A 54,593-nucleotide genomic window follows, 5' to 3' on the forward strand; every position below is an offset into this window, starting at 1 on the left:
CGTCGTCGCCTTGGTGAGCCATTACCTCACCAACAAGCTGATAGGCCGCGGGCTCATCCTGCACCGCCGGAGCTTTTAACCCCCACACATGAGTGCGGGAGTGTTATCCGGTATTAGACCCCGTTTCCAGGGCTTGTCCCAGAGTGCAGGGCAGATTGCCCACGTGTTACTCACCCGTTCGCCACTAATCCCCACCGAGGTGGTTCATCGTTCGACTTGCATGTGTTAAGCACGCCGCCAGCGTTCGTCCTGAGCCAGGATCAAACTCTCCGTGAATGTTTACCGGTAATCCGGTGCACATACACGAGAGCGGAACAGTCAGGCGGAATAAGCCCGACCGTTCACAGCGTCCTCGCTGTATGTATTTCTTCAAAGGAACCTCGCCCCAACCATCGAAATGATGACCGGAGACGGGGTATCAACATATCTGGCGTTGATTTTTGGCACGCTGTTGAGTTCTCAAGGAACGGACGCTTCCTTTGTACTCACCCTCTCGGGCTTTCCTCCGGGCTTTTCCCTTCGGTCTTGCGTTTCCGACTCTATCAGACCGTTTCCGGTCCCGATTCCCTGTCGGAGGGGATTGTCAAGGGCTTTGGGCTTTCGCCTGTCGGCCTTTCGACATTCACTACGTTAGCCGATCCCCTCGGCAACTCATAATCGAGTTCCGCGAGTTCGAATTCAGGCATGCAGGCACGCCGAATGCGCCCTCAGCGAGGGAGAGTCGTTGGTAGTGGGTTGGCCGCTTCCGGCTGCTGGCGATTGCCGTACCCGGGTCAAGCGGCTCGGGCTACATTACGCACCCTGCCAAGACGCGTCAACTTGGCCGACGTCGCGGCGTATGAGCCCGATATGGGCTAACCGTAGGGTCGTTGGTGATCCAGAACCGCCACGGGTGGACCGCGCCCTCGCCCGACACACCGGTACGGGGACCGTTGCTTACCTGGTGGGAGGGCACGGGTGTACCGGCCAGCATTCGCAAGGGTGTCTCGCCCGTAGTGCACGCGTCCGTGCCGTCCAGGGCTCGGTCCACGTCCAGGGCGGTGGCCAGGCGGGCAGGGCCTTTGGCCAGTTCTTTGTCATTTCGGGCCGAGAGTCGACGTTTGCGGGCCAGCTCGGCGCCCTCGACGATCTCGCCGGCGCGGAGCAGGACCGCCCTCGCCGTGCCCTCCGGGCCGCACACCAGGTTCATGCAGTGCCACATGCCGTAGGTGAAGTAGACGTACACGTACCCGGGCGGACCGAACATCACGCCATTGCGGGCCGTCGGACCGCGATACGCGTGTGAGGCGGGGTCGTTGCCGCCGTCGTAGGCCTCGGTCTCTGTGATGCGCAGGACGATCGGGCCGTCGGGGGTCGTGCGGACGAGGAGGCGGCCCAGGAGGTCGGGGGCGACCTCCAGTACAGGGCGGTCGAAGAACTCTCTGGGGAGTGGCATACGGTCCGGGGGCGCGATCATGGCGCCCGAGCGTAGTCCAGGCCCGCTTGTGCCAAGGGGTGGTCAAGGTTCCGTCCGCTTGCCAGGGTGTGGCGCGGAACCGGGCGCGGTCGGTTCGCGTTTGTAGGGATCAAGGGTCCATACGTAAAGGGAGAGTCAATGGCGTTCAAGAAGCTGCTCGCGAGCCTGGGGGCCGGCGGGGCTTCGGTGGAGACGGTGCTGACCGAGGTCAACGTCGTTCCGGGCGGGGTCGTCCAGGGCGAGGTGCGGATCCAGGGCGGTTCCGTCGCCCAGGAGATCCAGGGGCTCTCGGTCGGGCTGCAGGCCAAGGTCGAGGTCGAGAGCGGTGACCAGGAGTACAAGCAGGACATCGAGTTCACGAAGGTGCGGCTGGGCGGTGCCTTCGAGCTCCAGGCGGGGACCGCGCACAACGTGCCGTTCGGTCTTGAGATCCCCTGGGAGACGCCGATCACGATGATCGACGGTCAGTCGCTGCGCGGGATGCACATCGGGGTGAGCACCGAGCTGGCGATCGCTCGTGCGGTGGACTCCAGTGACCTCGACCCCGTCAACGTGCACCCGCTGCCGGCGCAGAAGGCTCTCCTGGACGCCTTCATCCGGCTCGGCTTCCGGTTCAAGAGCGCGGACATGGAGCGCGGTCACATCCGGGGGACGCGGCAGAAGCTGCCGTTCTACCAGGAGATCGAGTTCCAGCCGCCGTCGCAGTACCGCGGGCTGAACCAGGTCGAGCTGAGCTTCGTGGCCGACGAGAACGCGATGGACGTCATCCTGGAGATGGACAAGAAGCCGGGCCTGTTCAGCGAGGGCAGTGACACCTTCCGGTCCTTCCAGGTGGGTCTGCACGACTTCCAGGGGACGGACTGGGCGGCGTATCTCAACCAGTGGCTGTCCGAGGTCGGCAGCAAGCGGAACTGGTTCTAGGCTCGGTATCCACTGAAGAAACCGATCAGGAGGTACCGAGGTGACCGAGCTCAAGCGGCGGCCGCTCCCCCATGACTTCCACCCGCCCGTCCCGTCGTTCACGGTGACGAGTGCGGACGTCGAGCCGGGGGCGACGCTCAAGGACGCTCAGGTCTACGCGGCCGGCAACACCTCGCCGCAGCTGCGGTGGGAGGGCTTCCCGCCCGAGACCAAGAGCTTCGCCGTGACCTGCTACGACCCGGACGCCCCTACGGGGAGCGGGTTCTGGCACTGGACGGTGTTCGACATCCCGGCCTCGGTGACCGAGCTGCCGGAGGGTGCGGGCAGCGGCAAGTTCGAGGGGCTGCCGGAGGGCGCCGTACAGGTGCGGAACGACTACGGGTCGAAGGACTTCGGGGGCGCCGCGCCGCCGCCCGGGGACGGGTCGCACCGTTATGTGTTCACGGTGTACGCCGTTGACACGGAGAAACTCGGTCCGGACTCGGACGTTTCTCCGGCGGTCGTCGGTTTCAACCTGCGGTTCCACACGCTGGCGCGTGCCCAGCTGATCGGTGAGTACGAGGTTCCCGCCGAAGACTGACGTTCATTGAACGTTTGCCCGCCTCTGGTCTTGGAATTGATCAGGGGCGGGCAGTTTTTATTGCGTTGTCCATCTCGGCGTGCCCGGCCAGAGTTGATCCAAGCCCGCCATGTGGTGGGCCGATTGCACATGGGAGGTGGGCTGGATGCGGGACACGCTGGTGCTGAACGCGAGCTTCGAGCCGCTGTCGACGGTGTCGTTGAATCGAGCCGTCGTTCTGGTGCTGCAGGACAAGGCTGTCGTCGAGCAGGCCCACCCCGAACTGCGCATGCGCGGAGCCGAGGTCGACATACCGGTCCCCCGGGTGATCCGGTTGTGCAGGTATGTGAGGGTGCCGTTCCGAAGACAAGCTCCGTGGTCGAGGCGCGGTGTGCTGGTCCGGGACCGGCACAGGTGCGCGTACTGCGGCAGGCGGGCGACGACGGTGGACCACGTGGTGCCGAGGGCGCAGGGCGGTCAGGACTCCTGGCTGAACACGGTGGCGTCCTGCGCGGAGGACAACCACCGCAAGGCGGCGCGGACTCCGGAGCAGGCGGGGATGCCGTTGCTGCGGCAGCCGTTCGAGCCGACGCCGGCCGACGCGATGCTGTTGGCGCTGGGGACCGAGGACTTCGATGCGCTGCCGGAGTGGCTGGTGCAACCGGCCGCGTAGGGCATGTGAACCGAACTGGGGCCCACCTCCTGCGAGGTGGGCCCCAGTGTCGTGGAACAGGTCTGTCAGTCGTGTCAGTCGATGGACGGCTTTTCGCGGCGTTGGCGGTCCGAATTGCCGCCGGAGTTGCCGGAGTTGCCTCCGTCGTTGCCCGAACCCCCGCCGAACGGGCCCATGTTGCCCATCGCGCCGGAGAGGCCCTTGAGGGCGTCGCCGATCTCGCTGGGGACGATCCAGAGCTTGTTGGCGTCGCCCTCGGCGATCTTCGGGAGCATCTGGAGGTACTGGTAGCTGAGGAGCTTCTGGTCGGCGTCTCCGGCGTGGATCGCCTCGAACACCGTGCGCACGGCCTGGGCTTCACCTTCGGCGCGCAGGGCCGCGGCCTTGGCCTCACCTTCGGCGCGCAGGATCTGGGACTGCTTCTCGCCCTCCGCGGTGAGGATGGCGGCCTGGCGCGTGCCTTCCGCGGTGAGGATCGCGGCGCGCTTGTCACGGTCGGCGCGCATCTGCTTCTCCATCGAGTCCTGGATGGAGGTGGGGGGCTCAATTGCCTTGAGTTCCACGCGGTTTACGCGGATGCCCCACTTGCCCGTCGCCTCGTCGAGGACTCCGCGCAGGGCCGCGTTGATCTCCTCGCGGGAGGTCAGCGTCCGCTCCAGGTCCATGCCACCGATGATGTTGCGGAGCGTGGTGACCGTGAGCTGCTCGATCGCCTGGATGTAGCTGGCCACTTCGTACGTCGCGGCCCGCGCGTCCGTCACCTGGTAGTAGATGACCGTGTCGATGTTGACGACCAGGTTGTCCTGGGTGATCACCGGCTGCGGCGGGAACGGTACGACCTGTTCGCGCAGGTCGATGCGGTTGCGGATCGTGTCGATGAACGGGACGACGATGTTGAGTCCCGCGTTGAGTGTCCGCGTGTAGCGACCGAATCGCTCCACGATCGCGGCACTTGCCTGCGGGATGACCTGGATCGTCTTGATCAAAGCGATGAAGACCAACACCACCAGGATGATCAAGACGATGATGACCGGTTCCATCGTGCTCCCCGTACCCTTCTCCGCCTCGGCGCTTTCGGAAGATCTTATGGTTGTTGAAGATCTTGCTGGTCGAGTCTGACAGACCGTCGAGCAACTCGTGTGCCGTTCGGTTCAGTTGAGTCCTGCGAGGTCAGATGACGATCGCGGTGGCTCCCTCGATCTCCACGACGTCCACCTCCTGGCCCGGTTCATAGGCGCGGTCGGTGTCGAGTGCGCGGGCCGACCAGATCTCTCCGGCCAGCTTGATCCGGCCGCCGCCGGAGCCGTCGACGCGCTCCAGGACGACGGCCTGTTTGCCCTTCAACGCGTCCACTCCTGTGGCGAGTTGGGGGCGCTGGGAGCGGTGCCGGTTCGCGATGGGCCGTACGACCGCGATGAGTGCGACCGAGACGACGGCGAAGACGAGGACCTGGAGGACGAGGTCCCCGCCGATCCCCGCGGTCCCCGCGGCGGCCACCGCGCCGACAGCGAGCATGCCGAACTCCGGCATCGCGGTCACCACGAGAGGGATCCCGAGTGCCACCGCGCCGACGAGCCACCACACCCAACCGCCGATGTCGTTCACATGGTCAATGGTAGGGCTGCGGGTCCCGTCACGGACAGGGCGCATATGTCCCTGCACCCGCTTCTTACAAGGGAGTTCAGGCCATGGGGAGACCGTGTGCGGTCCAGCGGTCGCCGACCTGCTCGACGAGGAGCGGGAGGCCGAAGCACAACGACAGGTTGCGGGCGGTGAGTTCGAGCTCCAGCGGGCCCGCGGCGAGAACCTTGCCCTGACGGATCATCAGGACGTGGGTGAAGCCGGGGGCGATCTCCTCGACGTGGTGCGTGACCATGATCATGGAGGGGGCGATCGGGTCGCGGGCGAGCCGGCCGAGCCGGCGTACGAGGTCCTCGCGGCCGCCGAGGTCGAGGCCGGCGGCGGGCTCGTCGAGGAGGAGCAGCTCGGGGTCGGTCATCAGGGCGCGGGCGATGAGGGTGCGCTTGCGCTCGCCCTCGGAGAGGGTGCCGAAGCGGCGGTCAAGGTAGTCGCTCATGCCGAGGCGGTCGAGGAAGGCGCGGGCGCGCTGCTCGTCGACGTCCTCGTAGTCCTCGTTCCAGCCCGCTGTCATGCCGTAAGCCGCGGTCAGGACGGTCTGGAGGACGGTCTGGCGCTTGGGGAGCTTCTCGGCCATCGCGATGCCGGCGACGCCGATGCGGGGGCGCAGTTCGAAGACGTCGACCTTGCCGAGGGTCTCGCCGAGGATGGTGGCGGTGCCGCTGCTGGGGAACAGGTAGCTGGACGCGACGTTCAGGAGCGTGGTCTTGCCGGCGCCGTTCGGGCCGAGGATGACCCAGCGCTCGCCCTCCTTGACCGACCAGGAGACCTGGTCCACCAGAGCCCGGCCCTCCCGGACCACGGTTACGTCCTCCAGCTCCAGAACATCGCTCATGAGCGCGCTGTCTCCCATTGCATCGTCGGCCTGTCTCGGCTGTCGCGTGCGCCGGTAGGCGCAGCCCTCGAAGAAATCTACGCCACCGGCCGGGCGGTCCATTCCATCGGTCCGGTCCTTAGGCTGGACGCCATGCTTTCGGAACCACGCTCAGGGCGCCTCGCCGCCTGGGGAAATGCCCTGTTGGCCGGACTTGTCTCACCGGACGACGCCGTGCTCGCCATCGTGGGCGAGGACGCCGTGCACCGGGTGGAGGGGTTGCCTGGCGAGTCGGCACCCGTCGGACTCACGCTCGCACTGGGGCGGCTGCGCGCCCTCGGGGTGACCGGACTGCGCGTCGCGCTGCCCACCTCGGGACACCCACTGGGCCTCAGCGGCCCGCCCGCCTTCAACGCCCGCGCCCTCGACGCCGAGGAGGCGGTGATCTGCTACGGCGTCCCGCTCGGCCTCGTTCCCGAGGTCTACGAGGCCGGTCCCGCCGGTGATGTCCATGTCGAGGTCGTGTGGCACTGCCTGCCGGTGCGGGAGGCGCCGCCCGCCGATGTGCCCTCGCTCGGGGAGGCCGAGCGGGAGCTGGCGGAGGCGCTGCGCGATGCGACGGCGGTGTTGTCGCGGCTCGATGTCGCCGGGTCGGGGCCGATCGCCGAGGCGGCCGTCGACGCGTATCGCGCGCGGGCGGAGCGGGGGCGGGAGGTGTTGGCGCCGGGGTATCCGCCTCGGGCGGTGCGGGTGCTGGAGCTGGCGCAGCGGGTGGGGTTGTTGGTGTCCGTGGCGTACGAGAACGGGCCCGGGGGTGCGGTGAGTGCGTCCGAGATGGGGGCGCGGGTGGAGGCGTTGCGGCCGGTGGAGCGGACGGCTCGGCGGGCGCAGGTCGCGGCGTACAACTCCGTTGTGGAGGAGCGGGAGAAGGGGGTGCGGTGAAAGTTCCGTTGCGATGGTTGCCGTGTGTTGGGGTGGGCGTCTTCTGGGGGCTCCGCCCCCAGACCCCCGATCGGCCCTGAAGGGGCCTCGTCCTCAAACGCCGGACGGGCTGAATATTGCGGGCCTGTATGCCAAAAGACCTGTACTCCAAAAAGAGGGGCCCCACGAGTCGTCGTTGACTCGTGGGGCCCCTCTTCAGTGGTGCGGGCGTCAGCCGTTGATGCCCTTGTTGCCGAACGCGGGGTTCAGCAGGCCGATGACGTTGACGCTGTCGCCGACGACGTTGACCGGGACGTGGACCGGGACCTGGACGGCGTTGCCCGAACCGACACCCGGGGACTTCACGGCCGCGCCGTCGGCACCGGCGTCGGCGAAAGCGGCACCGGCGGAGGCGCCGGCTGCGATACCGGCGACGGTGAGGGCCACAGCGGCCTTCTTGGCGATGTTCATGAGAAGCGTTCCTCCTGCGATTGCGTGACCGACCCGGCCGCGGGTCGTGCGCTGATCAACGCGAGGAAACGCGGAAACGGCACGGACATGCGCGTTTGACTGCCCGTTCGGATCATTGGCGCGACAAGCCGACCAAATGACCGGGCGACCTGGTGACGAGCAGACCGGCCGCCCAGGGAGTGCCCTGGACGGCCGGAGGTCACTGTCGCGGAGCGACGTGCGTCAGCTGTTGACGCCGAGGTTGCCGAAGGCGGGGTTCAGGACGCCGATGACGTTCACGCTGTTGCCGACCGCGTTGACCGGGACGTGCACCGGGACCTGGACGACGTTGCCCGAGCCGACGCCGGGCGAACCGGCGGCCTGGCCGTTCGCCAGACCGTCGGCGGAGGCCAGCCCGGCACCGGCGGCCACCAGCCCGCCGGCCACCATCGTCACGGCCGCTGCCTTCTTCAGGTTCTTCACTTCTGAGCCCTCCTAGCGATCACCGCGGCAGGCGCCGCGGCACGCACTGGAGAACGGTGGAGATCCACGAAGGATGCGCCATTCGAGGGACATTCCCACGACGGTATGAATCTCAGCCCGGAACGAGACGCTCCGTGTTGCCGTCACCCCACCCCCGCGACACCGCTCACCTGGTCAGACCGTGGCGTACGGCGAACAGGGCGGCCTGGGTGCGGTCCGCCAGGTCGAGCTTCATCAGGATGTTCGAGACGTGGGTCTTGACCGTCTTCTCGGAGAGCACCAGGGCGCGGGCTATCTCGCGGTTGGAGCGGCCGTCGGCGATCAGGCCGAGCACCTCGCGCTCCCGCTCCGTGAGCGAACCGCCCCTCCCCTGACCCGAGTTGGACTCCTCCTGGGACAACAGGACGCCGGCGACCTCGGGTTGGAGCAGGATGTGGCCCGCGTGCACGGAACGGATGGCGCCGGCCAGGGCGTCCGGGTCCACGTCCTTGTAGACGTAACCGGCGGCGCCCGCGCGCAGGGCCGGGATCACCGTGCGCTGTTCGGTGAAGCTGGTGACGATCAACACGCGCGCGGAGAGGTCGAGTTCGCGGAGTCTGCGCAGCGCGTCGATGCCGTCCATGCCCGGCATCTTGACGTCCATGAGGACGACGTCGGGCTTCAGCTCCTCGGTGCGGGCGACTCCTTCGGCGCCGTCGGCCGCCTCGCCGACGACCTCGATGTCGTCCTGTACTTCCAGGAAGGTGCGCAGGCCCCGGCGGACGACCTGGTGGTCGTCGACGATGAGGACCTTGATCGGGTCAGCCACCGGGGACCTCCATCTCGATCGTGGTGCCCTTTCCGGGCGCCGATTCCACGGTCAGTGTGCCGCCGACGCCGTTGGTCCGGTCCCGCATGGAGACCAGGCCGAGGTGGCGTCCGGCGCGGCGGATCGACTGGGGTTCGAATCCGGTGCCGTCGTCGGTGACCCGGAGGACCGCTCCGCAGCCGTGTCGCTCCAGGGTCACGGCGACGTGGTCCGCGCCGGAGTGCCGCAGCGCGTTGTGCAGGGCCTCCTGGGCGACGCGGAGCATGGCCTCCTCCTGGGCCGCGGGCAGGGCGCGGAAGCCTCGGCCGGTGAAGGTCACGCGTGCGGTGTGGGCGCGGTCGAGGACCTGGATCTGGGTGCGCAGGGTGGCGCTCAGTCCGTCCTCGTCGAGGGCGGCGGGGCGCAACTCGACGACTGCGGCGCGCAGTTCGTCGGCGGCCTCGGCGGCGAGCGCGGCCACCTGCTGGAGTTCGCCCTTGGCGCGGGACGGGTCGCGGTCCACGAGGGTGGCGGCGGCCTGTGCGGTGAGGCGGAGCGAGAACAGCTTCTGGGACACCGCGTCGTGCAGCTCGTGGGCCAGGCGGGAGCGTTCCTCCGCGATGGTCAGCTCGCGGCTGCGTTCGTACAGGCGGGCGTTGGTGAGGGCGATCGCGGCGTGCTGGGCGAGGATCGAGAGCAGCTCCTCGTCCTCCTCGGTGAAGCCGCAACTGCCGTCCCGCTTGGGGCAGTTCTTGTTGGCGAGGAACAGGGCGCCGATGACCTCTTCGTCGTCGCGGATGGGCAGGCCCAGGAAGTCGGACATCTCGGGGTGGGCCGACGGCCAGCCCTCGAAGCGCGGGTCCTTGCGGACGTCGGCCAGGCGCTCGGCCTTCGCCTCGTGCAGCATCGCGGCGAGGATGCCGTGCTGGCGCGGGAGCGGGCCGATGGCCTTCCACTGGGCGTCGCTGACGCCGTCGACCACGAACTGGGCGAAGCCGCCGTGGTCGTCGGGCACGCCGAGGGCGGCGTACTGCGCGTCGAGCAGTTCGCGGGCCGAGGCGACGATCGTCTTGAGGACGTCGCGCACCTCCAGGTGCCTGCTCATGGCCAGCAGCGCGGAACTCACCACCGCGAGGCCGGACCGTGGACCTTGACTCATGTCCTCACGGTACCGGCGGGGTGTGACAGTGCGGATCGGGCTGGTGACGGCCGTCTCCTGGTCCGGTGGACCTAGGGCGAAGGGCCCCGGTGGATGCGGCCCGGGGCCGACGCGGCGGGGACGGTCCCGTTCCTACGTTGGGGGCACGCCGATGGAGGCGTAGTGGACGAGGGGACGTGTGTGTCATGTCGGTAGCGATCATCACGGGGGCGTCCAAGGGGCTGGGACGGGCACTCGCCGAGGCCCTGGCCGCGCGGGGCTGGGACCTGGTGCTCGACGCCAGGACCGAGGGGGTGCTCACAGAAGCCGCGGTGGCCGTCGCCGCGTACGGCACGCGCGTGGAGGCCGTTCCCGGGGATGTCACGGACGCCGCGCACCGGGCCGAGCTGGTGGCCGCGGCCGGGAAACTGGGCGGCGTCGACCTGCTCGTCAGCAACGCGAGCGCGCTGGGCGCCGAACCGCTCGTACGGCTCGACGAGCTGACCCTGGACGGGCTGCGGCGGGCGCTGGAGGTGAACGTGGTGGCCGCCCTGGGTCTGGCCCAGGAGGCGCTGCCCCTGCTGCGGACCTCGCGGGCGGGCACGGTGATCGCGGTCAGCTCGGACGCGGCGGCCGAGGCGTACGAGACGTGGGGCGGCTACGGGGCGTCCAAGGCGGCCCTCGACCATCTCGCGGCCGTACTCGCCGCCGAGGAGCCCGGGCTGCGGGTGTGGGCGGTCGACCCCGGCGACATGGGCACGGACCTGTACGCGGCGGCCGTACCGGACGACGACGATCCGAGGCCGTCGCCGACTTCCGTGGTGCCGGCCTTCCTACGACTGCTGGACGAGCGCCCCGCGAGCGGTCGCTACGGTGCCCCGGCCCTCCTGGAGAAGCGATGACCGTGGCCCTGCGGGTCCCGGAGGAGCTGTCCGCGCGCGTGCCGGTCGAACAGCGCGGGCCCGGGCTCGACCGGGACGGCGTACGACTGCTCGTGTCGCGGGGTACCGAGGTGTCGCATCACGCGTTCGTAGAGCTGCCTCGGCTGCTGCGGGCCGGGGATCTGCTGGTCGTGAACACGTCGCCGACGCTCGCCGCGGCGGTGGACGGATGGATCGGGCACGCACGCGTGGTGGTGCACTTCTCCACCCGGGGCGATGACGGACGGTGGGCGGTCGAACTGCGCGAGCCGGACGGAAACGGCACCACGCGCGCGCGTACGGGCGGCCCGGCCAATGCGGAGGTGCGGCTGCCCGGAAACATGCGGCTGGTCCTGGAGGAGCCGCTGAGCGGGCGGGGTGAGCGGTTGTGGTGGGGGCGGGTGTCGGACCCGGGAGCACCGGAGCCTGGGGCGGCGAGGCCTGAAGCCTCAGAGGCGACCGTGCCCGGGACGAGTGCCGCGGAGCCGGAAGTGCTGGGCCCGGACGAAGTGCTGGCGGCGCGGGTGCCTGGGGTGGAGACGTCAGGCATCGGAACGCCTGGGCCTGGAGGGCAGGCGTCGAGCGCGCCCTCGGGGCGAGGAGCGACTGAGCCTGCCGTACCCGAGACGAACGGCGCCGAGCCAGAAATGGCGGGCCCGGACGATGTACCGAAGGCGCGGGTGCCCAGGGCGAAGTCGCCGGACATTGCGACGCCCAAGGCCGGAGGGCCGGCGTCGAGCGCGCCCGCAGGGCGAGGAGCAACTGGGCCTGCCGTACCCGAGACGAACGGCGCCGAGCCAGAAATGGCGGGCCCAGGCGACACCCCGGGCGCACGCCTGCCCAAGGCCGAGTCGCCCGGCGTCGGGACGCCCAGGCCCGGAGGTTCGGCGGCGAGTGTGGCCGCGCTGCTTCGGGAGTACGGGCGGCCCATTCGTTACTCCTATACGGAGCGGGATCAGCCGTTGGACGTCTATCAGACGGTGTTCTCGTTGCCGTCGGAGGACGGGAGCGGTAGTGCGGAGATGCCCAGTGCTGCTCGGCCCTTCACCGCGCGGCTGGTGGCGGAGCTGGTGAGTCGGGGGGTGCAGTTCGCGCCGATCACCCTGCATACCGGGGTGGCGTCGGCCGAGGCGCACGAGCCGCCGTATCCGGAGCGGTTCGCGGTGTCGGAGGCGTCGGCCCGGTTGATCAATGCCGTCCGAGCCGGGGACGGGCGGGTGATCGCGGTCGGGACCACCGCCGTGCGGGCCGTCGAGTCCGCCGCCGGGGACGACGGGGTCGTACGCGCGCGTGCGGGGTGGACGGATCTCGTCGTGACGCCGGAGCGGGGTGTGCGGGTGGTGGACGGGCTGCTGACGGGGCTGCACGAGCCGGAGGCCTCGCATCTGCTGATGCTGGAGGCGGTCGCGGGGCGGGCCGCCGTAGGCCGCAGTTATGAGGAGGCGTTGCGCGGGCTCTACCTGTGGCACGAGTTCGGGGACGTGCACCTCATCCTCCCGGAGGAGGACCCTCACGCGGCGCGTTGCTCTCGCAACTGCGGGTGAGGTCGAAGGGTCGCCGGTGTGAGCCCGCACATAGGGCGCAGATCACGTACTAGCGGACATAGGAGATATAGACGCCCCGCTTGAGCGGGACAGACGGCCCCGTCTGTCCCGTTTTGCCCTGGACCGATCAACTACCCGGGATCGTACGTCACACCTTTGCCACAGGTTTTTGCGGCCGCTAAGAATTGCAGCCGTCGCTCAGCGCCGCGGATCTCCTCCGCGGCGTTTGTGCCGGAAGCACCCGCGTCCCCGCCGGACGGTGAGCGACCTCCGCGCAATTCGAAGAGGTCCATCCGCCATGCCCAAGAACTCGAACACTCCTGGTCATAGTCGCCTGACCAAGCTGAACAAGCTGACGAAGCAGCACAGGATCGCGCTCGCCGGTGTCGCCACGCTCGGCGCCGCCGCCCTCGCCTTCTCCGTGGCGCCGGGCGATGCGGGGACGACCACGAGCGACGCCGCGACCTCGACGAAGATCGCGTACAGCTCGGAGCCCATCAAGGGCGTCAAGGCCAGCGTCACCGACCAGCTCGCCGGCGCCAGCGTGAAGACCGAGGCGATCCAGGCGAAGGCCGACGCCAAGGCGAAGGCCGCGAAGGCCAAGGCGGACGCCGCCGCGAAGAAGAAGGCCGCCGCCGAAGCCGCCGCCAAGAAGAAGGCGGAGGCCGCGCGCAAGGCCAAGAAGGCCGCGAGCCGCTCCACCGAGCGCGTCAAGATCCAGCCCGTCGCCGCGACGACCTACGCCAACAACCTCAACGGCTGGATCAACCACGCCCTGGCGATCATGAAGGCGAAGGGCATCCCGGGCTCGTACAACGGCCTGTACAAGAACATCATGCGGGAGTCTTCGGGCAACCCCAGCGCCGTCAACGGCTGGGACGTCAACGCGGTCAACGGCACCCCGTCGATCGGTCTGCTCCAGGTGATCCAGCCGACGTTCAACGCGTACCACGTGTCCGGTACCTCGACGAACATCTACGACCCGGTCGCCAACATCACCGCCGCCGCCAACTACGCGGCCGACCGCTACGGCTCGATCGACAACGTCAACAGCGCGTACTGAGACGCGTACCGAGGCCTCTCCGGCGGACCTCTTGGTCTCGGTATCGACGCCGAAGGGCGGCACCCCCTATCCCATCACGGGCAGGGGCGCCGCCCTTCGGCGTCTGCTTTTCAAACTCGCGCGAGTTTGATTTCCGGACTCACTTCCTCATGACCTCGGGCTCGTGGCGGCGCAGGAAGCGGGCCACGAAGAAGCCGCAGATCACGCCGAGGGCGATCAGGGCGGCCATGTCCATGCCCCAGGCGCCCACGGTGTGTTCCCAGAGCGGGTCGACGGCGTCGCCCGGCTTGGGCGGGCTGATCTTGTTGAAGTCCAGCGTGGCGCCCGCGGCGCCGACCGCCCAGCGCGAGGGCATCAGGTACGAGAACTGGTTGACGCCGACCGCGCCGTTCAGGGTGAACAGGCAGCCGGTGAACACGACTTGGATGATCGCGAACATGACCAGCAGCGGCATGGTCTTCTCGGCCGTCTTCACCAGCGCGGAGATGATCAGGCCGAACATCATCGCGGTGAAGCCGAGACCCATGATCGGGATGCAGAGTTCGAACATGGTCTGGCTGCCGAGGACCAGGCCCTGCTTCGGGATCTCGCGGCTGGCGAAGCCGATGACACCGACCATCAGGCCCTGCAGCGCGGTGATCACACCGAGCACGAACACCTTGGACATCAGGTACGCGGAGCGGGAGAGGCCGGTGGCGCGCTCCCGTTCGTAGATGACCCGTTCCTTGATGAGCTCACGGACGGAGTTGGCCGCGCCGGCGAAGCAGGCGCCGACCGCGAGGATCAGCAGGACCGTGGTGGCCGTGCCGTTCGGGATTCTGGTGCCGTTCGCCCGGGCCGGGTTGGGCAGCAGGCTGTTGCCCGAGTCGATGAGCAGGCTCACCGCGCCGAGGACGGCCGGCAGGATCACCATCAGGGCCAGGAAGCCCTTGTCGGAGGCGATCACCGCGACATAGCGGCGCACCAGCGTGACGAACTGGGACATCCAGCCCTGCGGCTTCGGCGGCTTCATCGCCTGCATCGGCGGCATCTGTACGGACTGTGGTGCGATCGCGTCGATGTCCGCGGCGTACATCTGGTAGTGCTGCGAGCCCTTCCAGCGGCCCGCCCAGTCGTAGTCGCGGTAGTTCTCGAAGGCGGAGAAGACGTCGGCCCAGGTGTCGTAGCCGAAGAAGTTCAGTGCCTCCTCGGGCGGGCCGAAGTAAGCGACGGAGCCGCCCGGTGCCATCACCAACAGCTTGTCGCAGATCGCCAGTTCGGCCACGGAGTGGGTGACGACGAGGACCGTGCGGCCGTCGTCGGCGAGGCCGCGCAGCAGCTGCATGACATCGCGGTCCATGCCCGGGTCGAGGCCCGAGGTGGGCTCGTCCAGGAAGATCAGCGAGGGCTTGGTGAGGAGCTCCAGGGCCACCGAGACGCGCTTGCGCTGGCCGCCGGAGAGAGAGGTGATCTTCTTCTCTTTGTGGATGTCGAGCTTCAGCTCGCGCAGCACCTCGTCGATACGGGCCTCGCGCTCGGCGCCGGTGGTGTCGGCGGGGAAGCGCAGCTTGGCCGCGTACTTGAGGGCCTTCTTGACGGTCAGTTCCTTGTGCAGGATGTCGTCCTGCGGGACCAGACCGATGCGCTGGCGCAGCTCGGCGAACTGCTTGTACAGGTTGCGGTTGTCGTAGAGGACGTCGCCCTGGTTGGCGGGCCGGTAGCCGGTGAGCGCCTTGAGCAGGGTCGACTTGCCGGAGCCCGACGGGCCGATGACCGCGATCAGCGACTTCTCCGGTACGCCGAAGGAGACGTCCTTGAGGATCTGCTTGCCGCCGTCGACCGTGACCGTCAAGTGCCGTGCGGAGAAGGAGACTTCACCGGTGTCGACGAACTCTTCGAGCCGGTCCCCGACCAGCCGGAACGTGGAGTGGCCGACGCCGACGATGTCGTTCGGGCCGAGCAGCGCGGAGCCGCCCTTGGTGATCGGCTGACCGTTGACGTACGTGCCGTTGTGCGAGCCCAGGTCACGGATCTCGAAGCGGCCGTCGGGCGTCGCGTGGAACTCGGCGTGGTGGCGCGAGACTTGGAGGTCGGAGACCACCAACTCGTTCTCCAGCGCACGGCCGATGCGCATCACGCGGCCCAGCGAGAACTGGTGGAACGTGGTCGGGCTGCGGTCGCCGTAGACCGACGGCGCCCCCGCGCCGACGCCGGATCCCTGCTGCGGCGGAATGTTCGCGGCGGCCGGTGCCGGCGGCTGATAACGCTGCTGCTCAGGCGTCTGCGCCGGGGCCTGCTGAGCGGGTGCCTGCTGTGCCCAGCCGGGGCCCGCGCCCTGTGCCGCGTACGGCTGTTGCTGCGGCTGGGCCTTCTGAGTCGCCACGGCGGCCGCGGCGCCGGACAGGCTCAGGCACGGGCCGTCGTTCGCGTTGCCCAGGTACACGGACGAGCCCGGGCCGATCTCCATCTGATGGATGCGCTGGCCCTGCACGAACGTGCCGTTGGTGCTGCCGTGGTCGTCGATCACCCAACTCCGGCCGCCCCAGCTGATCGTGGCGTGCCGCCAGGAGACCCTGGCGTCGTCGACCACGATGTCCCCCTGCGGATCACGTCCGAGGGTGTAGGTCCTGGACGCGTCGAGCGTCCAGGTCCGTCCATTCAATTCCAGTACGAGTTCCGGCACTCCATGCCCCACTGAGTAGTCCCCCGAGTTACCCCCATCACAGGGAGTCTAGGGATGGCGAACATCGTCGGGAACTATTTCAGGCTGCACCCCCTGACCGAAAGTCGGACCCTGTGAAGACCACGTCCGCACGCTTCCGCCGGTTCCGTTGACGGGGTTGAAACCGACCCGGAGAGTGGTAATCCACGCGAGGGGGACATGCGCGGTGTCCGTCCCGTGCCGCGGATCGGGGGGTCTGCCATGAGCTCAGCGACGAGTGTCAGGACGGCGAACTACGACACAAGGGTGCCCTGGACCGACGTCCTGCTGTCCGCGATCGCGGCGGTGAGCTGGGCGTTGATAGGCATGGCGGGCACGGCCGCGCTCGGCCTGCACCTGCTGGGCGCCGACGCGACGGGCTCGCTCGGCCCGATGACCGCGGCGGTGGTGGCCCTCGGCGCGGGCGGCTCGGTCACCCCGACCGGCGACGTCTCCGCCTTCGGCCTGACCGGCGCCCAGGCGACCACAGCCGTCACGATCACCCCACTGGGCGTGAGCCTGGTGGGCGCCCTCCTGCTGTCGTACTTCTTCCTACGGTCCTTGCGGGCGGCCGGAGTTGTGATCGCACCGGCCGAACTCATCGCGCGCGCGGGCTCGGTGATCGCGCTCTTCGTGGCGATGCTGGGTGGGTTGGCGTGGGCGGGCCATGACGTCATCACCATCGACGGAAGCAAGTTGGGCCTGGACAAGCTGACCGGTGGCGGCGGAGGGAAGGGCGGCGGGGTGAGCATCCCCGGCCTCGGCGACATCGGTGACATCGGCGGGTTGCTCCCGGGCAAGATCAGCGACCTGGTCAAGGCGAAGGCGGCGGTGGGCTTCACGGTCGACACGGCGGCGACGCTGCTGGGCGGCCTGGGCTGGTCGGCGGGCATCCTGCTGATCGCCTTGCTGGCCTCGCGCCGAACTCCTTTGCCGCGCGGTTGGGAGGCGGTCCACCGCGTCGTACGCCCGGCCGCGTCCGCGCTCGTCACGGTGCTGCTGGTCGCGGTGGCGGCGGGGCTCGCGGCGGCGGCATACGCGGCGATCGGCGACGACCACCCGAAACGCATCGCGGGCGCGGCGTTGCTCGGCGCCCCCAACGGGGTCTGGCTCGGCATCCCGATCGGCCTCTTCGTCCCCTGGGACGGCAAGGCGACGGGCGAACTCTCGAAACTCCTCCCCCACCCCCTGGACCAACTCCTGAGCGCGAAGTCCGACCAGCCGGTGACGCTGGGGCGACTGGCCGAACTGGACGGTCGGGTGTGGTTGTTGGGGGTTGCCGCGGCGCTGATGATGCTGCTGGCGGGGGTGTTGACGGCGGTACGGACTCCGGTGGGGGTGGGGGCGGGGGGTGCCGGTGGTCGCGGGAACGCTCTCGGTTTCGCCGGGCGGTGTGCGCTGCGCCTGGGGGTCGCCACCGCGCTGACCTTGCCGTTGCTGGCGTGGCTGACGGATGTGTCGGTGGACGCGTCCCTGTCGGTCCTGGGGTTCGACGCGTTCGGCGCGGGGATCAAGTTGCACGGGCATCTGGGCATGGCGTTGGTGCTGGGTGCGGTGTGGGGTGCGGGGGCGGGAGGTGTCGGGGGGCTGCTCGCGTACGCGACCGGGGCGGCGGGGCGGCAGGCTTCGCGACTGGCACGGGGTGACTTGGGGAAGGGGGTTCCGGGGTCGGACTCGGGGTCCGGCTCGGATGCTTGGGCGCCGAGGCAGCCCGGTTATCCGGAACATGCGCAGCCTGCGGGCGGCACGGGACACACGGGGCACCCGGAAGCCGCCGGGGACCCGGGGCCCTACGTGCCGAGTTCGCCCTACCGCGCACCGAACCCCGCGACCAACCCGTATCTCCAACTGCCCGATGAGCTACGGCAACCGGAGGACGGCAGGCGGCAACCGCGTGGCGGAGACTGGGCTGGTGGGGAACGGTCGGGGCAGGGGCGTGGGCCGGGTGGCGCAGGTCCAGGAGGCGGGGCTCAGGCCCGTGGACCGGGGTGGCCGCCGGACACGGGCTCGCCTCAGGAGGGTGCGTGGCCGCCGGGTGCGCGGTCGCCGCAGGAAGGTGGTCGGCCGCCCGGCGGAGGATCGCGGTCCTCCGGTACCCCTCAACCGCCGGGAAACGCGGGGCAGTTCGGGCCCGGCCCGACACCCGGAGCCGTAGGGCCGGGCGGAGTTCCTCCGTATCCCGGGAGCTCGCGGCCGCCCGGAGTCGTACCGCCGGACGACGGCACGCGTCCCTACGACGAGCCGCAGTCGCCCGGTACCCCTTCGCCGCCCGCCGACCTGTACGGCGCTCCGACCATGGCCCAGCCCTACGAGCCGCCGGCCCGGGCGCCTCGGCGGCGGCCGGGGTCGCGTTCGCGGGACTGGCCGGAGGGCGACTCCGACGACGGGCAGCAACCGCCCCCGCCTCCGCCCCCGCCGCCTCCGGGGAGGCCCAAGGGGCGCCGGTGATCCACGCCCGCTTCGGCTTCGGCTTCAGGTGAGTCGTCTTCGGCGCTCAGCGAACGTGCCCGGCACCGGATGAACCGTCGTCGGTGCACGGCGACCATGTCCCGCACCGGATGCGGATGAGCCGTGGGCGGCGCCGGGCAGCGGGCGGGTCGTGGCGGGTCCATGGGCCGGCGGCCCCGATCGTCCGCGGCCCGCATCACCCAACGGCCCGACACAGCGCGCCCCACCCATCCGGACGTATCCCCCGCAACCGGCGCTGTACCGATCGCCCCTCCCCCGATGCCCGGCCCGCTCCTGATCGGCACCGCGCCCCGCCGCGATCACCTCACCGTGTCTCCTGACCGCGTCTCAACCGACTCACGACCGTCCACGGCCCACTCCTGACCACCGCCCGGTCCCTCCGTGATCGCTCCGTAAGATTCGCGCCACCGAGCCGACACCCACTGTTCCGTGTCCGCTGGGCGGACCTCTGCGGCACAAGGCACTCCGTGCCGGATACGGTGGGGGCACCATGAGCGCTTCGCAGACCTCTGACGTCCCCACTCTCCTCGTCAAGATCTTCGGCAAGGACAGGCCGGGCATCACGGCCGGACTCTTCGACACCCTCGCCGCCTACTCCGTCGACGTGGTCGACATCGAACAGGTCGTCACGCGTGGCCGAATGGTGCTGTGCGCACTCGTGACCCCGCCGCCCGCCGGGCTCGAAGGGGATCTGCGGGCCACCGTGCACAGCTGGGCCGAGTCGATGAAGATGCAGGCGGAGATCATCTCCGGCCTCGGCGACAACCGGCCGCGTGGGCTGGGGCGTTCGCTCGTGACCGTGCTCGGTCACCCCCTCACCGCGGAGTCCACCGCCGCGATCGCCGCCCGCATCACCAAGGCCGGCGGCAACATCGACCGTATCTTCCGGCTCGCCAAGTACCCCGTGACAGCGGTCGAGTTCGCGGTGTCCGGCGTGGAGACCGAGCCCCTGCGCACCGCCCTCGTCACGCACGCGGCGACGTTCGGCGTCGACATCGCCGTCGTGGCGGCGGGGCTGCACCGGCGGGCCCAGCGGCTGGTCGTCATGGACGTCGACTCCACGCTCATCCAGGACGAGGTCATCGAGCTCTTCGCCGCGCACGCCGGCTGCGAGGACGAGGTCGCCGAGGTCACCGCCGCCGCGATGCGCGGGGAACTGGACTTCGAACAGTCGCTGCACGCGCGCGTGGCGCTGTTGGCAGGGCTGGACGCCTCGGTCGTCGACAAGGTGCGCAGCGAGGTGCGCCTGACGCCGGGCGCCCGCACCCTCATCCGTACGCTCAAGCGGCTCGGCTACCAAGTCGGCGTCGTATCGGGCGGGTTCACCCAGGTCACCGACGACCTCAAGGACCGGCTCGGGCTCGACTTCGCCCAGGCCAACACCCTGGAGATCGTCGACGGCAAGCTGACCGGCAAGGTCACCGGCGAGATCGTCGACCGCGCGGGCAAGGCCCGGCTGCTGCGCCGCTTCGCCGCCGAGGCGGGCGTACCGCTCGCGCAGACCGTGGCGATCGGCGACGGCGCCAACGACCTGGACATGCTCAACGCGGCCGGTCTCGGTGTCGCCTTCAACGCGAAGCCGGTCGTACGGCAGGCCGCGCACACCGCGGTGAACGTGCCGTTCCTCGACACCGTGCTGTATCTGCTGGGCGTCACCCGCGAAGAGGTCGAGGCCGCGGACACGCACGACGAGGACTGATCCCGGACCAGGGGGCTTGCCCCGGACCAGGGGACTTGCCTCGGGCCTACGTCACCTTCAGGGGCCCGGCACCACGCGGTGCCGGGCCCCTTGTCGTGCGCACGGTCAGTCCCCCTGCTCCGGCGCTCCGGATGCTCCGGCTTCCTCGGGCTTACTCCGACGGCGCCCAGTAGTCGTCCAGCGTGGCCACACCCGGCTCCAGCGATTTCCAGGAACCGGTGAAGGACAGCACGGCGAACCCGGCGGCCGCGAACCCGCGCTGCTTCAGCCACTCACGGGCCTCGCTGTTGCCCGCACCGGTGTCCGCGCCGGGGAGGATCTCCGCCAAGCCCTGCACGCTCGGGTTGTGGCCGACCAGGATCACGTTCCGCGCGTCGTCCGGCGTCTCGTTCAGCACCGCGATCAGCTCGCCGGGAGAGGCTTCGTAGAGGCGCTCCTCGTAGACGGTTTTCGGCCGGTGCGCGAGTTCGTGGACGGCGAGCTTCCAGGTCTCGCGGGTCCGGACCGCGGTGGAGCAGAGGGCCAGATCGAAGGGGATGCCGGTGTCGGCCAGTCTGCTTCCGGCGGTGGCCGCGTCGAGGCGGCCCCGCTCAGCGAGCGGCCGCTCGTGATCGGTCACCTGGGGCCAGTCGGCTTTCGCATGCCGGAAGAGGACAATCCTGCGGGGTTCTGCGACGCTCATGGGATCCAGCTTCGCATGAAACAGGCCATGGGGCGCAGGGAGTTGACGGGGCGGGCGCGCGAGTGCTCCCCGGGTGCTCAGCGGGCTATGAGCTGCTGAACGCGCTCGAACAAATGGGTGATCATCGGGTCCGAGCCCGCCGCTTGCGCGTCCGTCGGGTTCAGCATCATCACGAGCAGCACGATGAACGCGAGCGCCGGCAGGGCGAGGGCCCACCACGGCAGCCTGATGTCGACGCCGCCCGTGGTCGCCGGGTGGGGCGGGGTGTGCGTAGGGGCCGACATGGATGCCTCCGCTGGTCTCCGAGTGGTCCGCGATCCGCTTCTCGCGGTCGCACCATCGAAGTTACGGAAGTTCCGGCCCCCAACCCATCCGGAGATCCACCCACTTGACCCTGACCCTCACCCCCTAGGGGATGGTGGGGACAACCCCACCATCGGCCCGCGGAGGCACGTTCAGAGGCGCACGGTCACGGCGACGCGATCGTCGCGATGATGGCGATGACGATGAAGATGGCGAAGAACGAGCCGAAGACGATGAGCATCTTCCGCTGGCCGTTCTGGGGGTTCGGATCGAGCACTGGCATACGGCAAGTCTCGCACCCGCCGACCGTGCCGGGTCCGCCGGGTCCGGCTCAGCGGGCCGCCTCGTCCTCCACCGTACGGTTGCGGCCCGCGAGGACGCCGACGGCCATCTGCGGGATCATCAGGCCGGCCATGAGGGCGATCGGCAGTCCCCAGCCGCCGCTGTGCTGGTAGAGCACGCCGACCAGGAGCGGCCCCGGGATGGAGATCAGATACCCGGTGCTCTGCGCGAAGGCCGACAACTGGGCGACGCCCGCACCGGTCCTGGCCCGCATCCCGACCATCGTCAGGGCCAGCGGGAAGGAGCAGTTGGCGATGCCGAGCAGTACCGCCCAGGCCCAGGCACCGCCGGCCGGCGCGAGGTACAGGCCCGCGTATCCGGCGAGGCCGCAGACGCCGAGGGCGATGACGATCGGGCCCTGGCGGGGCAGCCGGGTTGCCATGCGCGGGATGACGAAGGCCAGCGGCACGCCCATCACCATCGTGACGGCGAGGAGCAGTCCCGCGGTGCCCGCGGAGACCCCCGCGTCCCGGAAGATCTGCGCCATCCACCCCATCGTGATGTAGGCGGCGGTGGCCTGGAGCCCGAAGAACACGGCGAGCGCCCAGGCGGTACGGCTGCGGGTGATCCGCAGCACCGGCCGCGCCCGCTCGGCCTCCCGCGCGCGGGAGCCCTGATCCCCGGCTGCCTCCGGTTCTGACGACGCCTCCCGGTGTCGTACGAGAGCGATCCACGGGAGTACGGCCGCGCCGGCCAGCCCTGCCCACACGGCGAGGCCGGAGCGCCAACTGCCGCCCAGGGCATCGGTCATGGGGACGGTGATCGCTGCGGCGGCAGCGGTACCGAGGGCCAGGGCCATCGAGTACAGGCCGGTCATCGAGCCGACCCGGTCCGGGAACCAGCGCTTGACGATGACCGGCATCAGGACGTTGCTGACCGCGATGCCCATGAGGGCGAGCGCGCTGCCGACCAGGAAGCCGGCCGTACCGCCGATGTAGGGCCGTATGAGCAGGCCCGCGGTGATGAGGACCATGCCCGCGCAGACCACCGCGACCGGGCCGAAGCGGCGGGCGAGGCGTGGGGCCATGACGCCGAAGAGGGCGAAGCACAGCGGGGGGACGGAGGTGAGCAGGCCGGCGACGCTGCCGCTCATGCCGAGTCCGTCGCGTACCTCTTCGAGGAGGGCGCCGAGGCTGGTGATGGCGGGGCGGAGGTTCAGGGCGGCCAGCACGATGCCGACGACGAACAGACGCGTCGTCCACGCACGCGTGGAGGCTTTGTCGGTCCGCTTCCCGGTCGGCGCCGTGGCGTCGCTCGCAACGGAGCCGGTGATGTTCGTCGTGGACTTCAGTGTCCGTGTTTCCTCGCTTGCCATGCTGCCCATCATAGAATCATGGGATGATTGGTTGTCCATCCCCGGGTGGCCCGCTCCCGCCCCGCACATGCGAAGGTGTGCCATGCCCCTGAGCCATCCCCGTCGTTCGGCGCTCTCCGAGCAGGTCATCGCCGCGCTGCGGAACCAGATCACCTCGGGCGAGTGGCCGGTCGGCTCCCGGATCCCGACCGAGCCGGAGCTCGTCGAGCAGCTCGGAGTGGCCCGCAACACGGTCCGCGAGGCCGTCCGCGCCCTCGCGCACAACGGCCTGCTGGACATCCGCCAGGGCTCCGGCACGTACGTCGTGGCGACGAGCGAGCTGGCCGGCGTGATGCACCGCCGCTTCGCGGACGCCGACCCCCGGCACATCGCCGAACTGCGCTCCACCCTGGAGTCGGCGGCGGCGCAGCTGGCGGCCGAGCGGCGCACCGAGAAGGACCTCAAGCAGCTGGACGCCCTCCTCGTACGACGTGAGGAGGCCTGGGAGTCGGGCGACACGGAGGCCTTCGTGACGGCCGACGCGACCCTGCACATGGCCGTGGTGGCGGCCTCCCACAACGACGTCATGACGGCGATGTACGCCGACCTGGGCGAGGTGCTGCGGGAGTGGCTGCGCGCGGACGTCGGCGAGGAGCTGACTCCGGAGACGTACATGGACCACACGCGCCTCGTGGACGCGATCCGCGCGGGTGACGGGCAGGCGGCCGCGGTGGAGGCCGCCGGCTATCCGTTCATGTGCCGCCCGGGGAGGCTCAGCTCGCCCGCTTCTGGTGACTGACCCACACCGCGCGGACGTCCTCCCAGCAGCGGCCGGTGAGCCGTACGGTCTGCGCCGGTCCTGCGTCGGTCGCGATGCCGTCGCTGTCGATGTCCCACCAGCGGTCGCACTCGATGTGCAGGCTGACGCGGTCCGTGCGCGGGTACGGGTTGTGGCAGTACGCGATCACGTGCGAGCCGTGGACGGCGGTACGGCAGGCGGCGCCGAACAGCTGGGGTGCGGCCGGTTTTCGTGCCTCCACGCGTGCGTGGGGCATCGCCTCGTACGCCAGGGAGATGACGAGCGCTACGGCGACGGTCACTGAGGCCAGGCTGCGGGACAGGCGCACAAGGGAAACCTCCTCGGCAGTGCTGGGGAGGGAATCGCGTGGTGAACGCGTAATCCAGAGTGCGCGGTTGTGCCCTGGCCCCGCCCGGCCGGAGGGGCCGAACGGGTGACGCCCCGCTCCCCGCGCGGTGCGGGAAACGGGGCGTCGACGCCGTAGGAGAGGCCGGGCCGGGAGGTCAGGCTCCGATGGCGTGCAGGCCGCCGTCGACGTGGACGATCTCGCCGGTGGTCTTCGGGAACCAGTCGCTCAGGAGGGCGACGATGGCCTTGCCGGCCGGCTCCGGGTCGTTGAGGTCCCACTCCAGGGGGGAGCGGTTGTCCCACACGGAGGCCAGCTCGCTGAAGCCCGGGATGGACTTGGCGGCCATCGAGCCGAGCGGGCCCGCCGACACGAGGTTGCAGCGGATGTTCTGCTTGCCCAGGTCGCGGGCGAGGTAGCGGCTGGTGGCCTCCAGGGCGGCCTTGGCCGGGCCCATCCAGTCGTACTGCGGCCACGCGAAGGACGCGTCGAAGGTGAGGCCGACGACCGAGCCGCCGTTCTGCATCAGCGGCAGGCAGGCCATGGTCAGCGACTTCAGGGAGAACGCCGAGACGTGCATCGCCGTGGCGACGGACTCGAACGGCGTGTTCAGGAAGTTGCCGCCGAGCGCGTCCGCCGGCGCGAACCCGATGGAGTGCACGACACCGTCCAGGCCGCCCAGCTCCTCGCCCACGACGTCGGCGAGGCGCGCCAGGTGCTCGTCGTTGGTGACGTCGAGCTCGATGACCTTGGTGGGCTTGGGGAGCTTCTTGGCGATGCGCTCGGTCAGCGTGGGCCGCGGGAACGCGGTCAGGATGATCTCGGCGCCCTGCTCCTGGGCCTGCTTGGCGGCGTGGAAGGCGATGGAGGACTCCAGCAGCACACCGGAGATCAGGACGCGCTTGCCCTCAAGAATTCCGCTCATGGTGATCAGTGACCCATTCCCAGTCCGCCGTCAACGGGAATGACGGCTCCAGTGATGTACGAGGCGTCGTCCGAGGCGAGGAACCGCACCGTCGCGGCGACCTCCTCGGGCTGCGCGTAACGGCCGAGCGGCACCTGCTTCACGATGCCCTCGCGCTGCTCGTCGGTGAGCACCTTGGTCATGTCGGTGTCGACGAAGCCGGGCGCGACGACGTTGAAGGTGATGTTGCGCGAGCCCAGCTCACGGGCGAGGGAGCGCGCGAAGCCGACCAGCGCGGCCTTGGAAGCGGCGTAGTTCGCCTGGCCGGGGCCGCCCATCAGGCCGACGACCGACGAGATCAGGATGACGCGGCCCTTCTTGGCGCGCAGCATGGCGCGGTTGGCGCGCTTGACGACGCGGAAGGTGCCGGTGAGGTTCGTGTCGATGACCGAGGTGAAATCCTCCTCGGACATGCGCATCAGGAGCTGGTCCTTGGTGACGCCGGCGTTGGCGATCAGGACCTCGACCGGGCCGTGCGTGGCCTCGATCTCCTTGTAGGCCTGCTCCACCTGCTCGGTGTCGGTGATGTCGCACTTCACGGCCAGGAAGCCGGCCGGCGGCTCACCCGAGCGGTACGTGATGGCGACCTTGTCGCCGGCGTCGGCGAACGCACGGGCGATGGCGAGGCCGATGCCCCGGTTGCCTCCGGTGACGAGAACCGAGCGGCTCAACGGATCACCCTTTCGATAGCGGTCCTGCACGCCTGCCCGGTACACCTGGTTGACAGGCGGCTTTATCGAAAACCTATCGGTCCGCTCCGTCCGGCGGACAATCGGGCACCGACAGTGGCTTACGGGACTCCCTGTCGGGTCCCTACAGAAACGGCCGACGGGCCGCGGAAACGTGTGGTCTCCGAACCCACTCGCGCGACATGATCGGACCCGACTGGCCACGACAGCAGGGAGACCTCCGTGCCTCATTCCATCGACGAAGCCTTCACGGCGCTTCCGCTACGCGCTCTGGCCGATGCCGCGCTCGCACGCGCGCGTGCCCTCGGCGCCGAGCACGCGGACTTCCGGTTCGAGCGGGTGCGCAGCGCGTCCTGGCGGCTGCGCGACGCCCGCCCGGCCGGTACGTCGGACACCACCGACCTCGGGTACGCGGTGCGGGTCGTGCACGGCGGCACCTGGGGGTTCGCCTCGGGCGTGGACCTGAGCCTGGACGCCGCCGCCAAGGTCGCCTCGCAGGCGGTGGCGATGGCGAAGCTCTCCGCCCAGGTGATCAAGGCGGCCGGGTCGGACGAGCGCGTCGAGCTGGCCGCCGAGCCCGTGCACGAGGAGCGGACGTGGATCTCGTCGTACGAGATCGATCCCTTCTCGGTGCCCGACGAGGAGAAGGCGGGGCTGCTGGCGGACTGGAGTGCCCGGCTGCTCGCGGCGGACGGCGTCAACCACGTGGACGCGTCGCTGCTCACCGTGCACGAGAACAAGTTCTACGCCGACACCGCCGGGACGGTGACCACACAGCAACGGGTCCGGCTGCACCCGCAGTTGAACGCCGTGTCGGTCGACGAGTCGAGCGGTGAGTTCGACTCCATGCGCACCATCGCGCCGCCCGTGGGCCGCGGCTGGGAGTACCTCACGGGCACCGGCTGGGACTGGGACGAGGAGCTGGCGCGGATCCCCGAGCTGCTCGCCGAGAAGATGCGGGCGCCCAGCGTCGAGGCGGGCCTGTACGACCTCGTCGTAGACCCGTCCAACCTCTGGCTGACGATCCACGAGTCCATCGGCCACGCCACCGAACTGGACCGCGCGCTCGGCTACGAGGCGGCCTACGCCGGCACGTCCTTCGCCACCTTCGACAAGCTCAACAAGCTGAAGTACGGATCCGAGCGGATGAACGTCACCGGCGACCGCACCGCCGAACACGGCCTCGCGACCATCGGCTACGACGACGAGGGCGTCGAGGGCCAGTCCTGGGACCTGGTCAAGGACGGCACCCTGGTCGGCTACCAACTCGACCGCCGCATCGCCAAGTTGACCGGCTTCGAGCGCTCGAACGGCTGCGCGTACGCCGACTCCCCCGGCCATGTGCCGGTGCAGCGCATGGCCAACGTGTCGCTCCAGCCGGACCCGGCAGGGCTCTCTACGGAGGATCTGATCGGCGGGGTCGACCGCGGGATCTACGTGGTCGGCGACCGGTCCTGGTCGATCGACATGCAGCGCTACAACTTCCAGTTCACCGGGCAACGGTTCTTCAAGATCGAGAACGGGCGGATCACCGGACAGCTGCGGGACGTCGCCTACCAGGCGACGACCACCGACTTCTGGGGGTCCATGGCGGCCGTCGGCGGTCCGCAGACCTATGTCCTGGGCGGCGCCTTCAACTGCGGCAAGGCCCAGCCGGGCCAGGTCGCCTCGGTGTCGCACGGCTGCCCGTCGGCCCTCTTCACGGGCGTCAACATCCTCAACACCACGCAGGAGGCCGGTCGATGAGTCCTCGTACGAACAAGCCGCACGAGATCGTCGAGCGCGCCCTCGAACTGTCCCGGGCCGACGGCTGTGTCGTCATCGCCGACGAGCAGTCCACCGCCAACCTCCGCTGGGCGGGCAACGCGCTGACCACGAACGGCGTCACGCGCGGGCGCACGCTCACCGTCATCGCGACCGTCGACGGCAAGGAGGGCACCGCCTCGGGGGTCGTGTCCCGGTCGGCCGTCACCCCGGAGGAGCTGGAGCCGCTGGTACGGGCCGCCGAGGCCGCCGCGCGCGGAGCCGCACCCGCCGAGGACGCGCAGCCGCTGGTCACGGGCGTATCCCAGTCGCCCGACTTCACGGACGCGCCCGCCGAGACCTCGTCCTCCGTGTTCACCGACTTCGCGCCGGCGCTCGGCGAATCGTTCGCACGCGCGCGTGCGGGCGGTCGCGAGCTGTACGGCTTCGCCAACCACGAGCTGGTCACCAGCTACCTCGGTACGTCGACGGGCCTGCGCCTGCGCCACGACCAGCCGAACGGGACGCTGGAGCTGAACGCCAAGTCCCCGGACCGCACGCGCTCGGCCTGGGCCGGCCGCTCGACCCGGGACTTCAAGGACGTCGACCCGGCCGCGCTGGACGCCGAGTTGGCCGTACGGCTGGGCTGGGCGGAGCGGAAGATCGAGCTGCCCGCCGGGCGGTACGAGACGCTGCTGCCGCCGACCGCGGTCGCGGACCTGTTGATCTACCAGATGTGGTCGGCGTCGGGCCGGGACGCGGTCGAGGGGCGCACGGTGTTCTCCAAGCCGGGCGGCGGCACGCGCGTGGGCGAGCGGCTCACCGAGCTGCCGCTGACCCTGCGCAGCGACCCGAACGAACCGGGCCTGGAATCCGCCCCGTTCGTGCTCGCGCACACCTCCGGCGGCGACCAGTCGGTGTTCGACAACGGGCTGCCGCTGACGGCCACGGACTGGGTGCGCGAGGGCGAGTTGCAGCACCTGCTGACCAGCCGGCACAGCGCGGGGCTGACCGGGCTGCCGGTGGCGCCGTCGATCGACAACCTCATCCTCAGCGGGGGCGAGGACCGCTCCCTGGAGGAGATGGTCGCGAACACCGAGCGCGGGCTGCTGCTGACCTGCCTCTGGTACATCCGCGAGGTCGACCCGGCGACCCTGCTGCTGACCGGGCTGACCCGGGACGGCGTCTACCTCGTCGAGAACGGCGAGGTGGCGGGCGAGGTGAACAACTTCCGCTTCAACGAGTCACCGGTGGATCTGCTGGGGCGGGCGACCGAGGCCGGGCGCACGGAAAAGACGCTGCCGAGGGAATGGAGCGACTGGTTCACTAGGGCTGCGATGCCCGCGCTGCGGGTGCCGGACTTCAATATGAGCTCTGTCAGTCAGGGCGTATAACCTCGTACCTGATTCACGAGACCATCCCAAGGAGATACGAGAACCGTGACGGACATCGTCGACGAACTGCAGTGGCGTGGGCTGATCGCCCTCTCCACTGACGAGGACGCATTGCGCAAGGCGTTCGCGGACGGTCCCGTCACGTTCTATTGCGGTTTCGACCCGACCGCGCCCAGCCTGCACCTCGGCAACCTCGTGCAGATCCTGACGATGCGCCGGATCCAGCAGGCGGGCAACCGCCCGCTGGGCCTGGTCGGCGGCGCCACGGGCCTGATCGGCGACCCGAAGCCGAACGCGGAGCGGACGCTCAACTCGCCCGACGTCGTGGCCCAGTGGGTCGACCGGCTGCGCGCGCAGATCGCCCCGCTGCTGGACTTCGAGGGCCCGCACGCCGCGATCATGGTCAACAACCTGGACTGGACCCAGGGCCTGTCGGCCATCGAGTTCCTGCGGGACATCGGCAAGCACTTCCGGGTCAACAAGATGATCGCCAAGGAGGCCGTCTCCCGGCGGCTCAACTCCGACGCGGGCATCAGCTACACCGAGTTCAGCTACCAGATCCTCCAGGGGATGGACTTCCTGGAGCTGTACCGCAGGCACGGCTGCACGCTCCAGACCGGCGGCAGCGACCAGTGGGGCAACCTCACCTCGGGCACCGACCTGATCCACCGGGTCGACCCGGAGGCCGAGGTGCACGCCCTGGGCACCCCGCTGATCACCAAGGCCGACGGCACCAAGTTCGGCAAGACGGAGTCCGGCACGGTCTGGCTCGACCCCGAGATGACCACGCCGTACGCCTTCTACCAGTTCTGGCTGAACGCGGACGACCGGGACGTCTCCAAGTTCCTGCGCATCTTCAGCTTCCGGTCCCACGAGGAGATCGAGGAGCTGGAGCGGCAGACCGAGGAGCGTCCGCAGGCCCGTGCCGCCCAGCGCGCGCTGGCCGAGGAGCTGACGACGCTGGTGCACGGCGCCGAGCAGACGGCCGCCGTGACCGCCGCGTCCAAGGCCCTCTTCGGACAGGGCGAGCTGGCGGAGCTGGACGAGAAGACACTGGCCGCGTCCCTCTCCGAGGTGCCGCACGTCCAGGTCGCCGAACTCGGCCTGGTCGTCGACCTGTTCGCCGAGGTCGGCCTCGTGGCGAGCAAGTCCGCCGCGCGACGGACCGTGAAGGAGGGCGGGGCCTACGTGAACAACGTGAAGGTCGCGGCCGAGGACGCGGTCCCCGCGAAGGAGGACCTGCTGCACGGGCGGTGGCTGGTGTTGCGGCGAGGCAAGAAGAACCTGGCGGCCGTGGAGGTCACCGGCGCGTGAGTGCTTGAACGCATGGCGAAGGGGGCGGTTTCCCTGGTTCGGGAGGCCGCCCCCTTCGCCGTACGACCGGTCAGGCTCTCTGTTTGTTCTTGCCGATCGTCGCCATGTACGCCATGTCGACCACGAAGACGATGATGATCGCGGCGACGAGCTGGAACGCGTGGCGGCTCCAGTCGATGCCGCTGGTCGCGTCGACGCCGGCCGCTCGTGCGATCGCGTTGCCGACGATGGCGCCGAGAATGCCGCAGATGGTGGTCAGCCAGAGCGGACTGTGCTGCTTGCCCGGGATGATCGCCTTCGCGATCAGTCCCAGCACGAATCCCACGATGATCGCCCACAACCAGCCCATGGCTGCCTCCTTGTACGGCTCGACGTCGGACGTGAGCATTACGCCAAGTGTGGGTGTGGTCGCCGTACGGCGCATGTCGGGTACGGCCATACGCGCTACGGCGCAGTTCGTTCGCCCAGGCCGGAGGTCCCCCGGTCTCGAAGGCGGCGGAGGCGCGGCGTAACGTGGGACGTGTCGGGGCCCGGTTCCCGGATCGGGTGCTGACCGGGGTTGCGGGCCGGGGAGAGTCCGATGCGGGCGGATGGTGGAATGTGATGCGGAAGCTGCACGGCGAAGGCAACGCCCAGGTGTTCCGGATCACCGGAGCCCGGACGGGACTCGCGGAGGACATCCGCGGCCGCCAGCGCCGGTACGTCATCTCGATGTCGATCCGTACGGTGTCGGTGATCCTCGCCTGCGCGCTGTGGAACGTCGAACGGCACGTCGCGATCGTCGCGTTGGTGCTCGGTGTGCTGCTCCCCTATGTCGCCGTCGTGATCGCGAACGCCGGGCGGGAGAACGCGCCGGGGCTTCCGTCCACGTTCGTCACCGCGCCGCTGCGGCCGATGATCGCACCGCCGAGGGCCGACGGGACGTTCGCGGAACCCGTCCCGGAAGACGTCGTGCCCGAGCCGGCACCCCACGTGGCAGGCGAACCGTACGACCGGTCGTGACCATGGCGAACGCGCCAGAACCGGACGTCGGCTCCGCACCAAGCTCAAGAAAAGCTCAGATCAATCATGTTGTTCCGGTGCCGGGCGACCGGTCACCCGTGACATACTTCGTACGCGCTCCGCATCCCCCGTCGGAGCGACGGACCGACGCCGGGCAGCTCCCCCCGTGGCTGCTCGGCGTCGCCTTTATCAGCGCAATCTGTGAGACGAATTCCGTGAATTCCCGTGAGTGACGAGACCCCGATCTGCTCCGCGAAGGGCTGCCACGCCGACGCCGTGTGGGTCCTCGCGTGGAACAACCCGAAGATCCACACCCCGGAGCGACGCAAGACGTGGCTCGCGTGCGAGGCGCACCGCGAGCACCTGTCCCAGTTCCTCGGTGTGCGAGGTTTCCTGAAGGACATCGTCAAGTTCGAGGACTGGGAAAAGCCCGAACTCCCGTAGGGCCCCGTAGAGCTCCTTCGTCTACGACGGCTGCTCAGCCGCCGATCGCCGACATCGGGCGGTCCGGCTGGAGGAACGACGGGTCGTCCAGGCCCGAGCCCGCCTTCTTGCCCCACATCGCCTCGCGCCAGATGCGGGCGATCTCCTCGTCCGGGGCGTCCGAGCGCAGCGCGGTGCGGAGGCTGGTCTCCTCGCGGGCGAACAGGCAGTTGCGTATCTGGCCGTCGGCGGTGAGGCGGGTGCGGTCGCAGGCGGCGCAGAACGGGCGGGTGACCGAGGCGATGACGCCCACGCGGTGCGGGCCGCCGTCCACGATCCAGCGCTCGGCCGGGGCGGAGCCACGCTCGCCGGAGCCTTCGGGGGTCAGCTCGAAGCGGGTGCGGAGGGAGGTGAGGATGTCGCCGGCCGTGACCATGCCCTCGCGCGTCCAGCCGTGCTGGGCGTCCAGCGGCATCTGCTCGATGAAGCGCAGTTCGTAGTCGTGCGCCACGGCCCAGGCCAGCAGGTCGGGGGCCTCGTCGGCGTTGAGTCCCGGCATCAGCACCGAGTTGATCTTCACCGGGGTCAGGCCCGCGTCGTGGGCGGCTTCCAGGCCCGCGAGGACGTCCTTGAGGCGGTCCCGGCGCGTGAGGGTCTTGAAGACGTCGGGGCGCAGGGTGTCCAGCGAGACGTTGACCCGGTCCAGGCCCGCCGTCTTCAGGGCGGCCGCCGTGCGCTTGAGACCGATGCCGTTCGTCGTCAGCGACATCTGGGGGCGGGGCTCCAGGGCCGCGACCCGCTCGACGATGCCGACCAGGCCGGGGCGGAGCAGGGGCTCGCCGCCGGTGAAGCGGACCTCCTCGATGCCGAGTGAGGTGACCGCGATGTCTATCAGGCGGACGATTTCGTCGTCCGTGAGGAGGTCGGGCTTTGCCAGCCACTGCAGGCCCTCCTCGGGCATGCAGTACGTACACCGGAGATTGCACCGGTCGGTCAGCGAAACTCGCAGGTCGGTGGCCACTCGGCCATAGGTGTCGATGAGCACGTGTGCCCCCTCCCTCATTTCGGATCGCATGTTTTCCGACACCTGCGAGCCTACGCGACACCTCTGACAACGAGAGCGGCCCGATCCCACGAGGTACGACACGGCCGCGTCGTAGGGATCTACGACGCGGCCGTCGACGTGGGGGGACTTGGTGGGGGGACTCAGAGGGACTGGGCGGGGCCGGTCAGTGGGCTCCGGTGCCGGTCAGGGACCGTACCTCCAGCTCCGCGTACTTGCCGGTGTCCGGCTCCTCCTTGGAGAGGATCGTGCCGAGCCAGCCGAGCAGGAAGCCGACCGGGATGGAGATGATGCCGGGGTTCTCCAGGGGGAACCACTGGAAGTCGACGTGGGGGAACATCGACGTCTCCTTGCCGGAGACGACCGGCGAGAACAGGACCAGGCCGACCGCCGCGACCAGGCCGCCGTAGATCGACCACAGGGCGCCCTGGGTGGTGAAGCGCTTCCAGAAGAGGCTGTAGAGGATCGTCGGGAGGTTGGCGGACGCGGCGACCGCGAAGGCGAGGGCGACCAGGCCGGCGACGTTCAGGTCGCGGGCGAGGGCGCCGAGGACGATGGAGACCGCACCGATGCCGACCGTGGCGTAGCGGGCGGCGGCCATCTCCTGCTTCTCCGTGGCCTGGCCGCGCTTGATGACGTTCGCGTAGATGTCGTGGGCGAACGAGGAGGACGAGGCCAGGGTCAGACCGGCCACGACCGCAAGGATCGTGGCGAACGCGACCGCCGAGATGGTGGCCAGGAGGATGGCGCCCCAGTTGGAGTCGACTCCGCCCAGATGCAGTGCCAGGAGGGGGGCGGCCGTGTTGCCCGCCTTGTTGGAGGCGATGATCTCGTCGGGTTTGATCAGTGCGGCGGCGCCGAAGCCGAGGGCCAGGGTCATCAGGTAGAAGGCGCCGATCAGGCCGATGGCCCAGATGACCGACTTACGGGCGGCCTTGGCGGTGGGCACCGTGTAGAAACGGATCAGGATGTGCGGCAGACCGGCGGTGCCGAGGACCAGGGCGAGGCCCAGGGAGATGAAGTCCAGCTTGGTCGTGCCGGTGGCGCCGTACTTGAGGCCGGGGTTCAGGAAGGCGGAACCCTTGCCGCTGTTGGAGGCGGCCTTGCCGAGCAGGTCGGAGACGTTGAAGTTGAACTTCAGCAGCACCAGGAAGGTCAGCAGCAGCGCGCCGGCGATGAGCAGGCAGGCCTTGACCATCTGGACCCAGGTGGTGCCCTTCATGCCGCCGATCGTGACGTACACGATCATCAGGACGCCGACCAGGGCGACGATGCCGATCTTGCCCGCGTCGGTGGTGATGCCGAGGAGCAGCGAGACCAGGACGCCCGCGCCGGCCATCTGCGCCAGCAGGTAGAAGATCGACACCACGATGGTGGAGGTGCCCGCCGCCGTGCGGACCGGGCGCTGGCGCATGCGGTACGCGAGGACGTCGCCCATGGTGTAGCGGCCGGAGTTGCGCAGCGGTTCGGCCACCAGGAGCAGGGCGACCAGCCACGCGACCAGGAAGCCGATGGAGTACAGGAAGCCGTCGTAGCCGAAGAGGGCGATCGCGCCCGCGATGCCGAGGAAGGACGCGGCGGACATGTAGTCGCCGGAGACGGCGAGGCCGTTCTGGAAGGCGGTGAACTGGCGGCCGCCCGCGTAGAAGTCGGCGGCGCTCTTGGTCTGGCGGCCCGCCCATACGGTGATGACGAGCGTCGCGGCGACGAAGACCGCGAACAGGGTGATGATCAGCGGCCGGTGCTGGCTCGCCTCGCCTGCGGCCAGGGTGATCGTGGGGCTCATGCGTCGCCCTCCATCCGGGACTTGATGGCTGCCGCCTTGGGGTCGAGCTTCGCGGCGGAGTACCGCGCGTACCACCAGGCGATGAGGAACGTGGTGAGGAACTGGGCGAGGCCCAGGACCAGGGCGACGTTGATGTTGCCGACGACCTTGGTGTCCATGAAGTCGTCGGCGTAGTTGCACAGCAGCACGTACAGCAGGTACCAGACGATGAAGGCGACGGTCAGCGGGAAGGCGAAGGAGCGGTGGGCGCGGCGCAGTTCGGCGAACTCCGCGCTCTCCTGGACCTGTTCGAACTCCTGAGTACTGGGGAGTTGGCGTTCGGCTTTCGAGGGAGGTGGTGTCTCGGTGGCCACGGTGTCTCCTCGCGTTACGGACCTGCGGGTTCTGGTCTGGCGTTGACGCTTCCTGCCCAAGGGCACGGCGCGCCGCGTCGACCGGTTCAACGCCTTTGACTTCTTTCGGTAGTCGTCTTTGGGAAATCATTGCTGGCCAGCCGCCGCGGGAGATAGCTTCAGGTCTGCACCACTCGTCATGTACCTGCCCGGGCGCGCCACCACGTCTCGGGCCGTTTCATTTCCGGATGATGTGGAGATCCCATGGCTCATCTGCGCCCCAGACGCCGGCTCGCCCTCGCCGTACCGGTCGTGCTGTCGCTGACCGCCTCGCTCGGTTTCCTCCCGTCGGCGGCCTCGGCGGTCCCGATCGCGGAGACCGGGACCACGGCACAGGCCGCCGACGCACCGAACCTTGCGTATGTGGTCAACACTCGCCTCGACCACCGGACGATCAACTCGGTCAAGAACGCGATCAATGCGGCCGGCGGCACCATCGTGGTGACGTACGAGAAGATCGGTGTGATCGTCGTCCACTCGGCGAACCCCGACTTCGGACTGATCATCCGCAAGGTGCCCGGTGTGCAGTCGGCGGGTGCCACGCGTACGGCGCCGCTGAGCCTCGCCTCGACGACCGACGAGGGCGCGGTGCAGTACCTCTCCAAGGACCAGGCCGCGAAGACGGCGAAGGCCTCGGCCGCCGCCGGAGACAGCGAGCCGCTCGAAGCCGACCAGTGGGACCTGCCCGCGATCGGCGCCGACAAGGCCGCGAAGATCAACCCGGGCAGCAAGAGCGTGACGGTCGCCGTCATCGACGTGGGCGTGGACGACACCCACCCGGACATCGCCCCGAACTTCTCCGCCTCCCAGTCCGCCAACTGCGTGGGCGGCAAGGCGGACACCACGTACGGCGCCTGGCGTCCCGTGGACTCCGCCCACTACCACGGCACACATGTCGCGGGTGAGATCGCCGCCGCCCGCAACGGCATCGGCGTGGCAGGAGTCGCACCGGGTGTGAAGGTCGCCGGGATCACGGTGGCCGAGCCGGACTCGACCCAGCTGTTCTACCCGGAGAGCGTGGTCTGCGCGTTCGTGTTCGCCGCGGATCACGGCGTGGAGATCACCAACAACAGCTACTACGTTGATCCTTGGCTGTACAACTGCATGGACGACCCCGATCAACGTGCCATTGTTGACGCGGTCAACAGGGCCCAGCTGTACGCCCAGAGCAAGGGCACGCTCAATGTCGCCGCGGCCGGCAACTCCAACGACGACCTCGACTCCCACGCCCTCGTCGACTCCTCCAGCCCGGACGACTCGACCGCGACGACCCGTACGGTCGACCCGCACGAGTGCTTCGACGTACCGACCCAGTTGCCGGGTGTCGTCACGGTGAGCTCGGTCGGCGTCAAGAAGGCCAAGTCGTACTTCTCCAGCTACGGCCAGGGCGTCATCGACGTGTCGGCGCCGGGCGGCGACGCCCGGCAGATCCCGGACACCCCGTCGAAGAACGGCCGCATCCTCTCCACGCTGCCGAACAACACGTACGGCTACCTCCAGGGCACCTCGATGGCGACCCCGCACGTCGCCGCCGTGGCCGCACTGCTCAAGTCGACCCACCCGCACGCCAGTCCGGCCCAACTGCAGGCACTCCTGAAGGCCGAGGCCGACAACCCGGGCTGCCCGACCGACGTGTACGACACCAACGGTGACGGCGTCGCGGACGCGACCTGCGTGGGCGGCAAGCGGGTCAACGGCTTCTACGGGTTCGGCATCGTCAACGCCCTGCGGGCGGTGAAGTAGCCCCTGCCTCTCCGATGACGCGGGCCGGGCGGATCTCCGCCCGGCCCGTTCGTGTCTGTATCGCAGCCCTTTCTATGTTGATTGAATCAATACCGCATAGTGCAATCATGACTGACATCAAGATGGCATGGGCTGCTCTGGGTGGCGATCCCGCCCTGGTCTCGCGCATCTCGACCGTCGCGCGCCCAGGGGCGCTCGAAGCGCGGCTTCCCGTACGGGAGTTGGCGCGGGCCTGCGTAGGAGCGTGCACGCTGGCCGCCGCCGAGTTGGGGGCACGTCGGGGTGGGCTCGCGGAGGTGCCCGGGGTACGGGTGGACGACGGGGCCGTCGCGACGGCGTTCGTCAGTGAGCGGCATCTGTTGATCGACGGGCGGGCTCCGGTCAGCTTCGCCCCGCTGTCTCGGTTCTGGCGGACGGCCGACGGCTGGGTCCGTACCCACGCGAACTATCCGCACCACCGGGCGCGGCTGCTGGGCGCGTTGAAGCTGCCGGGGGACGCGTCGGTGGAGGACGTGGCCGAGGTGCTCGCGGAGCGGTCCGCGCCGGAGGTCGAGGACACGGTGTACGGCGCCGGGGGTCTCGCGGTCGCGCTGCGGACGGCGGAGGAGTGGGCCGCGCACCCTCAGGGGGTCGCGGTGGCCGGGCGTCCGCTCGTCGAGCGTGAACGGCTCGGTACCGCACGCGCGCGTGTGCTCCCGCCGCTCGACGGCGACCCGTTGCTGCCCGCCGCAGGGGTGCGCGTGCTGGACCTGACGCGGGTCATCGCCGGTCCGATCGCCACGCGGACGCTCGCGCTGCTGGGCGCGGACGTGCTGCGCGTGGACGCCCCACAGTTGCCGGAGGATCCGGACGCGCACGCGGACACCGGGTTCGGGAAGCGGTCGACCCGGCTGGACCTGGGCCTGGTAGCCGACCGGCGCACCTTCGAGGAGTTGCTCGCGCGGGCGGACGTGGTCGTCACCGGGTACCGGCCGGGCGCCCTGGACCGGTTCGGGCTCTCCCCCGAGGCGCTGGCCGACCGTCGGCCCGGACTGGTCGTGGCGCAGTTGTCGGCGTGGGGCGCGTACGGGCCGTGGGGTGACCGGCGCGGGTTCGACAGCCTGGTGCAGGTCGCCACCGGCGTCGCGGCGATCGAGGGGTCACCGGAACACCCCGGCGCACTGCCCGCGCAGGCCCTCGACCACGGGACCGGGTATCTGCTGGCGGGGGCGGTGCTGCGGGCGCTGACGGAACAGGCAGAGCAGGGTTACGGCGTCGCCCTGAGGTTGGCGCTTGCGCGGACTGCGGCGTGGCTGACGGCGGACAGGGGTGAGCGGGGAGGCGTAGTGGCCGGCGGGGCCGCGTATGCGAGCCGACCGGTCGCGGAGGGGCTCGACGGAATCGCGTACGAGGAGCGCGGGACGGCGTACAACCAGCCCGACGCCTGGCTCGTCGAAACGGACAGCGGTATCGGGCGGCTGCGGCACGCACTGTCGCCGGTGTCGTTCGACGGCGGGCCTGTGAACTGGGCGCGTCCGCCGGGGTGTTGGGGCACGGACCCGGCTCGTTGGGCTTGATGCGGGGGTCGACCGGAAACGTACCTATGAGCGGAATGCCGTTCCGCCAGTTGTTTTGTTGCACTTGCCCGGTTCTGTGACGGCTGGTGAAGATCTTGGGGTGACCTTGATACGACCGACTGTCGAAGCGGCCGACACGAGCGGCTCCGGGCGGCGCCCCGGTACGCGTCGGGCCGTCGCCGTACTGGCCCTGGTGGTGCTCGCCGCGCTGATACCCCTGCTCGGCCCGTCCGCCGCGCTGCACGACACCGGGGAGGCCGCCGCGCCCGGCGTCGAGGGCATCGCGCTGCTGCGGGCGGTGTTGTTCGGCGCGCTGTGCGTCCCCGTGGGCGAGCTGTTCGTGAACCGGCTGACGCGTACCGTGCCCGGCGCTCCCCCGAACGGCCCCCGCAGCTGGGCCCCGTACGCGGCCGGCGCCGGTTTCGTCGCCGCGCTGGGGCTCGCGTCGGTCGTGGCGACGGGCAACCTGGTGCCGCACAGCCTTGCGCAGATCGACGTCGGCGGCCTCTACCAGTCCCGGGACGGCAAGTTGGCGCTGCTGGAGGTGAACGCGTTCGCCGTGGCGGCCCTGTGCGCCCGGTCGCGCAGGCCCGGCCTCCAGGTGTGGCCCCTCGCCGCCGTGGTCGTCGCGGAGGCGCTGCGCGTGCACCCGGCGAGCGAACACAGCCCTCTGGTCGGCTCCGAACTGACCCTGGTGCACCTGACATGCGCGGCGCTGTGGGTGGGCGGTCTGCTGCACGTACTGCGGACGTTGCGGCAGTGGCGGGGTGCCGAAGCGGGAGCCGCGTTGTTGGGTCTCTACGCGCGCCTGGCGGCCGTCCTGCTCGCCGCCATCACCGCCACGGGCGTGTGGAGTTCGCTGCGCCGGATGCCGGCCGGCACGATCCTGGACCAGCTGACGACGACGGCGTACGGGCGCACCCTGCTGGCCAAGGTGATCCTCGTCGCCGCCGTCGCCGTCCTCGCGTTGTGGGCACGGTCCCGGCTCCGTCGGGCCGCCGATCCACTGACCGCCTTCGCACCCGCGCGGGCGGAGGTCGTCGCCCTGGGGGTGGTGGTCCTGGTCTCGGGACTGTTGACGGCCCTGCCGGTGCCGATCCGCTGGCATTGATCAACCAGCCAGTCAATCTGTCACCCGATCAGTCAATGTCGACCGTCAAGAGTTGATCAACCGTTCGTGACCAGGACCTTCAGGGCCGTGCGCTCGTCCATCGCCTTGTAGCCGTCGGGCACGCCCTCCAGGCCGACCGTCAGGTCGAAGACGGGCGAGGGGTCGATGGTGCCGTCCAGGATGTCGGGCAGCAGCTCCGGGATGTACGTGCGGACCGGCGCGACCCCGCCGCGCAGCGCGATGTTCCGGTCGAACATGACCCCGAGGTCGAGGCCGGTGCCGCTGCCGTGCGGTACGCCGACGAAGCCGATCGCGCCGCCGTCGCGCGCGATGTCGACGGCCGTCCGCATGGACTGCTCGGTGCCGACGGCCTCGACGACGGCGTGCGCGCCCTGCCCACGGGTGAGTTCGCGGACGGCCGCGACGGCCTCCTCGCCGCGTGCCGCGACGACGTCGGTGGCGCCGAAGCGGCGGGCGATGTCCGTGCGTACCTCGTGGCGGCCGAGCGCGATGATCCGCTCGGCGCCGAGGCGCTTGGCGGCGAGCACGGCGCACAGGCCGACCGCTCCGTCGCCCACGACGGCGACGGTGGCGCCCTTGCGGACACCCGCGCCGAGAGCGGCGTGGTGGCCGGTACCCATGACGTCGGACAGGGTCAGCAACGCGGACAGCAGGTGGTCGTCGGAGGCCGCGTCCTTCGGCAGCGGTACGAGGGTGCCGTCGGCGAAGGGCACGCGTACCGCCTCGCCCTGGCCGCCGTCGTAGCCCACGGCGCCCCAGAAGCCGCCGTGCACGCAGGAGGTGGTGAGGCCCTCGCGGCAGTAGTCGCAGATGCCGTCGGACCACACGAAGGGCGCGACCACGAGGTCACCGGTCCCGACTCCGGTCACCTCGGAGCCGGTCTCCTCGACGATCCCGAGGAACTCGTGCCCGATGCGCTGCCCCGGCTGCCGGGCCGACTCGCCGCGGTACGCCCACAGGTCGCTGCCGCAGATACAGGCGCGCAGCACCCGGACCACGGCGTCGGTGGGCAGCTGCACCAGGGGCTCGGGCACGTCCTCCACGCGCATGTCGAACGGGGCGTGGATGGTGGTGGCGCGCATGGCGAGGGTCCTTCTCGTCGCGGGTGTGCTGGTGCGGTGCGCTCAGGGGGTGGTCGAGCGCACTTCACGGTACGCCGCCGCCGGTGCGCGGCGCTCGGCGAGGGTGCCGAGCACGCCCTGGACCAGCAGGAACTGTGCCGCGACGTACGTCAGCATGATCCAGAAGTCGGGCCTGGGCGGCTGCGGCCAGTCGGCGACGCCGGTCGCGATGAGGGTGTCGGAGACCATGAAGAGCGCCCCGCCGAGCCCGGCGACGAGCCCGAACCGGGCGGCCGCGGCACCCGCCATCGCCGTCAGGAGGGCGCTGTAGCCGACCACGGGGACGCGCAGGTCCGCCGGGAGGTCCGGCCACAGCAGCGTGACGGTGACGGCCAGGGCAACGGCGTACCCGACGACGAGAAGGCCCGCACGCACGCGTGGAGCACTTTTCAGGCCGCCGTACGTCCTGAAGAGGGCGAGGTAGCAGAGGTGACCCGCCGCGAAGCAGGCCATGCCGGCGAGGAAGGCGGGGTCGGCGTCGGAGAGCAGCAGGGTGTCGCCGCCCCAGCCGAAGAGCAGCGCGGCGACGAGGAGCCGGGGCGCGCCGCGCAGGGCCGCGTACGCGGCGAGGAGCGGCATCAACAGGGGCTTGGTGACGGTGTGGGCGGGGTCGGAGCCGAGGGCGAGCGAGAGCAGATCCAGGAGGGCTGTCAGCGCGAAGGCGGTCAGGAGTGCGCGCGTCGCGGCCGGGTGTGCGGTACGTGGGTTCACGCGGCCGCGGTCTCCTCGGCGGCCGGGAAACTCTGCTGCGGGACCGGCACCGGCTGCCAGCCCGGTCCCCGGAACACGCGTCCCGCGCGCTCGCGCCAACTGGTCGCCGACTTCAGGTCCTTGGCGATGGCGACGTACTCATGGGTGGCGACCTTGATCGGGTTGAACGTGTTGATGTTCTTCGTCAACCCATAGACGGGCCGCTCAACCTCCGGCACGAAGGACCCGAAGAGCCGGTCCCAGACGATGAGGATGCCGCCGAAGTTGCGGTCCAGATAGCCGCCTTGGGACGCGTGGTGCACCCGGTGGTGGGACGGCGTATTGAAGACGAACTCGAACCAGCGGGGCATCCGGTCGATCCGCTCGGTGTGGATCCAGAACTGGTAGACGAGGTTCACCGAGGAGCAGAACGCCAGCGCGGCGGGATGCACACCCAGGGCGATGAGCGGGACGTAGAACGGCCACACCGTGAGGGTCGTCCAGGGCTGCCGCAGGGCTGTCGTCAGGTTGAACCTGCGGCTGGAGTGGTGGACGACGTGACAGGCCCAGAGGATGCGGATGACGTGGTGGCCGCGGTGGGACCAGTAGTAGAAGAAGTCCTGCCCGAGCAGCATCAGCGGGATCGTCCACCACAGGACGGGCACGCGCAGTGGCGTGAGTTCGTAGATCGCCGTGTAGATCGCGACGATGGGGATCTTCCAGAGGAAGTCGAAGACGAGGCTGCCGAGGCCCATGCCGACGCTCGTGACGGCGTCCTTCGTCTCGTAGCCCGCCGCGTCGTCGTCGGGGTGGACGCGCACGCTGATCATCTCGATCACGGTGAGCAGCACGAAGGCGGGTATCGACCAGAGCACGGCATCGGGCAGGTTCGGCATGGGTGAACCGTAGGACCGCAAATCAGCCGCGACTAGACGTTGTTACCCACAAGTATTACCGGGGGTACGCGCTTACTTGTTGGCGATCTCCGCCAATGGGCCCGCCATGTCCCGGTTGTGGGTCACTACACCCCAGCCGCCCCGAGCAACGCCCCCGCGGCATAGGTGACCCCCATCGCCAGCGCCCCGCCTGCCGCATTCCGCAGCATCGCCGGTCGCGTGTCCGCCGTCCCGAGCCGTGCGCTGCTCCAGCCCGTCAGGACCAGCGCGGCCAGTGACGACACCACGGTGACGCCGAGCCGCCAGTCGGCCGGGGGCAGGACGATCGCCAGGAGGGGCAGCAGGGCGCCGACCGTGAAGGACAGGAAGCTCGCCCAGGCCGCGTGCCAGGGGTTGGTGAGGTCGTCGGGGTCGATGCCCAGCTCCACGCGCGCGTGGGCACGCAGGGCGTCGCGCTGCGTGAGCTGGGTCGCCGCCTCCATGGCCACCTCACGGGTCAGGCCCCGGTCCTGGAGGAGTTCGGTCAACTCCTCCAGTTCCGCCTCCGGTTGCTCCTTCAGCTCGCGCTTCTCCAGGGCCAGCGCGGCCTTCTCCGAGTCGCGCTGCGTCGAGACGGACACGTACTCCCCCGCCGCCATCGACATGGAGCCGGCGAGGAGGCCCGCGAGGCCGGCCGTCAGCAGTGCCGAGCGGTCGTCCGTGGCACCCGCCACGCCGACGACGAGACCGGCGGTGGACACGATGCCGTCGTTGGCTCCCAGGACCGCGGCCCGCAGCCAGTTCAGCCGCGAGCCCAGCGAGCCGTCGTGGGCCTCGTCATGGGTCTCGCCCTTGGTCTCGCCGTGGGTCTCGCCGTTGGTCGGTTCCGTCACACCGCGAAGGATCGCACCCCCGCTCTCACCACACCCGTACCGACGCTCCCCGCGCGAATACCGGGCTGGTCGCGTCCGCCGGCGGTTCGGCGAGGGGTTCCGCGATCTCGGTCACCGCGGGGCCGACCTTCGCCGCGATCGGGTCCAGGGCGGCGAGGTCGAAGCCGTACACGCGGGCCGCGTTGCCGCCGACCATGGCGGCGACCTCGTCGCGCGGCACGCGCGCGTAGGCGAAGCGGAGGCCCTCCCTGGAGTACGGGTACGTGCCTTCGTCGTGCGGGAAGTCGCTCCCCCACATGATCTTCTCGATGCCGATGCGGTCACGCAGGGGCACCTCGTGGGGGCGCATGAAACTGGCGCCCACGAAGCAGTTGTCGCGCCATACCTCCGAGGGACCCTTGCCCATCGAAGTGGAGAGCCCCGCGCCGAACTTGGACTCCGCGGTCGACGCCCCCGACGCCTTCGTGGCCGCCGCGACCAGCCGCCCGTGGTAGTAGTCCAGCATGTCGAGCACCCCGGGTATCCAGCCGGAACCCTGCTCGGTCAGGACCAGCCTCAGGTCCGGGTTGCGGCGGAACGCGCCGCCGAAGATCAGGTGCCACAGGGCGCGGTGCGAGAACCAGGTCGTCTCGACCATGTACACCGCGCGGGCGGCCGGTTCGTCACCCAGGGGCGGCGACGCCGAGCCCGCGTGGTGGTTGACGGGCACGCCGAGTTCCGCGCACACGGCCCAGATCGGGTCGTACGTCGACGAGTACAGCTCCGGCAGCCCCGATCCCGGCGGAGTGCCGGGCAGCAGCAGACCGCCCCGGAGGCCCGCCTCGACCGCCCAGCGGATCTCCTGGACGGCCTCCTGGACGTCGTTGAGGAGGATCTGGAAGACACCCGCCCTGCGGCCCGGAGCGGCGGCGCAGAAGTCCGCCAGCCAGCGGTTGTGGGCGCGCAGGCCGGCCCAACGCCGTTGGAAATCCTCGGCCGTGGGCGCGGGTGCCATCAGGGAGCCGGACGGGAAGAACGGCGGGACGGTGTTCGGGAAGACGACCTCCGCGACGATCCCGTCCTGCTCCAGCTCGGCGATCCGCCGCTCGGAGTTCCAGTTCCGGTCGGCCGTGTCGGCGACCAGGTCCTCGTACGGGTTGACGTACGTGGCCGCCCACGCGTCGAACTCGTCGTGGTACCGCTTCTCCAAGTAGGGCCTGTAGTCGAGGAGATCGGCGCCCGCGTGGCAGTCGGCCGAGATCACCGTGTACCGGTCCGCGCCGTCGGCAGCCATGGGGCCCGTGGAGGTCATAGCGTCGCCCCCAGGACCGGGAAGTCGTGGTCGGTCAGCCAGTGCCGGCCCACCTCGCGCGAGCGCGCCCAGGACGCCGTCACGGCCATCTGGTCGTCCTGCTGGCCGAGTTCGGCGGGGGTCGGGCCGATCCGGCGGGCCAGCGGCTCCAGGGCCGCCACGTCGAAGCCGAACGCGTCCGCCGCCGCCAGGCCCAGCATGCGGCGGGTCTCGTCGACCGGGATGTCGTGGAAGGTGCGCTTCAGCCACGCGCGCGTGTCGGGCCAGGTGCCCTCGGGGTGCGGGAAGTCGCTGCCCCAGAGGATGTTGTCGACGCCGATCTCGTACCGCTGGGCCAGTTCACGGCGCTTGGTGTTGGTGGCGCAGATGAAGACCTGCCGGTCCAGGTACTCGCTCGGCGGACGCTTCAACTCCGCGAACGGCGACAGCTTCTTGCCGCCGTGGGCGCCCAGGTAGAGGCGGTCCATGAACCACAGCTGGTTCGGCAGCCACCAGCAACCCGACTCCGCGACACCGAACTTGAGACCCGGGTGGCGTTCGAAGACCCCGGACCAGAGCAGGAACCAGAGCGGCCGGGCGGGCCACCAGGTCACCTCGCTCACATAGATGCCCAGGTGGTCGCCGTACTCGTGGCGGGGTGCCGCCCCGGAGTGTGTGAGCACGGGCATCGCGCACTCGGCGGCGGCCGCCCACACGGGGTCGTAACGGCGGTCGTGGTAGGGCTCCTTGTCGACCCACATGGAGGGGATCATCAGGGCGCCGAGGCCGGACTCCTTGGCGCGGTGGATCTCCGCGACGACCTTCTCCGTAGGAGCCGTTATCGGCAACAGGGCGACTCCGCAGTGCCGTTCGGGGTTCTCGGAGACGAAGTCGGCAAGCCAGCGGTTGTGCGCCTGGGCGCCCGCCATGCCCAACTCGGGGTCCTGGTCCCCGGAAAGGCCGAGGCCCACTCCGAAGGGCGCGGCCGTCTGGCTGTCGACGGCGTCGGCGTCCGGGAAGACCACCTCGGCGGCCACTCCGTCCCCGTCGAGCTCCTTGAGGCGCTGCGCGGTGTCCCAACCCCCGCGCAGGCCCTCCTCGTTGTCGTGGAACCACTTGGCCGCGAACGCCTCGTTGCGGATGCCGAGCCGGGTCATCTCCTCGCGGCGGCGGTCGCGTCCGGCGAGGAACTCGTCGAAGTCCCGGTGGAACCGGGCGTCCAGATAGGGCCGGTACTCCTCGGTGGGCAACCCGGCATGGCAGTCGGAGGAGATGATCAGGTACGGCTCCTGGTCGGTCACAACAGCCCCCTCGGTCAGTCCAGGATGAAGCTCTCCAGGTACGACGGGTTCGAGCGGTCGAGCATGGAACGCGCGCGTGCCCGTATCTGGGTGTCGCTGTGCTCGCTGTCGGGCAGCAGCCAGAAACGGTCCGCGCGGATGCCGTCCACGACGAGGTCGGCGACCTCCTCGACGGGCGTGAAGGCGACCTCCTTGCCGGCCTCCTTCATCGCGGTCTCCCACTGGTCGAGGCTGCGATAAGGGGTCCTACGGGGGCGCTCTTTCGCGAACCGGGCGGGCCGGTTGCGGTGCGACTCCCACAGTCCCGTGCGCAGCATGTGCGGCCCCGGGAACAGCACCGAGGCACCCACGCGCGCGTGCTCCGCCTTCAAGTGGGCGTACAGGGACTCGGTCATCGTCACGACGGCCGCCTTGGTGACGGCGTACACGGAGGCGGTGGGCAGCGGGGCGATCCCGCCGTCCCCGGAGGACGTGTTGACGACATGACCGGGTTGACCGGACTTGATCATCCTCGGCACGAACGCCTGGATGCCGTGGAAGACGCCCCACACATTGACGGCGAACGCCCACTGCCAGTCGTTCGGTTCGTGCTCCCACATCCGGCCCTCGGCGCCCGAGCCGACCCCGGCGTTGTTGCACAGGACGTGGACGGCGCCGTACGTCTCGTAGGCCGACTCGGCGAGATCCAGGACCTGTTGGCGTACGCCGACGTCAACTACGCGCGCGTGCACGTCGGCACCGTCGGCGCGCAGATCGGCGGCGGCCTTGTCGAGGGCGCCCTGTTCGACGTCGGCGAGGACCACCTTGAGCCCGTCGGCGGCGAACCGTCGTGCCATCGCGAGCCCGATCCCGCTCGCCGCCCCGGTGACGACGGCGACCTGACCCTCCCTCAACTCCATTAGGCGCTCCCCTCAGGAGGTCCGTCATGGATCTGCTGCGGGTCGTCGTAGCGCTGGTGGATGTACGGCAACAGGGCCTGCGCGTCTACCCGTTCGACGACCTTGCCGCGCTGGTCGCTGGTCTTCTCGCCGATGGTGATGTCGACGAGGGTGCGCACGGGGAGGTCGGCGACCGGGTCGTACATGGACTCGCGCAGGACGACGTCCCCGGTGACGCGTTCCAGTCGGCGGACCTTCTCGTTGCGCAGGCAGTGCACGAGCACCGGGTCCGCGTCGAAGCCCGAACCGTCCACCGCGGGAAGGAACTTGAAGTAGAAGTCGGTCTTCTGAGTCGGCCCGGGGAGGGGCAGTTCCTCGCTGATCGCGCCGCGCACTTCCACGAAGGCGATGCCGTGCCGGGCCAGGTACGCGTGCACGACGAGACCCACGCGCTCGACGGTCACCTCGCCGAGTTTCTTGGGCTCCCCGAAGACCTCGCGGCCGCCGGTGAGGGCCCGTTCGTGGGTCATCGGCATCACCAGGGGGTACCAGCCCTCGACGCCGTCGTGCGCGGCGGCGACCGCGAACGAGCCTGCGCCCAGGGGATATCCGGTCAGTTCGACCTTGCTGATGTTCACCCGGACCAGGGGCCGCCCGGTGGGCTTGAGGGGTGGCGGCAGGACCGCCGCAACCGCGTCCGGGTCGCTCTCCCAGACGGCCACCACACCGGTGGACCAGATGTCCGGGAGCTTGGAGCTCGCTGTGCGTGCGGCGGCGATCTCCGCCTCGGTCCGTGCCCCGTACCGTACGCGTGCCATACGCCGTACCGCCCTTCGTAGGCCGTCATCCGTCAGGCGGGCAGCACGCTTGCACCGGGCGGGCAAAAGGTCCATAGCCACGCGCGCGTGCGTTCGGCGGACCCGAACGGGCGGACGGGACAGCGCCCCTGAGGGACGGGGCTGTCAGTGACGGCCCGTATCCTCAGTGACCATGCTCGAAGACCACTCGCCGACAGTGTCCGCAGCCACTCCGTGGCCGGCCGCATATCCCCAGGGGTATGCGGTAGTTGACGTGGAGACCACCGGTCTGGCCCGGGACGACCGGATAATCTCCGCGGCCGTCTACCGTCTGGACGCGCTCGGCGAGGTCGAGGACCACTGGTACACGCTGGTCAATCCGGAGCGCGACCCCGGCCCCGTGTGGATCCACGGTCTGACGAGTGACGTCCTGGAGGGCGCGCCCCTCTTCAAGGACATCGCCGACGAGTTCGCGACCCGCCTGGAGGGCCGGGTGCTGGTCGCGCACAACGCGGTCTTCGACTGGCAGATGATCGCGCGGGAGTACGCGCGCGTGCAGATCGATCCGCCGGTCCGTCAGCGGCTGTGCACCATCGCGCTCTCCAAGGAGCTGAGCCTGCCGCTGCCCAACCACAAGCTGGAGTCCCTGGCGGCGCACTTCGGTGTCGTGCAGCAGCGCGCGCACCACGCGCTGGACGACGCGCGCGTGCTCGCCGAGGCGTTCCGGCCGAGCCTGCGCGCGGCGGCCCGGGGCGGCGTACGGCTGCCCCTGCACGAGTGCCGCCCGCTGACCGAGTGGACCGCCGACCGACCGGCGCCCCGGATCGGCCAGCAGGCGGGGGGCTACAGCGGCTACGGGGCGGGCAGTTGGCGTCCCGCGCGCAAGCGGCCCGCGTGCCCGTACCCGAACCCGGGGCGGTTCGAGGACGGCAAGCCGCTCAAGCAGGGGATGCGGATCGCGTTCTCCGGGGACACGTCCATCGAGCGCGAGCTCCTGGAGGACCGTGCCGTGGAAGCCGGGCTGCATGTGGCGACGAGCCTGTCCCGGCTGACCAGCCTGCTCGTCACGAACGACCCGGACTCGGGCACCTCGAAGGTGGTCAAGGCCAAGCAGTTCGGCACGCCCGTGGTGGACGAGGCGGCCTTCGGGCAGTTGCTGCGGGACGTCGAGGCGGCGGACTGACGACGCCCCCGGTGACCGTACGGACGGGTGATTGTCGTACGACTCGCCCCGCGCCCGCTCGCCCGTGCCGGGCGGACGGCCCACCCTGTGGCGCATGGCGAGATGTGAAGTGTGCGGCAATGACTACGGCATGAGCTTCGAGGTGCACGCGCAGGGCGCGGTGCACGTCTTCGACTGCTTCTCCTGCGCGATCCACCGTATGGCCCCGATCTGCGAGCACTGCCGGGTGCAGATCATCGGCCAGGGCGTGGAGGTCGAGGGCCACTGGTTCTGCGGGGGCCACTGCGCCCGGGCGGAGGGGATGGTGGGGATCATCGACAAGGTGTGAGCCACCGGCCTCCCGGAAGCCGGACCCCGTATCCCTTCCGGTACCCCCCTGAATGCGCCCCACGACCGAGTTGTACGGTCGTGGGGTGTACCGCTTCCTGATGTCCCGGCAGTGGGTGATCCTCGCGTTGATCACCCTCCTCCTGATCCCCACGATGATCAGGCTGGGCATCTGGCAGATGCACCGCTACGAGATGCGCAGCGCGCGGAACCAGTTGGTCGCGGACGCGCTGCACGCCAAGCCGGTCCCCGTGGAGACGATCAGCACCCCCGGGCACGCGGTGACCCGTACGGAGAAGTACCGCACCGTCACCGCGACGGGCACCTTCGAGACTTCCAAAGAAGTCGTCGTCCGGCGTCGTACGAATGACGACGACGAGGTCGGCTTCCACGTCCTCACCCCGTTCGTGTTGACGGACGGCAAGGTCGTGTTGATCAACCGTGGATGGATCCCGGCGAACGGCGCGCAGACCGCGTTCCCGAAGATCCCCGCGCCGCCGGCCGGCAAGACCACCATCACCGGGCGTCTGATGGCCGACGAGACGACCGCGGCGAGCGGCATCAAGGACATCAAGGGCCTGCCCGACCGCCAGATCATGTTGATCAACAGCGAGGAACAGGCGAAGCGGCTCAACGCCCAGGTGCTCGGCGGCTATGTCGAGCAGACCGCGCCGGAGCCGAAGGGCGACACCCCGGAGCAGATCTCCGACCCGGGCAAGGAAGACGCCCCGCTGAACTACGCGTACATGATCCAGTGGTGGCTGTTCGCCGCGGCCGTACCCGTCGGCTACGTAGTCCTCGCCCGCCGCGAGGCCCGCGACCGCCGGGAGGCGGCGGCGAAGCAGGAGGAGACGGCGGAGGCCGAGCCCGCGACCGTGTGACCCGGGCTTTTCTTCACCCGCCCGGCCCCGAACCTTGATTGCCTCACCGACAGGCAGGGAACCCGCACCCCGTGCACCCACGTATCGAGGACTACGCCCTCATCGGCGACGAACAGACCGCTGCCCTGGTCGGCATGGACGGCTCGGTCGACTGGCTGTGTCTGCCCCGCTTCGACTCGGCCGCCTGCTTCGCCAGACTGCTCGGCGACGAGGACAACGGCCACTGGCGCATCGCCCCCGAGGGAGCGGACCGCTGCACCCGCCGCGCCTACCGCCCCGACACCCTGGTCCTGGACACGGAGTGGGAGACCGCCGAGGGCACGATCCGGGTCACCGACCTGATGCCCCAGCGCCACCGCGCCCCCGACGTCGTACGCATCGTCGAAGGCCTCAGCGGCAAGGTCACCGTCCGGAGCACGCTCCGCCTCCGCTTCGACTACGGCTCGGTCGTGCCCTGGGTGCGCAGGTCCGACGGGCACCGGGTGGCCGTCGCGGGACCCGACTCGGTGTGGCTGCGCAGCGAGCCCGAAGTACGCACCTGGGGCGAGGACTTCAGCACCCTCTCGGAGTTCACCGTCGAGGCCGGCGAGAAGGTCGCCTTCGTCCTCACCTGGCATCCCTCGCACGAGCCCCGTCCGGAGCTCGTCGACCCGTACGAATCACTGCGCACCAGCGTCAAGGACTGGCGGCGCTGGGCGGCCCGCTGCCGCTACGACGGCCCCTACAGGGACATCGTCGTACGGTCCCTGATCACGCTCAAGGCCCTCACCTACCGCCCCACCGGCGGCATCGTCGCCGCGGCCACCACCTCGCTGCCCGAGGAGATGGGCGGCGTCCGCAACTGGGACTACCGCTACTGCTGGCTGCGCGATTCGAGCCTCACCCTGGGCGCCCTGGTCGCCGCGGGCTACCACAAGGAGGCCGAGGCCTGGCGCGACTGGCTGCTGCGCGCGGTCGCGGGCGACCCGGCGGACCTGCAGATCATGTACGGCGTGGCGGGCGAGCGACGGCTCCCCGAATTCGAACTCCCACACCTGTCCGGCTTCGGCGGTTCGGCACCCGTCCGGATCGGCAACGGCGCCGTCAACCAGCTCCAACTCGACGTCTACGGAGAGGTCCTGGACTCCCTGTGGCTGGCCCGCCGCGCGGGCCTGTCCCCCAAGCCGCACATGTGGTCGCTCCAGGCCGTCCTCCTGGAGTGGCTGCGCAGGCAGTGGCAACAGCCGGACGAGGGCCTGTGGGAGGTGCGCGGCGGGCGCCGGCACTTCGTGCACTCCAAGGTCATGGTGTGGGTGGCCGCCGACCGGGCCGTCCGCACCCTGGAGGAGTACGCCGACCTGCCCGGCGACCTGGAGGGCTGGCGCGAACTGCGCGACGCGGTGCACCGGGACGTGTGCGAGAACGGCTACGACCCGGTGCGCAACACGTTCACGCAGTACTACGGCTCGCAGGAACTCGACGCCGCCCTGCTGCTCATCCCCCGCTTCGGCTTCCTGCCGCCCGACGATCCACGGGTCGTCGGCACGGTCGACGCCGTCCGCGAGGCCCTGGGCCACGACGGCTTCGTACGCCGCTACGACACCGCCGCCGACACCCCCGTGGACGGGCTCCCGGGCGACGAGGGCGCCTTCCTGGCGTGCTCCTTCTGGCTCGTGGACGCGCTGCAGATGACGGGCCGCAGGAAGGAGGCCCGGGTGCTGTTCGAGCGGCTGGTGGGCCTCGCGAACGACGTGGGCCTGCTCGCGGAGGAGTACGACCCCGTGGCCGGCCGTCAGCTGGGCAACTTCCCGCAGGCGTTCAGCCACATCGGCCTGGTGAACACCGCCCTCACCCTGTTCGGCGACGACGAGGCAGGATAGGGGCCATGGATCTTGGACTGAAGGATCGGGTGTACGTCGTCACCGGGGCCACCCGCGGGCTGGGCAACGCCGCCGCGCGCGAGCTGGTGGCCGACGGCGCGAAGGTGGTCGTCACGGGGCGCGACGAGAAGCGCGCCGCCGACGCGGCGGCCGAGCTGGGACCGAACGCGGTCGGCGTGGCCGTCGACAACGCCGACGCGGAGGCACCGGCCCGGCTGATCGCCGCCGCGCGCGAGCACTTCGGGGGCTTCGACGGCATCCTCGTGAGCGTCGGCGGCCCGCCGCCCGGGTTCGTCGCGGACACCACCGACGAGCAGTGGCAGGCGTCGTTCGAATCGGTGTTCCTGGGCGCGGTACGGCTCGCCCGCGCGGCGGCCGAGGAGTTGCAGCCGGGTGGCGTCATCGGGTTCGTGCTGTCCGGTTCGGTGCACGAGCCGATCCCGGGGCTGACGATCTCGAACGCGCTGCGGCCCGGTCTCGCCGGCTTCGCCAAGTCCCTCGCGGACGAGCTGGGGCCGCGCGGCATCCGTGTCGTGGGGCTGCTGCCGGCCCGCATCGACACGGACCGCGTGCGCGAGCTGGACGGGTTGTCCGCGGACCCGGAGGCCACGCGTGCGGCCAACGAGTCGCGGATTCCGTTGCGGCGGTATGGGACTTCGGACGAGTTCGGGCGGGTGGCGGCGTTTCTGCTGTCGCCGGCCGCGTCCTATCTGACGGGGATCATGGTGCCTGTTGACGGTGGGATGCGGCACGGGTTCTGAAGTCGTATGGCTGGGGGTCGCCTGGGGCTGGGCGCGCCCACGCGGCGGAGCCGCATATCGACACAGCCCCGCGCCCCTAGGAGGTTGCGCCTAGGGGAGTTACGACGCGGTCGGCTTCAACTCACCCTCTCCGCGCGGTGCTTGACGCCCGTCAGGCGGACCTCCGTCGGGAGTGTGTCCAGGCCCGCCGAATCTCGGGCGTGGGATAGGGCGTTGGCCGTCAGGTGGTCGAGGGCTACTCCGGGGTCCACGTGTGGTTCCAGGCTGAGCTGGACGCGGGCCTCGGGGGCCGTGCGGGTGCCGGCGAGCCGCACGTGCGCGTGGGCGACGCCGTCCAGGTCGCCCGCGTCGGTCGCGAGGACGCCTTCCAGGGCGCGGCCCCGCAGCAGCGCGCCCTCGCCGTCGCCGGTGCTGACGGCGACCTCGGTGAGCCGGCGCCGCCGTAGGACCGCGACGAGCCACCACAGGGCGAGCAGGACGAGGACGGCGAGCACGGCGAGGACCGTCGGCCACCACCAGCCGTCGCCGCGCCAGCGCGTGCGCCGGGCGTCGCTCAGCAGGACGTCGTGGCGCCCGTCGTAGATCCACCAGGAGGGCGGTTTCACGCCGAGGCCTACGGCCAGGACGGAGCCGCCGAGCACGAGCAGTACGAGGCCTACTACGCCGATCACCGCGCGGTTGACGATCCTGAGCATTGGCCTCATCCCTTCCGTCCGGAACGGCCCACGTGCACCGACAGCGCGGGCGGGCGGGCGAGTCCGAGCCCGGTGATCGCGTCGCCGAGGACGGCGTCCAAGTCGGCCCGTACGTCGTCGAGTTCACGGAAATGCGATACCGCGCGGACGTCGGCTTTCGTACGGCTGGTGCGCACGCGGACCGACTGCACGCCCGAGACCTCCATGGCCCGGTCGCGCAGCACCATCGCGGCGGCGGCGCGGTGCAGGCCGGCCCGGACGTCGGCGTGGGTGCGGCGCATCGGCAGCACCTGGCGCAGGCCGGGCGTGAGCGCGAGCACGATCAGCCAGAGGCCGAGGGCTGCGGCGATGCCGGCGCCGACGAGCACCCAGGTGTCGTCCAGGGGCCGTTGGGCGAGTTGCCGGGCCAGTTCCCTGCGCCAGTGCGCGGCGGGCCGCTCCGCGCGCACGGCGGTGACGTCGTAGAGCAGGGCGCCCGCGCCGACGAGCAGCAGGACGGCGACGACGGCCGCGGGGACGCGGCGGGCCGACCAGAAGCGGCCGCCCTTGCCGTCGCCGTCACGGACGACGGGTACGGGGTCGTAGTCCGAGGCGGCGGTGTATCCGCCGTGTCCGGGGTCGGTGTCGGTGTCCTTCTCGATGACCGGTAGTCGTTGGGTCGTGCCCTGGGTCGTGTCTTCGGAGCCTTGGGGCTCGCTCATCGCGTCCTCCCCTGTGCCGCGCGGTGCGCATGTGCCGGATGCAGCCGTTCCACGTGGACGGCGACCTCGGGCACCTCCATGCCCACCAACGCGCGTACCCGCTCAACCACTTGTCGACGCACCTGAAAACAGCGGTCGCCGATGTCGCAGGGATAGTCGAGTTCGAGGTGCACGCGTACGCGTACCGTCTCGTGGTGTACGACGACGGTCGCATGCGGCGCCGCGACCTCCGGGGGCAGCGGTCCGAGCGCCTCGCGTGCGGCCTGTGCGGCGATCTTCGCCACGACCCGGTCGGCGATCCGGGTGGCGCCCCGCTCGCCGGGCGGGACGGCCGCCGTAGGTCTGCCGCGCTCGTCGACGGCGGCGCCGTCCCCGCCGCTCACGGGTGTCATCGCCGCCGGTCGTCACGCGAGCGGAAGAAGTCGCCGAGCTCCAGGTCCCCCTCCAGGAACCGGCCGACGACGAACCCGATGGCGCCCAGGGCCGCCACCAGCAGGAAGGCCCCGAACCCGCCGAAGTACCCGGCGAAACCCAGTGCCATTCCGGCGATCATGCCGACCACGGCCCTGCTCATCCTGCGCTCCTCAGCTCGTTCGTCGGCCCGCTCGTTGACTCGTTCGTCGGCTCGGTCACTGGAGCCTGGGCTCCGGTTCGTCGTCCTCTTCGTCCGGCAGCTTCACATCGCTGACCGCGATGTTGACCTCGACGACTTCGAGCCCGGTCATCCGCTCCACGGCCGCGATGACGTTCTCCCGTACGGCGCGGGCGACATCCGCGATGGACACTCCGTAGTCGACGACGATCTCCAGGTCGAGCGCGGTCTGCACCTCGCCGACCTCGGCCTTGACGCCCCGGGACACCGACTTCGAACCGCCGGGCACCCGGTCGCGCACGGCCCCGAAGGTGCGGGACAGCCCGCTGCCCATGGCATGGACGCCGAGAACGTCCCGGGCGGCGAGCCCGGCGATCTTCTCCACGACACCGTCGGCGATCGTGGTCCGCCCTCTGGACGCGGGGTTGCCGCCGCCGCGCTTGGTGGGGGGTTTGCGCGTCTGCAGGGGCTCCCGATCGCCGTCGGGGTCCTGTGTCCGGTTCCGCTCCGTCATGTCGGTCATCGCCGTACATCCCTTTCGGTCGTCGTCCTTCGACCACCGTAAGTGCGGTTGCTCGGTCGCGCGC

At 70.1% G+C, this 54,593-nt stretch carries 56 protein-coding genes, 1 rRNA gene and 1 pseudogene; 24 read left to right on the top strand and 34 right to left on the bottom strand.

Features of this window, described 5'->3' with window-relative positions; genetic code table 11:
• Together ACIBK4_RS07310 and ACIBK4_RS07315 are read right to left on the bottom strand one after the other, a co-directional pair.
• A 16S ribosomal RNA gene (locus tag ACIBK4_RS07310) occupies nt 1-276 on the bottom strand; the annotation flags it as partial.
• 538 nt (nt 277-814) lie between these two features.
• Nucleotides 815-1,456 carry a DNA-3-methyladenine glycosylase gene (locus ACIBK4_RS07315; RefSeq protein ID WP_398993007.1) on the bottom strand — a complete coding sequence of 214 codons (642 nt, stop codon included), beginning with the start codon at nt 1,454-1,456 and terminating at the stop codon, nt 815-817.
• Between the two features lie 138 nt (nt 1,457-1,594).
• On the opposite strand from ACIBK4_RS07315, the gene ACIBK4_RS07320 reads away from it, so the two are divergent.
• The 3 genes from ACIBK4_RS07320 to ACIBK4_RS07330 all read left to right on the top strand — a co-directional run bounded on the left by ACIBK4_RS07320 (nt 1,595) and on the right by ACIBK4_RS07330 (nt 3,609).
• Nucleotides 1,595-2,377, top strand: coding sequence for a sporulation protein (locus ACIBK4_RS07320; protein WP_398993009.1), 783 nt, complete (start codon nt 1,595-1,597; stop codon nt 2,375-2,377).
• 40 nt (nt 2,378-2,417) lie between these two features.
• A complete protein-coding gene (locus ACIBK4_RS07325) occupies nt 2,418-2,957 on the top strand; it encodes a YbhB/YbcL family Raf kinase inhibitor-like protein (RefSeq protein WP_398993011.1) in 540 nt (179 codons plus the stop codon).
• Between the two features lie 145 nt (nt 2,958-3,102).
• Nucleotides 3,103-3,609 (top strand): HNH endonuclease, encoded by a 507-nt coding sequence (locus tag ACIBK4_RS07330; RefSeq protein ID WP_384296521.1) that lies wholly within the window; start codon nt 3,103-3,105, stop codon nt 3,607-3,609.
• A gap of 74 nt (nt 3,610-3,683) precedes the next feature.
• Here the strand turns inward: ACIBK4_RS07330 and ACIBK4_RS07335 are convergent, their stop codons facing one another.
• From ACIBK4_RS07335 to ACIBK4_RS07345, 3 genes are all read right to left on the bottom strand, one after another.
• On the bottom strand, nt 3,684-4,649 hold the full coding sequence (locus tag ACIBK4_RS07335) for an SPFH domain-containing protein (RefSeq protein WP_033286429.1): 966 nt from the start codon (nt 4,647-4,649) through the stop codon (nt 3,684-3,686).
• Nucleotides 4,650-4,779: 130 nt separating this feature from the next.
• Nucleotides 4,780-5,214, bottom strand: coding sequence for an NfeD family protein (locus tag ACIBK4_RS07340; protein ID WP_398993014.1), 435 nt, complete (start codon nt 5,212-5,214; stop codon nt 4,780-4,782).
• A 76-nt stretch (nt 5,215-5,290) separates the two neighbouring features.
• A complete protein-coding gene (locus ACIBK4_RS07345; protein ID WP_317774173.1) occupies nt 5,291-6,082 on the bottom strand; it encodes an ABC transporter ATP-binding protein in 792 nt (263 codons plus the stop codon).
• A 132-nt stretch (nt 6,083-6,214) separates the two neighbouring features.
• Between ACIBK4_RS07345 and ACIBK4_RS07350 the strand changes: the two genes are divergently transcribed.
• On the top strand, nt 6,215-7,003 hold the full coding sequence (locus tag ACIBK4_RS07350) for a hypothetical protein (protein WP_366432018.1): 789 nt from the start codon (nt 6,215-6,217) through the stop codon (nt 7,001-7,003).
• Nucleotides 7,004-7,213: 210 nt separating this feature from the next.
• Here the strand turns inward: ACIBK4_RS07350 and ACIBK4_RS07355 are convergent, their stop codons facing one another.
• The 4 genes from ACIBK4_RS07355 to ACIBK4_RS07370 all read right to left on the bottom strand — a co-directional run bounded on the left by ACIBK4_RS07355 (nt 7,214) and on the right by ACIBK4_RS07370 (nt 9,861).
• A complete protein-coding gene (locus tag ACIBK4_RS07355) occupies nt 7,214-7,453 on the bottom strand; it encodes a chaplin family protein (RefSeq protein WP_266767278.1) in 240 nt (79 codons plus the stop codon).
• 222 nt (nt 7,454-7,675) lie between these two features.
• A complete protein-coding gene (locus ACIBK4_RS07360) occupies nt 7,676-7,915 on the bottom strand; it encodes a chaplin (RefSeq protein WP_366432020.1) in 240 nt (79 codons plus the stop codon).
• A gap of 166 nt (nt 7,916-8,081) precedes the next feature.
• Nucleotides 8,082-8,723, bottom strand: a complete 642-nt coding sequence (locus tag ACIBK4_RS07365) for a response regulator (RefSeq protein ID WP_398993018.1) — start codon at nt 8,721-8,723, stop codon at nt 8,082-8,084.
• Nucleotides 8,716-9,861 (bottom strand): GAF domain-containing sensor histidine kinase, encoded by a 1,146-nt coding sequence (locus tag ACIBK4_RS07370; RefSeq protein WP_398993020.1) that lies wholly within the window; start codon nt 9,859-9,861, stop codon nt 8,716-8,718. Before ACIBK4_RS07370 ends, ACIBK4_RS07365 begins: the two co-directional genes overlap by 8 nt.
• Before the next feature lie 185 nt (nt 9,862-10,046).
• Between ACIBK4_RS07370 and ACIBK4_RS07375 the strand changes: the two genes are divergently transcribed.
• The 4 genes and pseudogenes from ACIBK4_RS07375 (at nt 10,047) to ACIBK4_RS07390 (ending at nt 13,367) form a co-directional block, all read left to right on the top strand.
• Nucleotides 10,047-10,742: an SDR family NAD(P)-dependent oxidoreductase gene (locus tag ACIBK4_RS07375; protein WP_398993022.1), complete on the top strand. Its 696-nt coding sequence runs from the start codon at nt 10,047-10,049 to the stop codon at nt 10,740-10,742.
• A pseudogene (locus ACIBK4_RS07380) lies at nt 10,739-10,969 on the top strand (S-adenosylmethionine:tRNA ribosyltransferase-isomerase); the annotation flags it as partial. The gene ACIBK4_RS07375 and the pseudogene ACIBK4_RS07380, both read left to right, overlap by 4 nt.
• Nucleotides 10,970-11,293: 324 nt before the next feature.
• Nucleotides 11,294-12,304 carry an S-adenosylmethionine:tRNA ribosyltransferase-isomerase gene (locus tag ACIBK4_RS07385; protein WP_398994357.1) on the top strand — a complete coding sequence of 337 codons (1,011 nt, stop codon included), beginning with the start codon at nt 11,294-11,296 and terminating at the stop codon, nt 12,302-12,304.
• A 298-nt stretch (nt 12,305-12,602) separates the two neighbouring features.
• Nucleotides 12,603-13,367: a transglycosylase SLT domain-containing protein gene (locus ACIBK4_RS07390; RefSeq protein ID WP_398993024.1), complete on the top strand. Its 765-nt coding sequence runs from the start codon at nt 12,603-12,605 to the stop codon at nt 13,365-13,367.
• Nucleotides 13,368-13,506: 139 nt separating this feature from the next.
• Here ACIBK4_RS07390 and ACIBK4_RS07395 read toward each other — a convergent pair whose 3' ends face one another.
• A complete protein-coding gene (locus ACIBK4_RS07395) occupies nt 13,507-16,029 on the bottom strand; it encodes an FHA domain-containing protein (protein WP_398993026.1) in 2,523 nt (840 codons plus the stop codon).
• Nucleotides 16,030-16,269: 240 nt separating this feature from the next.
• Here ACIBK4_RS07395 and ACIBK4_RS07400 point away from each other — a divergent pair, with 240 nt between their 5' ends.
• Nucleotides 16,270-18,495 (top strand): streptophobe family protein, encoded by a 2,226-nt coding sequence (locus ACIBK4_RS07400; RefSeq protein WP_398993028.1) that lies wholly within the window; start codon nt 16,270-16,272, stop codon nt 18,493-18,495.
• A 511-nt stretch (nt 18,496-19,006) separates the two neighbouring features.
• Nucleotides 19,007-20,215 carry a phosphoserine phosphatase SerB gene (gene serB, locus ACIBK4_RS07405; protein WP_398993030.1) on the top strand — a complete coding sequence of 403 codons (1,209 nt, stop codon included), beginning with the start codon at nt 19,007-19,009 and terminating at the stop codon, nt 20,213-20,215.
• Between the two features lie 151 nt (nt 20,216-20,366).
• Here serB and ACIBK4_RS07410 read toward each other — a convergent pair whose 3' ends face one another.
• The 4 genes from ACIBK4_RS07410 to ACIBK4_RS07425 all read right to left on the bottom strand — a co-directional run bounded on the left by ACIBK4_RS07410 (nt 20,367) and on the right by ACIBK4_RS07425 (nt 22,857).
• Nucleotides 20,367-20,897 carry a SixA phosphatase family protein gene (locus ACIBK4_RS07410; RefSeq protein ID WP_398993032.1) on the bottom strand — a complete coding sequence of 177 codons (531 nt, stop codon included), beginning with the start codon at nt 20,895-20,897 and terminating at the stop codon, nt 20,367-20,369.
• Nucleotides 20,898-20,974: 77 nt separating this feature from the next.
• Nucleotides 20,975-21,181 carry a hypothetical protein gene (locus ACIBK4_RS07415; RefSeq protein ID WP_398993034.1) on the bottom strand — a complete coding sequence of 69 codons (207 nt, stop codon included), beginning with the start codon at nt 21,179-21,181 and terminating at the stop codon, nt 20,975-20,977.
• A 185-nt stretch (nt 21,182-21,366) separates the two neighbouring features.
• Complete coding sequence (locus ACIBK4_RS07420; protein WP_019060691.1) at nt 21,367-21,483, bottom strand: SGM_5486 family transporter-associated protein; 117 nt, start codon at nt 21,481-21,483, stop codon at nt 21,367-21,369.
• A gap of 48 nt (nt 21,484-21,531) precedes the next feature.
• Nucleotides 21,532-22,857 (bottom strand): CynX/NimT family MFS transporter, encoded by a 1,326-nt coding sequence (locus ACIBK4_RS07425; RefSeq protein WP_398993036.1) that lies wholly within the window; start codon nt 22,855-22,857, stop codon nt 21,532-21,534.
• 82 nt (nt 22,858-22,939) lie between these two features.
• Here ACIBK4_RS07425 and ACIBK4_RS07430 point away from each other — a divergent pair, with 82 nt between their 5' ends.
• Complete coding sequence (locus ACIBK4_RS07430) at nt 22,940-23,635, top strand: FadR/GntR family transcriptional regulator (RefSeq protein ID WP_398993038.1); 696 nt, start codon at nt 22,940-22,942, stop codon at nt 23,633-23,635.
• Here the strand turns inward: ACIBK4_RS07430 and ACIBK4_RS07435 are convergent.
• The 3 genes from ACIBK4_RS07435 to fabG form a co-directional block, all read right to left on the bottom strand.
• On the bottom strand, nt 23,610-23,963 hold the full coding sequence (locus ACIBK4_RS07435; protein WP_398993041.1) for a hypothetical protein: 354 nt from the start codon (nt 23,961-23,963) through the stop codon (nt 23,610-23,612). The genes ACIBK4_RS07430 and ACIBK4_RS07435 overlap by 26 nt on opposite strands.
• A 175-nt stretch (nt 23,964-24,138) precedes the next feature.
• The gene (gene fabI, locus ACIBK4_RS07440; protein ID WP_093625150.1) at nt 24,139-24,906 is read right to left on the bottom strand and encodes an enoyl-ACP reductase FabI; all 768 of its coding nucleotides are present in this window, start codon (nt 24,904-24,906) and stop codon (nt 24,139-24,141) included.
• 5 nt (nt 24,907-24,911) lie between these two features.
• Nucleotides 24,912-25,616: a 3-oxoacyl-[acyl-carrier-protein] reductase gene (fabG, locus tag ACIBK4_RS07445; protein WP_033286434.1), complete on the bottom strand. Its 705-nt coding sequence runs from the start codon at nt 25,614-25,616 to the stop codon at nt 24,912-24,914.
• A 240-nt stretch (nt 25,617-25,856) separates the two neighbouring features.
• Between fabG and ACIBK4_RS07450 the strand changes: the two genes are divergently transcribed.
• The 3 genes from ACIBK4_RS07450 to tyrS are packed head-to-tail and all read left to right on the top strand — an operon-like array spanning nt 25,857 to nt 30,085.
• Nucleotides 25,857-27,380 carry a TldD/PmbA family protein gene (locus tag ACIBK4_RS07450; protein ID WP_033286410.1) on the top strand — a complete coding sequence of 508 codons (1,524 nt, stop codon included), beginning with the start codon at nt 25,857-25,859 and terminating at the stop codon, nt 27,378-27,380.
• Nucleotides 27,377-28,771 carry a metallopeptidase TldD-related protein gene (locus ACIBK4_RS07455; protein WP_398993044.1) on the top strand — a complete coding sequence of 465 codons (1,395 nt, stop codon included), beginning with the start codon at nt 27,377-27,379 and terminating at the stop codon, nt 28,769-28,771. The genes ACIBK4_RS07450 and ACIBK4_RS07455 overlap by 4 nt, the downstream gene beginning before the upstream one ends.
• 45 nt (nt 28,772-28,816) lie before the next feature.
• Nucleotides 28,817-30,085 carry a tyrosine--tRNA ligase gene (gene tyrS, locus ACIBK4_RS07460; protein WP_398993047.1) on the top strand — a complete coding sequence of 423 codons (1,269 nt, stop codon included), beginning with the start codon at nt 28,817-28,819 and terminating at the stop codon, nt 30,083-30,085.
• Between the two features lie 70 nt (nt 30,086-30,155).
• Here tyrS and ACIBK4_RS07465 read toward each other — a convergent pair whose 3' ends face one another.
• Complete coding sequence (locus tag ACIBK4_RS07465; RefSeq protein ID WP_033286407.1) at nt 30,156-30,434, bottom strand: GlsB/YeaQ/YmgE family stress response membrane protein; 279 nt, start codon at nt 30,432-30,434, stop codon at nt 30,156-30,158.
• Nucleotides 30,435-30,688: 254 nt separating this feature from the next.
• On the opposite strand from ACIBK4_RS07465, the gene ACIBK4_RS07470 reads away from it, so the two are divergent.
• On the top strand, nt 30,689-31,087 hold the full coding sequence (locus ACIBK4_RS07470) for a DUF3099 domain-containing protein (protein ID WP_398993049.1): 399 nt from the start codon (nt 30,689-30,691) through the stop codon (nt 31,085-31,087).
• 225 nt (nt 31,088-31,312) lie between these two features.
• Nucleotides 31,313-31,531, top strand: a complete 219-nt coding sequence (locus ACIBK4_RS07475) for a hypothetical protein (protein WP_398993051.1) — start codon at nt 31,313-31,315, stop codon at nt 31,529-31,531.
• A 34-nt stretch (nt 31,532-31,565) separates the two neighbouring features.
• Here ACIBK4_RS07475 and moaA read toward each other — a convergent pair whose 3' ends face one another.
• From moaA to ACIBK4_RS07490, 3 genes are all read right to left on the bottom strand, one after another.
• Nucleotides 31,566-32,555: a GTP 3',8-cyclase MoaA gene (gene moaA / locus ACIBK4_RS07480; RefSeq protein WP_398993053.1), complete on the bottom strand. Its 990-nt coding sequence runs from the start codon at nt 32,553-32,555 to the stop codon at nt 31,566-31,568.
• A gap of 184 nt (nt 32,556-32,739) precedes the next feature.
• Nucleotides 32,740-34,359 carry a cation acetate symporter gene (locus ACIBK4_RS07485; protein ID WP_398993055.1) on the bottom strand — a complete coding sequence of 540 codons (1,620 nt, stop codon included), beginning with the start codon at nt 34,357-34,359 and terminating at the stop codon, nt 32,740-32,742.
• Nucleotides 34,356-34,712: a DUF485 domain-containing protein gene (locus tag ACIBK4_RS07490; protein WP_398993057.1), complete on the bottom strand. Its 357-nt coding sequence runs from the start codon at nt 34,710-34,712 to the stop codon at nt 34,356-34,358. Before ACIBK4_RS07490 ends, ACIBK4_RS07485 begins: the two co-directional genes overlap by 4 nt.
• A gap of 243 nt (nt 34,713-34,955) precedes the next feature.
• On the opposite strand from ACIBK4_RS07490, the gene ACIBK4_RS07495 reads away from it, so the two are divergent.
• The 3 genes from ACIBK4_RS07495 to ACIBK4_RS07505 all read left to right on the top strand — a co-directional run bounded on the left by ACIBK4_RS07495 (nt 34,956) and on the right by ACIBK4_RS07505 (nt 39,161).
• Entirely contained in the window at nt 34,956-36,494 is a 1,539-nt protein-coding gene (locus tag ACIBK4_RS07495; protein ID WP_398993059.1) for a S8 family serine peptidase, read from the top strand.
• A gap of 107 nt (nt 36,495-36,601) precedes the next feature.
• Nucleotides 36,602-38,050, top strand: coding sequence for a CoA transferase (locus ACIBK4_RS07500; RefSeq protein ID WP_398993061.1), 1,449 nt, complete (start codon nt 36,602-36,604; stop codon nt 38,048-38,050).
• Between the two features lie 100 nt (nt 38,051-38,150).
• Nucleotides 38,151-39,161 carry a CopD family protein gene (locus ACIBK4_RS07505; protein ID WP_398993063.1) on the top strand — a complete coding sequence of 337 codons (1,011 nt, stop codon included), beginning with the start codon at nt 38,151-38,153 and terminating at the stop codon, nt 39,159-39,161.
• A 56-nt stretch (nt 39,162-39,217) separates the two neighbouring features.
• Here ACIBK4_RS07505 and ACIBK4_RS07510 read toward each other — a convergent pair whose 3' ends face one another.
• The 8 genes from ACIBK4_RS07510 to ACIBK4_RS07545 form a co-directional block, all read right to left on the bottom strand.
• Nucleotides 39,218-40,264, bottom strand: a complete 1,047-nt coding sequence (locus ACIBK4_RS07510) for a zinc-dependent alcohol dehydrogenase family protein (RefSeq protein ID WP_398993065.1) — start codon at nt 40,262-40,264, stop codon at nt 39,218-39,220.
• A 42-nt stretch (nt 40,265-40,306) separates the two neighbouring features.
• Nucleotides 40,307-41,014: a lysoplasmalogenase gene (locus ACIBK4_RS07515; protein WP_398993067.1), complete on the bottom strand. Its 708-nt coding sequence runs from the start codon at nt 41,012-41,014 to the stop codon at nt 40,307-40,309.
• Nucleotides 41,011-41,889: a sterol desaturase family protein gene (locus ACIBK4_RS07520; protein ID WP_398993069.1), complete on the bottom strand. Its 879-nt coding sequence runs from the start codon at nt 41,887-41,889 to the stop codon at nt 41,011-41,013. Before ACIBK4_RS07520 ends, ACIBK4_RS07515 begins: the two co-directional genes overlap by 4 nt.
• Nucleotides 41,890-42,014: 125 nt before the next feature.
• Nucleotides 42,015-42,761, bottom strand: coding sequence for a VIT family protein (locus ACIBK4_RS07525; RefSeq protein WP_398993071.1), 747 nt, complete (start codon nt 42,759-42,761; stop codon nt 42,015-42,017).
• Between the two features lie 25 nt (nt 42,762-42,786).
• On the bottom strand, nt 42,787-44,052 hold the full coding sequence (locus ACIBK4_RS07530) for an amidohydrolase family protein (protein ID WP_398993072.1): 1,266 nt from the start codon (nt 44,050-44,052) through the stop codon (nt 42,787-42,789).
• Nucleotides 44,049-45,332 carry an amidohydrolase family protein gene (locus ACIBK4_RS07535; protein WP_398993074.1) on the bottom strand — a complete coding sequence of 428 codons (1,284 nt, stop codon included), beginning with the start codon at nt 45,330-45,332 and terminating at the stop codon, nt 44,049-44,051. The genes ACIBK4_RS07530 and ACIBK4_RS07535 overlap by 4 nt, the downstream gene beginning before the upstream one ends.
• 14 nt (nt 45,333-45,346) lie before the next feature.
• Nucleotides 45,347-46,231, bottom strand: coding sequence for an SDR family NAD(P)-dependent oxidoreductase (locus ACIBK4_RS07540; protein ID WP_398993076.1), 885 nt, complete (start codon nt 46,229-46,231; stop codon nt 45,347-45,349).
• The gene (locus tag ACIBK4_RS07545; RefSeq protein ID WP_398993078.1) at nt 46,231-47,028 is read right to left on the bottom strand and encodes an acetoacetate decarboxylase family protein; all 798 of its coding nucleotides are present in this window, start codon (nt 47,026-47,028) and stop codon (nt 46,231-46,233) included. Before ACIBK4_RS07545 ends, ACIBK4_RS07540 begins: the two co-directional genes overlap by 1 nt.
• A 172-nt stretch (nt 47,029-47,200) precedes the next feature.
• Between ACIBK4_RS07545 and ACIBK4_RS07550 the strand changes: the two genes are divergently transcribed.
• From ACIBK4_RS07550 to ACIBK4_RS07570, 5 genes are all read left to right on the top strand, one after another.
• A complete protein-coding gene (locus ACIBK4_RS07550) occupies nt 47,201-48,190 on the top strand; it encodes a DEDDh family exonuclease (RefSeq protein ID WP_398993080.1) in 990 nt (329 codons plus the stop codon).
• Between the two features lie 94 nt (nt 48,191-48,284).
• Entirely contained in the window at nt 48,285-48,518 is a 234-nt protein-coding gene (locus ACIBK4_RS07555) for a hypothetical protein (protein ID WP_078623033.1), read from the top strand.
• Nucleotides 48,519-48,603: 85 nt separating this feature from the next.
• A complete protein-coding gene (locus tag ACIBK4_RS07560) occupies nt 48,604-49,398 on the top strand; it encodes an SURF1 family protein (RefSeq protein ID WP_398993082.1) in 795 nt (264 codons plus the stop codon).
• A gap of 71 nt (nt 49,399-49,469) precedes the next feature.
• Complete coding sequence (locus tag ACIBK4_RS07565; protein WP_398993084.1) at nt 49,470-51,257, top strand: glycoside hydrolase family 15 protein; 1,788 nt, start codon at nt 49,470-49,472, stop codon at nt 51,255-51,257.
• 5 nt (nt 51,258-51,262) lie between these two features.
• Complete coding sequence (locus ACIBK4_RS07570; RefSeq protein WP_398993086.1) at nt 51,263-52,018, top strand: SDR family oxidoreductase; 756 nt, start codon at nt 51,263-51,265, stop codon at nt 52,016-52,018.
• A gap of 116 nt (nt 52,019-52,134) precedes the next feature.
• On the opposite strand, the gene amaP is transcribed toward ACIBK4_RS07570, so the two are convergent.
• Genes amaP through ACIBK4_RS07595 form a run of 5 tightly spaced genes read right to left on the bottom strand, consistent with a single transcriptional unit; the run spans nt 52,135 to nt 54,529 of the window.
• On the bottom strand, nt 52,135-52,713 hold the full coding sequence (amaP, locus tag ACIBK4_RS07575; RefSeq protein ID WP_398993088.1) for an alkaline shock response membrane anchor protein AmaP: 579 nt from the start codon (nt 52,711-52,713) through the stop codon (nt 52,135-52,137).
• Between the two features lie 5 nt (nt 52,714-52,718).
• Nucleotides 52,719-53,414: a DUF6286 domain-containing protein gene (locus ACIBK4_RS07580; RefSeq protein ID WP_398993090.1), complete on the bottom strand. Its 696-nt coding sequence runs from the start codon at nt 53,412-53,414 to the stop codon at nt 52,719-52,721.
• Nucleotides 53,411-53,806 carry an Asp23/Gls24 family envelope stress response protein gene (locus tag ACIBK4_RS07585; RefSeq protein WP_398993092.1) on the bottom strand — a complete coding sequence of 132 codons (396 nt, stop codon included), beginning with the start codon at nt 53,804-53,806 and terminating at the stop codon, nt 53,411-53,413. The genes ACIBK4_RS07580 and ACIBK4_RS07585 overlap by 4 nt, the downstream gene beginning before the upstream one ends.
• Nucleotides 53,803-53,988, bottom strand: coding sequence for a hypothetical protein (locus tag ACIBK4_RS07590; RefSeq protein ID WP_019060657.1), 186 nt, complete (start codon nt 53,986-53,988; stop codon nt 53,803-53,805). Before ACIBK4_RS07590 ends, ACIBK4_RS07585 begins: the two co-directional genes overlap by 4 nt.
• Before the next feature lie 55 nt (nt 53,989-54,043).
• Nucleotides 54,044-54,529, bottom strand: a complete 486-nt coding sequence (locus tag ACIBK4_RS07595) for an Asp23/Gls24 family envelope stress response protein (protein ID WP_398993095.1) — start codon at nt 54,527-54,529, stop codon at nt 54,044-54,046.
• Between the last annotated feature and the right edge of the window lie 64 nt (nt 54,530-54,593).

It is taken from the genome of Streptomyces sp. NPDC050528 (genome assembly GCF_044457795.1).
Taxonomy (GTDB): domain Bacteria; phylum Actinomycetota; class Actinomycetes; order Streptomycetales; family Streptomycetaceae; genus Streptomyces.

Excerpts from the sequence above, each read along its gene's own strand:
- ACIBK4_RS07485 (WP_398993055.1), bottom strand. The coding sequence starts at position 34,359 with ATGAGCCCCACGATCACCCTGGCCGCAGGCGAGGCGAGCCAGCACCGG.
- fabI (WP_093625150.1), bottom strand. The coding sequence starts at position 24,906 with ATGAGCGGAATTCTTGAGGGCAAGCGCGTCCTGATCTCCGGTGTGCTG.
- ACIBK4_RS07545 (WP_398993078.1), bottom strand. The coding sequence starts at position 47,028 with ATGGCACGCGTACGGTACGGGGCACGGACCGAGGCGGAGATCGCCGCC.
- ACIBK4_RS07495 (WP_398993059.1), top strand. The coding sequence starts at position 34,956 with ATGGCTCATCTGCGCCCCAGACGCCGGCTCGCCCTCGCCGTACCGGTC.
- ACIBK4_RS07530 (WP_398993072.1), bottom strand. The coding sequence starts at position 44,052 with ATGACCTCCACGGGCCCCATGGCTGCCGACGGCGCGGACCGGTACACG.
- ACIBK4_RS07540 (WP_398993076.1), bottom strand. The coding sequence starts at position 46,231 with ATGGAGTTGAGGGAGGGTCAGGTCGCCGTCGTCACCGGGGCGGCGAGC.
- ACIBK4_RS07375 (WP_398993022.1), top strand. The coding sequence starts at position 10,047 with ATGTCGGTAGCGATCATCACGGGGGCGTCCAAGGGGCTGGGACGGGCA.
- ACIBK4_RS07590 (WP_019060657.1), bottom strand. The coding sequence starts at position 53,988 with ATGAGCAGGGCCGTGGTCGGCATGATCGCCGGAATGGCACTGGGTTTC.
- ACIBK4_RS07585 (WP_398993092.1), bottom strand. The coding sequence starts at position 53,806 with ATGACACCCGTGAGCGGCGGGGACGGCGCCGCCGTCGACGAGCGCGGC.
- amaP (WP_398993088.1), bottom strand. The coding sequence starts at position 52,713 with ATGCTCAGGATCGTCAACCGCGCGGTGATCGGCGTAGTAGGCCTCGTA.
- ACIBK4_RS07425 (WP_398993036.1), bottom strand. The coding sequence starts at position 22,857 with ATGGCAAGCGAGGAAACACGGACACTGAAGTCCACGACGAACATCACC.
- ACIBK4_RS07345 (WP_317774173.1), bottom strand. The coding sequence starts at position 6,082 with ATGAGCGATGTTCTGGAGCTGGAGGACGTAACCGTGGTCCGGGAGGGC.
- ACIBK4_RS07465 (WP_033286407.1), bottom strand. The coding sequence starts at position 30,434 with ATGGGCTGGTTGTGGGCGATCATCGTGGGATTCGTGCTGGGACTGATC.
- ACIBK4_RS07580 (WP_398993090.1), bottom strand. The coding sequence starts at position 53,414 with ATGAGCGAGCCCCAAGGCTCCGAAGACACGACCCAGGGCACGACCCAA.
- ACIBK4_RS07315 (WP_398993007.1), bottom strand. The coding sequence starts at position 1,456 with ATGATCGCGCCCCCGGACCGTATGCCACTCCCCAGAGAGTTCTTCGAC.
- ACIBK4_RS07455 (WP_398993044.1), top strand. The coding sequence starts at position 27,377 with ATGAGTCCTCGTACGAACAAGCCGCACGAGATCGTCGAGCGCGCCCTC.
- ACIBK4_RS07335 (WP_033286429.1), bottom strand. The coding sequence starts at position 4,649 with ATGGAACCGGTCATCATCGTCTTGATCATCCTGGTGGTGTTGGTCTTC.
- ACIBK4_RS07520 (WP_398993069.1), bottom strand. The coding sequence starts at position 41,889 with ATGCCGAACCTGCCCGATGCCGTGCTCTGGTCGATACCCGCCTTCGTG.
- ACIBK4_RS07420 (WP_019060691.1), bottom strand. The coding sequence starts at position 21,483 with ATGCCAGTGCTCGATCCGAACCCCCAGAACGGCCAGCGGAAGATGCTC.
- ACIBK4_RS07595 (WP_398993095.1), bottom strand. The coding sequence starts at position 54,529 with ATGACCGACATGACGGAGCGGAACCGGACACAGGACCCCGACGGCGAT.
- ACIBK4_RS07320 (WP_398993009.1), top strand. The coding sequence starts at position 1,595 with ATGGCGTTCAAGAAGCTGCTCGCGAGCCTGGGGGCCGGCGGGGCTTCG.
- ACIBK4_RS07350 (WP_366432018.1), top strand. The coding sequence starts at position 6,215 with ATGCTTTCGGAACCACGCTCAGGGCGCCTCGCCGCCTGGGGAAATGCC.
- ACIBK4_RS07500 (WP_398993061.1), top strand. The coding sequence starts at position 36,602 with ATGACTGACATCAAGATGGCATGGGCTGCTCTGGGTGGCGATCCCGCC.
- ACIBK4_RS07430 (WP_398993038.1), top strand. The coding sequence starts at position 22,940 with ATGCCCCTGAGCCATCCCCGTCGTTCGGCGCTCTCCGAGCAGGTCATC.
- ACIBK4_RS07390 (WP_398993024.1), top strand. The coding sequence starts at position 12,603 with ATGCCCAAGAACTCGAACACTCCTGGTCATAGTCGCCTGACCAAGCTG.
- ACIBK4_RS07570 (WP_398993086.1), top strand. The coding sequence starts at position 51,263 with ATGGATCTTGGACTGAAGGATCGGGTGTACGTCGTCACCGGGGCCACC.
- ACIBK4_RS07355 (WP_266767278.1), bottom strand. The coding sequence starts at position 7,453 with ATGAACATCGCCAAGAAGGCCGCTGTGGCCCTCACCGTCGCCGGTATC.
- ACIBK4_RS07370 (WP_398993020.1), bottom strand. The coding sequence starts at position 9,861 with ATGAGTCAAGGTCCACGGTCCGGCCTCGCGGTGGTGAGTTCCGCGCTG.
- ACIBK4_RS07400 (WP_398993028.1), top strand. The coding sequence starts at position 16,270 with ATGAGCTCAGCGACGAGTGTCAGGACGGCGAACTACGACACAAGGGTG.
- ACIBK4_RS07555 (WP_078623033.1), top strand. The coding sequence starts at position 48,285 with ATGGCGAGATGTGAAGTGTGCGGCAATGACTACGGCATGAGCTTCGAG.
- ACIBK4_RS07415 (WP_398993034.1), bottom strand. The coding sequence starts at position 21,181 with ATGTCGGCCCCTACGCACACCCCGCCCCACCCGGCGACCACGGGCGGC.
- serB (WP_398993030.1), top strand. The coding sequence starts at position 19,007 with ATGAGCGCTTCGCAGACCTCTGACGTCCCCACTCTCCTCGTCAAGATC.
- ACIBK4_RS07510 (WP_398993065.1), bottom strand. The coding sequence starts at position 40,264 with ATGCGCGCCACCACCATCCACGCCCCGTTCGACATGCGCGTGGAGGAC.
- ACIBK4_RS07470 (WP_398993049.1), top strand. The coding sequence starts at position 30,689 with ATGCGGAAGCTGCACGGCGAAGGCAACGCCCAGGTGTTCCGGATCACC.
- ACIBK4_RS07330 (WP_384296521.1), top strand. The coding sequence starts at position 3,103 with ATGCGGGACACGCTGGTGCTGAACGCGAGCTTCGAGCCGCTGTCGACG.
- ACIBK4_RS07550 (WP_398993080.1), top strand. The coding sequence starts at position 47,201 with ATGCTCGAAGACCACTCGCCGACAGTGTCCGCAGCCACTCCGTGGCCG.
- ACIBK4_RS07410 (WP_398993032.1), bottom strand. The coding sequence starts at position 20,897 with ATGAGCGTCGCAGAACCCCGCAGGATTGTCCTCTTCCGGCATGCGAAA.